Annotated in this window: 54 protein-coding genes and 3 tRNA genes (2 of these 57 cut by a window edge); 15 read left to right on the forward strand and 42 right to left on the reverse strand. The window is 70.1% G+C overall.

What is annotated here, in order from left to right:
• The 4 genes from FZ103_RS18075 to FZ103_RS18090 form a co-directional block, all read right to left on the reverse strand.
• On the reverse strand, positions 1 to 332 hold the 5' portion of the coding sequence (locus FZ103_RS18075) for a putative quinol monooxygenase (RefSeq protein ID WP_156002739.1). 1 nt of this gene lie to the left of the window's left edge; only the first 332 of its 333 coding nucleotides appear in the window; it begins with the start codon at positions 330 to 332; only part of the stop codon is in view: it crosses the left edge, with 2 bases visible at positions 1 to 2.
• Between the two features lie 259 nt (positions 333 to 591).
• Positions 592 to 1,533 carry an NAD(P)-dependent oxidoreductase gene (locus FZ103_RS18080; RefSeq protein WP_156002742.1) on the reverse strand — a complete coding sequence of 314 codons (942 nt, stop codon included), beginning with the start codon at positions 1,531 to 1,533 and terminating at the stop codon, positions 592 to 594.
• 2 nt (positions 1,534 to 1,535) lie between these two features.
• Positions 1,536 to 2,189, reverse strand: coding sequence for a TetR/AcrR family transcriptional regulator (locus FZ103_RS18085; protein ID WP_156002745.1), 654 nt, complete (start codon positions 2,187 to 2,189; stop codon positions 1,536 to 1,538).
• Positions 2,190 to 2,432: 243 nt separating this feature from the next.
• Positions 2,433 to 3,335, reverse strand: coding sequence for a LysR family transcriptional regulator (locus FZ103_RS18090; RefSeq protein WP_156002748.1), 903 nt, complete (start codon positions 3,333 to 3,335; stop codon positions 2,433 to 2,435).
• 120 nt (positions 3,336 to 3,455) lie between these two features.
• Between FZ103_RS18090 and FZ103_RS18095 the strand changes: the two genes are divergently transcribed.
• Positions 3,456 to 4,298: an SDR family NAD(P)-dependent oxidoreductase gene (locus tag FZ103_RS18095; RefSeq protein WP_156002751.1), complete on the forward strand. Its 843-nt coding sequence runs from the start codon at positions 3,456 to 3,458 to the stop codon at positions 4,296 to 4,298.
• Between the two features lie 102 nt (positions 4,299 to 4,400).
• Here FZ103_RS18095 and FZ103_RS18100 read toward each other — a convergent pair whose 3' ends face one another.
• Positions 4,401 to 5,318, reverse strand: coding sequence for an oxidoreductase (locus FZ103_RS18100; RefSeq protein ID WP_156002754.1), 918 nt, complete (start codon positions 5,316 to 5,318; stop codon positions 4,401 to 4,403).
• Between the two features lie 95 nt (positions 5,319 to 5,413).
• Between FZ103_RS18100 and FZ103_RS18105 the strand changes: the two genes are divergently transcribed.
• Together FZ103_RS18105 and FZ103_RS18110 are read left to right on the forward strand one after the other, a co-directional pair.
• Positions 5,414 to 6,067, forward strand: a complete 654-nt coding sequence (locus tag FZ103_RS18105) for a response regulator transcription factor (protein WP_156002757.1) — start codon at positions 5,414 to 5,416, stop codon at positions 6,065 to 6,067.
• 274 nt (positions 6,068 to 6,341) lie between these two features.
• A complete protein-coding gene (locus FZ103_RS18110; RefSeq protein WP_156002760.1) occupies positions 6,342 to 7,079 on the forward strand; it encodes an SDR family oxidoreductase in 738 nt (245 codons plus the stop codon).
• Positions 7,080 to 7,195: 116 nt separating this feature from the next.
• Here the strand turns inward: FZ103_RS18110 and FZ103_RS18115 are convergent.
• The 4 genes from FZ103_RS18115 to nadD all read right to left on the reverse strand — a co-directional run bounded on the left by FZ103_RS18115 (position 7,196) and on the right by nadD (position 9,139).
• Positions 7,196 to 7,268 (reverse strand) — tRNA-Ala (locus tag FZ103_RS18115).
• Positions 7,269 to 7,374: 106 nt separating this feature from the next.
• Positions 7,375 to 8,001, reverse strand: coding sequence for a histidine phosphatase family protein (locus tag FZ103_RS18120; protein ID WP_186356474.1), 627 nt, complete (start codon positions 7,999 to 8,001; stop codon positions 7,375 to 7,377).
• A gap of 58 nt (positions 8,002 to 8,059) precedes the next feature.
• Positions 8,060 to 8,458 (reverse strand): ribosome silencing factor, encoded by a 399-nt coding sequence (gene rsfS / locus FZ103_RS18125; protein ID WP_186356475.1) that lies wholly within the window; start codon positions 8,456 to 8,458, stop codon positions 8,060 to 8,062.
• A 27-nt stretch (positions 8,459 to 8,485) separates the two neighbouring features.
• Positions 8,486 to 9,139, reverse strand: coding sequence for a nicotinate-nucleotide adenylyltransferase (gene nadD, locus FZ103_RS18130; RefSeq protein ID WP_394350119.1), 654 nt, complete (start codon positions 9,137 to 9,139; stop codon positions 8,486 to 8,488).
• A gap of 206 nt (positions 9,140 to 9,345) precedes the next feature.
• Here nadD and FZ103_RS18135 point away from each other — a divergent pair, with 206 nt between their 5' ends.
• A complete protein-coding gene (locus FZ103_RS18135) occupies positions 9,346 to 10,404 on the forward strand; it encodes a M48 family metallopeptidase (RefSeq protein ID WP_156002762.1) in 1,059 nt (352 codons plus the stop codon).
• Between the two features lie 599 nt (positions 10,405 to 11,003).
• On the opposite strand, the gene FZ103_RS18140 is transcribed toward FZ103_RS18135, so the two are convergent.
• From FZ103_RS18140 to FZ103_RS18225, 18 genes are all read right to left on the reverse strand, one after another.
• Complete coding sequence (locus FZ103_RS18140) at positions 11,004 to 12,260, reverse strand: glutamate-5-semialdehyde dehydrogenase (RefSeq protein WP_156002765.1); 1,257 nt, start codon at positions 12,258 to 12,260, stop codon at positions 11,004 to 11,006.
• A 409-nt stretch (positions 12,261 to 12,669) separates the two neighbouring features.
• On the reverse strand, positions 12,670 to 12,936 hold the full coding sequence (locus FZ103_RS18145) for a hypothetical protein (protein WP_156002767.1): 267 nt from the start codon (positions 12,934 to 12,936) through the stop codon (positions 12,670 to 12,672).
• 99 nt (positions 12,937 to 13,035) lie between these two features.
• Positions 13,036 to 14,178 (reverse strand): glutamate 5-kinase, encoded by a 1,143-nt coding sequence (proB, locus tag FZ103_RS18150; RefSeq protein WP_156002977.1) that lies wholly within the window; start codon positions 14,176 to 14,178, stop codon positions 13,036 to 13,038.
• Positions 14,179 to 14,344: 166 nt separating this feature from the next.
• Entirely contained in the window at positions 14,345 to 15,709 is a 1,365-nt protein-coding gene (gene obgE / locus FZ103_RS18155; RefSeq protein ID WP_156002768.1) for a GTPase ObgE, read from the reverse strand.
• 133 nt (positions 15,710 to 15,842) lie between these two features.
• A complete protein-coding gene (gene rpmA / locus FZ103_RS18160) occupies positions 15,843 to 16,109 on the reverse strand; it encodes a 50S ribosomal protein L27 (RefSeq protein WP_156002771.1) in 267 nt (88 codons plus the stop codon).
• 14 nt (positions 16,110 to 16,123) lie between these two features.
• Positions 16,124 to 16,444 carry a 50S ribosomal protein L21 gene (gene rplU / locus FZ103_RS18165; protein WP_186356477.1) on the reverse strand — a complete coding sequence of 107 codons (321 nt, stop codon included), beginning with the start codon at positions 16,442 to 16,444 and terminating at the stop codon, positions 16,124 to 16,126.
• Positions 16,445 to 16,718: 274 nt separating this feature from the next.
• Positions 16,719 to 19,634 (reverse strand): ribonuclease E/G, encoded by a 2,916-nt coding sequence (locus tag FZ103_RS18170; protein WP_156002773.1) that lies wholly within the window; start codon positions 19,632 to 19,634, stop codon positions 16,719 to 16,721.
• Between the two features lie 153 nt (positions 19,635 to 19,787).
• Positions 19,788 to 20,525: a TIGR03936 family radical SAM-associated protein gene (locus tag FZ103_RS18175; RefSeq protein WP_222936780.1), complete on the reverse strand. Its 738-nt coding sequence runs from the start codon at positions 20,523 to 20,525 to the stop codon at positions 19,788 to 19,790.
• A gap of 570 nt (positions 20,526 to 21,095) precedes the next feature.
• Positions 21,096 to 23,030, reverse strand: coding sequence for a TIGR03960 family B12-binding radical SAM protein (locus tag FZ103_RS18180; RefSeq protein ID WP_156002775.1), 1,935 nt, complete (start codon positions 23,028 to 23,030; stop codon positions 21,096 to 21,098).
• 112 nt (positions 23,031 to 23,142) lie between these two features.
• Positions 23,143 to 24,315: a rod shape-determining protein RodA gene (rodA, locus tag FZ103_RS18185; RefSeq protein ID WP_156002777.1), complete on the reverse strand. Its 1,173-nt coding sequence runs from the start codon at positions 24,313 to 24,315 to the stop codon at positions 23,143 to 23,145.
• 22 nt (positions 24,316 to 24,337) lie between these two features.
• Complete coding sequence (gene mrdA, locus FZ103_RS18190) at positions 24,338 to 26,548, reverse strand: penicillin-binding protein 2 (protein ID WP_186356479.1); 2,211 nt, start codon at positions 26,546 to 26,548, stop codon at positions 24,338 to 24,340.
• Entirely contained in the window at positions 26,545 to 27,090 is a 546-nt protein-coding gene (gene mreD / locus FZ103_RS18195) for a rod shape-determining protein MreD (RefSeq protein ID WP_156002779.1), read from the reverse strand. The genes mrdA and mreD overlap by 4 nt, the downstream gene beginning before the upstream one ends.
• Complete coding sequence (mreC, locus tag FZ103_RS18200; RefSeq protein WP_156002781.1) at positions 27,087 to 28,127, reverse strand: rod shape-determining protein MreC; 1,041 nt, start codon at positions 28,125 to 28,127, stop codon at positions 27,087 to 27,089. The genes mreD and mreC overlap by 4 nt, the downstream gene beginning before the upstream one ends.
• 1 nt (position 28,128) lies before the next feature.
• Positions 28,129 to 29,163, reverse strand: coding sequence for a rod shape-determining protein (locus FZ103_RS18205; protein ID WP_156002783.1), 1,035 nt, complete (start codon positions 29,161 to 29,163; stop codon positions 28,129 to 28,131).
• A gap of 199 nt (positions 29,164 to 29,362) precedes the next feature.
• The gene (ndk, locus tag FZ103_RS18210) at positions 29,363 to 29,773 is read right to left on the reverse strand and encodes a nucleoside-diphosphate kinase (protein ID WP_186356480.1); all 411 of its coding nucleotides are present in this window, start codon (positions 29,771 to 29,773) and stop codon (positions 29,363 to 29,365) included.
• A gap of 218 nt (positions 29,774 to 29,991) precedes the next feature.
• A complete protein-coding gene (locus tag FZ103_RS18215) occupies positions 29,992 to 30,357 on the reverse strand; it encodes a DUF4233 domain-containing protein (protein ID WP_156002785.1) in 366 nt (121 codons plus the stop codon).
• A 2-nt stretch (positions 30,358 to 30,359) separates the two neighbouring features.
• Entirely contained in the window at positions 30,360 to 31,706 is a 1,347-nt protein-coding gene (locus FZ103_RS18220; RefSeq protein ID WP_186356481.1) for a folylpolyglutamate synthase/dihydrofolate synthase family protein, read from the reverse strand.
• A 134-nt stretch (positions 31,707 to 31,840) separates the two neighbouring features.
• Positions 31,841 to 33,262, reverse strand: a complete 1,422-nt coding sequence (locus FZ103_RS18225) for an LVIVD repeat-containing protein (protein ID WP_156002787.1) — start codon at positions 33,260 to 33,262, stop codon at positions 31,841 to 31,843.
• Positions 33,263 to 33,600: 338 nt separating this feature from the next.
• Here FZ103_RS18225 and FZ103_RS18230 point away from each other — a divergent pair, with 338 nt between their 5' ends.
• On the forward strand, positions 33,601 to 34,314 hold the full coding sequence (locus FZ103_RS18230) for a DUF305 domain-containing protein (RefSeq protein ID WP_186356482.1): 714 nt from the start codon (positions 33,601 to 33,603) through the stop codon (positions 34,312 to 34,314).
• 114 nt (positions 34,315 to 34,428) lie between these two features.
• A complete protein-coding gene (locus tag FZ103_RS18235; protein WP_156002789.1) occupies positions 34,429 to 34,590 on the forward strand; it encodes a hypothetical protein in 162 nt (53 codons plus the stop codon).
• Between the two features lie 102 nt (positions 34,591 to 34,692).
• On the opposite strand, the gene clpX is transcribed toward FZ103_RS18235, so the two are convergent.
• From clpX to FZ103_RS18260, 5 genes are all read right to left on the reverse strand, one after another.
• On the reverse strand, positions 34,693 to 35,973 hold the full coding sequence (gene clpX / locus FZ103_RS18240; protein ID WP_186356483.1) for an ATP-dependent Clp protease ATP-binding subunit ClpX: 1,281 nt from the start codon (positions 35,971 to 35,973) through the stop codon (positions 34,693 to 34,695).
• Between the two features lie 250 nt (positions 35,974 to 36,223).
• The gene (locus tag FZ103_RS18245) at positions 36,224 to 36,883 is read right to left on the reverse strand and encodes an ATP-dependent Clp protease proteolytic subunit (RefSeq protein ID WP_156002791.1); all 660 of its coding nucleotides are present in this window, start codon (positions 36,881 to 36,883) and stop codon (positions 36,224 to 36,226) included.
• 47 nt (positions 36,884 to 36,930) lie between these two features.
• On the reverse strand, positions 36,931 to 37,494 hold the full coding sequence (locus FZ103_RS18250) for an ATP-dependent Clp protease proteolytic subunit (RefSeq protein WP_156002984.1): 564 nt from the start codon (positions 37,492 to 37,494) through the stop codon (positions 36,931 to 36,933).
• A gap of 443 nt (positions 37,495 to 37,937) precedes the next feature.
• Entirely contained in the window at positions 37,938 to 39,371 is a 1,434-nt protein-coding gene (gene tig, locus FZ103_RS18255) for a trigger factor (protein ID WP_186356485.1), read from the reverse strand.
• 229 nt (positions 39,372 to 39,600) lie between these two features.
• Positions 39,601 to 39,675: transfer RNA gene (locus FZ103_RS18260), tRNA-Pro, on the reverse strand.
• Positions 39,676 to 39,788: 113 nt separating this feature from the next.
• On the opposite strand from FZ103_RS18260, the gene FZ103_RS18265 reads away from it, so the two are divergent.
• Positions 39,789 to 39,859: transfer RNA gene (locus tag FZ103_RS18265), tRNA-Gly, on the forward strand.
• Positions 39,860 to 39,974: 115 nt separating this feature from the next.
• On the opposite strand, the gene FZ103_RS18270 is transcribed toward FZ103_RS18265, so the two are convergent.
• The 8 genes from FZ103_RS18270 to FZ103_RS18305 all read right to left on the reverse strand — a co-directional run bounded on the left by FZ103_RS18270 (position 39,975) and on the right by FZ103_RS18305 (position 46,726).
• Entirely contained in the window at positions 39,975 to 41,177 is a 1,203-nt protein-coding gene (locus FZ103_RS18270; RefSeq protein ID WP_156002792.1) for a tyrosine-type recombinase/integrase, read from the reverse strand.
• On the reverse strand, positions 41,177 to 41,401 hold the full coding sequence (locus FZ103_RS18275) for a helix-turn-helix domain-containing protein (RefSeq protein WP_156002793.1): 225 nt from the start codon (positions 41,399 to 41,401) through the stop codon (positions 41,177 to 41,179). Before FZ103_RS18275 ends, FZ103_RS18270 begins: the two co-directional genes overlap by 1 nt.
• Positions 41,401 to 43,080: a replication initiator gene (locus tag FZ103_RS18280; protein ID WP_156002794.1), complete on the reverse strand. Its 1,680-nt coding sequence runs from the start codon at positions 43,078 to 43,080 to the stop codon at positions 41,401 to 41,403. The genes FZ103_RS18275 and FZ103_RS18280 overlap by 1 nt, the downstream gene beginning before the upstream one ends.
• Positions 43,080 to 44,498 carry an FtsK/SpoIIIE domain-containing protein gene (locus tag FZ103_RS18285; protein WP_156002795.1) on the reverse strand — a complete coding sequence of 473 codons (1,419 nt, stop codon included), beginning with the start codon at positions 44,496 to 44,498 and terminating at the stop codon, positions 43,080 to 43,082. The genes FZ103_RS18280 and FZ103_RS18285 overlap by 1 nt, the downstream gene beginning before the upstream one ends.
• Entirely contained in the window at positions 44,498 to 44,749 is a 252-nt protein-coding gene (locus tag FZ103_RS18290; protein ID WP_156002796.1) for a hypothetical protein, read from the reverse strand. Before FZ103_RS18290 ends, FZ103_RS18285 begins: the two co-directional genes overlap by 1 nt.
• Before the next feature lie 108 nt (positions 44,750 to 44,857).
• Positions 44,858 to 45,301 (reverse strand): plasmid replication, integration and excision activator, encoded by a 444-nt coding sequence (locus tag FZ103_RS18295; protein ID WP_156002986.1) that lies wholly within the window; start codon positions 45,299 to 45,301, stop codon positions 44,858 to 44,860.
• 121 nt (positions 45,302 to 45,422) lie between these two features.
• A complete protein-coding gene (locus tag FZ103_RS18300; protein ID WP_186356486.1) occupies positions 45,423 to 46,154 on the reverse strand; it encodes a GntR family transcriptional regulator in 732 nt (243 codons plus the stop codon).
• A gap of 281 nt (positions 46,155 to 46,435) precedes the next feature.
• Positions 46,436 to 46,726 (reverse strand): hypothetical protein, encoded by a 291-nt coding sequence (locus FZ103_RS18305; protein WP_156002798.1) that lies wholly within the window; start codon positions 46,724 to 46,726, stop codon positions 46,436 to 46,438.
• Positions 46,727 to 47,015: 289 nt separating this feature from the next.
• Between FZ103_RS18305 and FZ103_RS18310 the strand changes: the two genes are divergently transcribed.
• From FZ103_RS18310 to FZ103_RS18335, 6 genes are all read left to right on the forward strand, one after another.
• On the forward strand, positions 47,016 to 48,440 hold the full coding sequence (locus FZ103_RS18310) for a helix-turn-helix transcriptional regulator (protein WP_156002799.1): 1,425 nt from the start codon (positions 47,016 to 47,018) through the stop codon (positions 48,438 to 48,440).
• Complete coding sequence (locus FZ103_RS18315) at positions 48,437 to 48,961, forward strand: flavoprotein (protein WP_156002800.1); 525 nt, start codon at positions 48,437 to 48,439, stop codon at positions 48,959 to 48,961. Before FZ103_RS18310 ends, FZ103_RS18315 begins: the two co-directional genes overlap by 4 nt.
• Before the next feature lie 24 nt (positions 48,962 to 48,985).
• Positions 48,986 to 50,026, forward strand: a complete 1,041-nt coding sequence (locus FZ103_RS18320) for a nucleoid-associated protein (protein WP_156002801.1) — start codon at positions 48,986 to 48,988, stop codon at positions 50,024 to 50,026.
• Between the two features lie 3 nt (positions 50,027 to 50,029).
• Complete coding sequence (locus FZ103_RS18325) at positions 50,030 to 51,016, forward strand: hypothetical protein (protein WP_156002802.1); 987 nt, start codon at positions 50,030 to 50,032, stop codon at positions 51,014 to 51,016.
• A 31-nt stretch (positions 51,017 to 51,047) separates the two neighbouring features.
• Positions 51,048 to 51,593, forward strand: coding sequence for a hypothetical protein (locus FZ103_RS18330; protein ID WP_156002803.1), 546 nt, complete (start codon positions 51,048 to 51,050; stop codon positions 51,591 to 51,593).
• Between the two features lie 720 nt (positions 51,594 to 52,313).
• A complete protein-coding gene (locus FZ103_RS18335) occupies positions 52,314 to 52,526 on the forward strand; it encodes a hypothetical protein (protein WP_156002804.1) in 213 nt (70 codons plus the stop codon).
• A 123-nt stretch (positions 52,527 to 52,649) separates the two neighbouring features.
• Here FZ103_RS18335 and FZ103_RS18340 read toward each other — a convergent pair whose 3' ends face one another.
• Both FZ103_RS18340 and FZ103_RS18345 read right to left on the reverse strand, forming a co-directional pair.
• Positions 52,650 to 53,039, reverse strand: a complete 390-nt coding sequence (locus FZ103_RS18340) for a hypothetical protein (RefSeq protein WP_222936781.1) — start codon at positions 53,037 to 53,039, stop codon at positions 52,650 to 52,652.
• Positions 53,040 to 53,224: 185 nt separating this feature from the next.
• Positions 53,225 to 53,665 (reverse strand): DNA-binding protein, encoded by a 441-nt coding sequence (locus tag FZ103_RS18345; RefSeq protein WP_156002805.1) that lies wholly within the window; start codon positions 53,663 to 53,665, stop codon positions 53,225 to 53,227.
• 161 nt (positions 53,666 to 53,826) lie between these two features.
• Between FZ103_RS18345 and FZ103_RS18350 the strand changes: the two genes are divergently transcribed.
• Entirely contained in the window at positions 53,827 to 54,330 is a 504-nt protein-coding gene (locus FZ103_RS18350; protein ID WP_156002806.1) for an adenylyltransferase/cytidyltransferase family protein, read from the forward strand.
• A gap of 183 nt (positions 54,331 to 54,513) precedes the next feature.
• Positions 54,514 to 56,089 carry the 5' portion of an ABC transporter ATP-binding protein gene (locus FZ103_RS18355; RefSeq protein ID WP_156002988.1) on the forward strand. The gene runs 317 nt beyond the window's last position, so the window shows 1,576 of its 1,893 coding nt (coding positions 1-1,576); the start codon lies at positions 54,514 to 54,516; its stop codon lies beyond the right edge, outside the window.

A 56,089-nucleotide genomic window follows, 5' to 3' on the forward strand; every position in this document is an offset into this window, starting at 1 on the left:
CAGTCGGAAACGGCCATCTCCCCGAGCAGGGACCAGTCGTCCTGCGGCACCGTCGTGTTGACGATCCGCGGGGTTTCCGCGAGGTGGGGCGGCAGCGTCCGCTGGGCCGTCTTGAAGTGCTCGGAGCCGACGTGGGCGGCGCCGGCGTCGGCGTCGGCGTCGCGGAAAGCCTCGACCAGCACGTACTCGTTGGGGTCGGCGACGCTGCGGGACCACTCGAACCAGAGGCATCCCGGCTCGGAGCGGGTGGCCTGTGTGAAGTCGGCGGCGATCTCGGGCCACCTGTCGGCGTACTCGGGCTTGATCCGGAACTTGGCGGTGATGAAGATCATCGGCTCTCCCCTGCTCTCGTCTCGGACACGGGCGCACACCGGCGTCCCGGTCCCGACGAGCGCGCGGACCGGCGCGCGGGAGCGGGGTCGCCGGCTGCCGCCGGAAACGACGTTATCGGGGGCGGCCGGCCGCAGCGGCGCCGCAGCGGCCGCAAAGAGCGTGAGAATCGCCCCGCCGCGAGCGCGTCCGGCCGCGCCGCGCCCATGCGCCCGCGGGGACCGCCGCCGAGGCGCCGGGGTTCCCCGCGGGAACCCGGCGCTATACCGCCGGCCGGCTGTAGTGCTCGGCCAGTTCGGCGACGCCTTCGCGGTAGGTGGGCCGCTGCGGACGCCAGCCCAGCTCTTCGTGCGCCTTCGCGCTGCTCATCCGCACTCCCCCGGTCATCATGGCCTTGGCGTAGGGAGCGGATGTCAGCAGCCAGGTCGGCACGGCCGGCGGCTTGGGCGCGCCGACCGCGGCGGCGATCGCCGTCGCCAGGTCGGAGAAGCTGACCGGCTCGTCGTCGGCGACGTTGTACGCGGTGTCCGGGGCGCCGCGCTCCAGGGCGGCCAGGGTGGCGTCGGCGGCGTCGTCCACATACACCCAGGGCAGCACGCCCCCGTTGCGGACCACAGGCAGCCGTCGCCGCCGCAGGCCGTCCACCACGGCGTCGCCGGCCGGGCCGGGGCCGTAGAAGAGGCCGTAGCGCAACGAGATCCCACTCACGTGGTCCGCGTCGAAGATCTGCCGCTCGCTGGACCGCATCGCCGCGACGGCGTGCTCGAAGCGGCCGCGGCCGGGCGGGCCGAACCGGTCGGCCTCGGTGAGCACGCGGCCCCCGAAGTCGCCGTATCCGTAGCCGAAGACCATCGACTGGTTCACGAACCGCTCGGCACCCGTCCGCGCGGCGGCGGCGAGCAGGTTCTGGGTGCCCTCGATGCGCAGCCGGTTGGTGGCGGCCATGTCGCGGTGCATCATCGGCGGCTTCTTCAGCGCGGTCAGCTGTGAGATCACGGCGTCGAACCGGTGCCCGTCGAGTGCCTGCAGCAGCCCGGGCCGGTCCAGCACGTCCACGTGGACGGGTGCGGCTCCCGCTGCGAGCAGCTTCTCGCGTCCGGCCGCGGACCGGTGGATCGCGGTGACGTCGTGCCCGGCCTCGCGCAGCCGCCGGGTGAGCGGTAATCCGATGGCGCCGGAGGCGCCTGCCAGCAGAACCCTCATGGTTACTCCTCTGGTCGCTCCTGCGATTCCCGGACCGCGCCGGCGGTCGCGGCGGTCGCGGCGCCGGAACGGGCGCCGGCGATGAGCGCGGCGATCAGTACCGCGGCCGCGTTGGCGAAGCGTTGTTCGCCGACGCCGGTCGGGTGGCCGCCGAACCGGTCGGCCAGCAGCCAGTAGTGGGCGGTCGCCCCCTGCAGGACGACGGTGACCGCCTCCCAGTCGGGGCCTTTGCCGTCCTCGCCGGCCAGGGCGATGAGCATCGCCGTGATCGCGTGGTGGAAGCGCACGATCTCGCCCTGGCCGAACCGCCCCAGCAGGTCCGGGAACGCGTCGAGATCGCGGAACAGCACGCGGTTGGCGTCGCGGTCCTCCTCCATGCGGCGCAGCCCTGCGTGCACCACCGAGGTCAGCTCCGCGACGGGGTCGGCCGAGTCGCGGACGCCCAGCCGTTCGGCGAGGTCCCGGCCGCCGGCCAGCAACCGGTCCAGGCCCTCGGACAGCAACTCCTCCTTGGTGCGGAAGTGCTTGTACAGACTGCCGGAGCCGGGCGAGAGCCCCGCCGCCTCCTCGATCTGCGCGACCGACGTGGCCGCATATCCCCGCTCCCCGAACAGCCGCATCCCCTCGGCCAGCAGAAGGTCTTTTGTCCGTGCCATATCCGGAAGCTAGCAAGCAAGTGCTTGCTTGTCCACGGAGGTACCGCGCCCTTGAGGAGATCGGCCGGAGCCCCTGCGGGGCAGGGGAATCCGGACGGCAGCAGGGACGCGTCCGGTGCTGAACGTCCGTGGTGGCCGCCTCACAGGTCCGCGCAACGCCCTCCGGCCGACCACAGCGGGTCGAAGCCGCTGCCGTGCGCGACTCCGCCCGCGAAGAGGCGACCGCACGCACCCCGGCCGGGCTCACCCGTCCCCGGCGGACGTCTCGCGCAGGGCCGCCGCCACGGCACGCTGCCCCGCAGTCGGCTCCGGCTTGGTCACGGCCAGGGCGGTGCGCCCGGACCACGAGGGATCCTGCACCTCGACGGTGACGACCCCGGCCGGTAAGCCGGGAACAGCGATGCCGGGAACCGTCGTGATGCCGAGACCGGCGGCGACGTAGCCGAGCCGCGCGTTCCAGTCGTGGATGCGATAGGCGATGCGGGGTTGCGGCAGCGTGGGCCAGGCACCGAACTGCGGGTCGCCCCGCAGCCCGGCACCGGCGATCCAGGACTCGCCGGCCAGGTCGTCGACCGCCACCTGCGACCGGCCGGCCAAGCGGTGGCCGCGGGGCACGGCGACGACGCCGCTGCCCCCGGTGGCCAGGCGCACGGTTCGCAGTCCGCGCAGGTCGTAGTCAGGCAGGCCCTGGCCGACGGCGATCACGGCGACGTCGACTCCTCCGGCGCCGACCCGACGCACCAGCGCCGGCGAGGACGCCTCGTGCAGGTCGACGACCAGCGCGGGGTGCTCGCTGCGGAGCGCCGCCACCGTTCGCGGAACCAGCGACCAGGTCGCGGTCGGGAAGGCCCCGAGGACCACCCGCTCGGCGAGCCTGTCGGAAAGCACGGCGAGCTCGCGGTCCGCCGCGTCGAGTTCGGCCAGCACGGCGGCCGCCCGGCGGGCGACCGCATCGCCGGCCCGGGTCGCCTCCACCCCGCGGGCCTTGCGTACGAACAGGGGCGTCCCCGCGGCCGACTCCGCGGCCGCCACCTGCCGGGAGATCGCCGACTGGGTGTATCCGAGGAGGTCGGCCGCCGCGGTGAAGGACCCGGTTCCGACGACAGCATGCACGACGCGCAGCGCAGGAACGGTGAACTCGGCCATGACCCCGATCTTAGCCATGATTAATACGCATGCCTCGCATGCGAAAGCGTCGCTTGTGGAATGCCTTGGTCGCACCGAGGCTGGAATCGCCAAGGCAGCACCACGAAAGGACGAACGCGGATGCCCGCCCCTACACCCAAGGTCTGGTTCATCACCGGCGCCTCGCGGGGCTTCGGCCGCCTCTGGGCCGAAGCCGCGCTCGAACGCGGTGACCGCGTCGCGGCGACAGCCCGGGACGTCACCGCCCTGGAGCCGCTCACCGAGCGGTTCCCAGACACCGTCCTGCCACTGCGTCTCGACGTGACCGACCGGGCGGCGGTGTCGGGGGCCGTCGAGCGGGCCGTCGAGCGGTTCGGCCGCCTCGACGTGGTCGTCAACAACGCGGGCTACGGGCTCTTCGGCATGGTCGAGGAGCTCACCGAGGCCCAGTTGCGCGCGCAGCTGGAGACGAACTTCTTCGGCACCGTCTGGGTGACCCAGGCGGTGCTGCCCGTGCTCCGGGCCCAGGGCTCGGGCCGCATCCTGCAGGTGACGAGCGAGGGCGGGGTACGCGCCTATCCCGGTATCGGCGCCTATCACGCCTCCAAGTGGGCGGTGGAGGGCCTTTCCGACTCGCTCGCCCAGGAAGTCGCGTCGTTCGGGCTCCACGTGACCGCGGTCGAGCCGGGCCCCTATGCCACGGAGTTCGCCGGCGGCAGGAGCTTGCGGACCACCGAACCCCACCCGGACTACGCCGGCGTCCGCGAAGCCACCGGCAAGGAATGGGTGCTCGGCGATCCCCAAGCAACGGCGGAAGCGATCCTCGCGATCGCCGACGCCGAGAACCCGCCCCGGCGGATCGTCCTGGGACACACCCTCCCCGAGATCGAGGAGATCTACGCCGAGCGGCTGCGCGTCTGGCGGGAGTGGGAACCGGTCACCACGGCCGCCTTCGGCAAGCGGATCGTAGCCCAGACCGCCTGACCTGCGCCGGGCCTGCCCGGTCGCGGCTTCGCCGGGCGCGCCCCGGGGCGCGCCCGGCAAGGCGCTCGGCCGGCGGGAGCCGGCGCGCCGGCCCGGCAGGCGCTAGGACGCGGCGGCGATGCCGTCGAGCCGGGCCAGTTCGTCGTCGCTGAACCTGAGGGCGCCGGCGGCGATGTTCTCGTCCAGGTGCGCCGGATTGCCGGTGCCGGGGATGGCCAGCACGTGCGGACCGCGATGCAGCGTCCACGCCAGCCTGACCTGCGCGGGGGTGGCGCCGTGGGCCTCGGCGACGGAGGCGATCTCCGCTCGGCCCGCCTCGTCGGGGACGCCGTGCGGCGAGCCGCCGACAGCGAAGAACGGAACGAACGCGATGCCGTGCTCGCGGGTCAGGGCGACCAGGTCGTCGTCGGTGCGTTCGGTGATGCCGTACCTGTTCTGGACGCACACCACGGGTGCGACGGTCATCGCCTCGGCGAGCTGGTCGGCGGTGACGTTGGAGACGCCGATGTGGCGGATCAGTCCCGCCTCGCGCAGGTCGGCGAGGGCCCCGACGTGCTCGGCGACGGACCCCGGCTCCTTGTCGAGACCGCTGCCCCAGCGCAGGTTCGCGACCTCGATGTGGTCGCGGCCGAGCTGGCGGATGTTCGCCTCGACCTGTCCGCGCAGTTCGTCGGGGCGTGCGTAGGAGTCGGGCTCGCCCGTGCCGGAACGGCTCGGGCCGACCTTCGTCGCTATCACCAGATCGTCGGGGTAGGGCTGCAGCGCGGTGCTGATCAGCTCGTTGGCCGAGCGGGTGGGCAGAAAGTAGAAGGCGGCCGTGTCGATGTGGTTGACGCCGAGTTCGACGGCGCGGCGCAGGACGGCGATGGCGTCGGCCCGGTCCCTCGGTGCCGGATCCCAGGGCATGCCGGTCAGGCGCATCGCGCCGAAACCGACCCGGTTGACCGTGCGGTCGCCGAGCCGCCAGGTGCCCGCGGCGTCCGCGCTCGGGGCGTCGGTGGTGTTCGTCGTGGTCGTCATGCCATCAGCCTGGCGCGCCGAGGGCGGGCGCGGCCGCTTTTGGCAACTTGCTGCCAGTACCGTTCGACATGCGGCTCGCGGGGGAGAATGGCACTATGCGGACCACCGAGACCTTCCAGGTCGTGCGGGGTGAGGAGGAGGTACTCCGACGCACCGCGCACCTGTTCCAGGCGGCCACCGACTTCGCCTGCGCTGCGAACAGCTTCGCCGCCTGGACGTGGGCGCACGCCCAGCGCGGTCTCGCCGCCGACACGGCGAAGCCGGCCGGGATGCGCATCCGCAAGCTCTACCGCTCCGGCATGCTCCTGGATCCGACATGGGCGCAGCGGATCGCCGAGGCCGGCGACCGCCACGGTGCCCAGATCCGCGTCAGCACCGAGGAGATGAACGAGACCATCATCCTCGACGGCCGGGTGGTGATCCTCGCGGGCGACGAGCAGGCCGGTGAACGCAGCTACAGCCTCATCAGCCAGCCGGAGACGGTGCAGGGAGTGTGCTCGCTGTTCGAGATCGCATGGCGGTCGGCCACGGAGCTGGCCGTGTACGACGCACGGGTCGCCGAGGTCCGGCAGATCGCTCCCCGGGTGCTCGACCTCCTCGGCCAGGGCGTCAAGGACGAGGCGGCGGCTCGCATGCTGGGACTTGGCGTACGCACGTATCGCCGACGAGTCGCCGAGCTGATGGCCGCCCTCGGCGCCGAATCGCGGTTCCAGGCCGGCCTGCGGGCCAGGGAGCTGGGGCTGGTGTGACCTCCTCCCGGCGCTGCGCTGCCGGGCCGGGATTCCTACTGGGTGCCTTCCGCTGCGAAGGGCGGCACTCTCGCCGAGCCGCGCTGAGCGACGTGCTCGCGCGCTCACGGTTTTACCAATGATAACAACAGCATGGTTGCACCGATAGCACTTCCTGTTATCATTGAAATCAGACAGACAGTTCCACCGCTATTCCGCCCTGGCGCGGGTGGGCGCCCTCGACACGCCCGCCGGGCGCGCAGGAGTCCGCATCCCAGCGCTTGCAGAGGAAGACATGAACACCAGTGACATACGCGCGGCCCTGATCACCGGCGGGTCCGGCGGCATCGGCAAGGCCGTCGCCGAGAGGCTGGCGGCCGACGGGTACGCGGTCGCCGTGCACTACTCCGGAAACAAGGACAAAGCCGAGGCCGTCGCGGCCGCGATCACGGACGAGGGCGGCCGCGCGATCGCCGTCGGCGGCGACGTCGCCGACGAGGCCGCCATGACCGCCGCCTTCACCACGGCGGAATCGGCCTTCGGCGGTCTCGACGTCATCGTGAACGCGGCGGGGATCATGATCCTCTCGCCCATCGCCACCGCCGACCTCGCCGACGTGGACCGGATGCACCGCACCAACATCCGCGGCACCTTCGTCGTCTGCAAGTTGGCCGCCAACCGGGTTCGCCCGGGCGGGGCGATCATCAACGTCTCCACGTCGGTAACGCGCACCAAGCTGCCGTCCTACGGCGCATACGCCGCCTCCAAGGCCGCCGTCGAGGGCCTCGGGCTGATCCTCGCCCGCGAGCTGCGGGGCAGGGACATCACCGTGAACACGGTCGCTCCCGGCCCGACCGCAACACCGCTGTTCCTGGAAGGCAAGAGCGAGGAGCTGATCGACCAGCTCGCCTCGATGAACCCGATGGAACGCCTCGGCACGCCCGAGGACATCGCCGAGACCGTGGCCTTCCTCGCCGGCCCGGCACGCTGGGTCAACGGCCAGACGATCTTCGCCAACGGCGGCATGGCCTGAAGCCGGCCCAGGGCGCTGCCTCGGCCCATCAGCCGGTTGCGTCCACGGCCGGTCCGGGGCACCCCCGCAAGAAACGACGAGGGCGGCCCTGCGAGCAGGACCGCCCTCGTACCGAGTGGAGCTATGGGGATTCGAACCCCAGACCTCCTCCATGCCATGGAGGCGCGCTACCGACTGCGCCATAGCCCCTGGTGAGCCGCCCCGTTCGCCGCGGCGGCCCCACCGACTCTAGCGGAATCCGGCGCCCGCGTCGAAACGGAGCAGGCGCCCGTACCCGGCCGCGCGCGGGTGGGCGTCATCGGTCGTCGCTGAGCGTGCGCGGCTCGGGCAGACTCGCCGCATTGTGCTCCAGCAGGCGCCATCCGCCGGTGCGCAGCGGCCCCAGCAGGGACCAGGAGCAGTTTCCCAGCGGTCCCAGCACCTGGCGCCGGTCGGGCGGCAGGCCCAGCATGCGGTTGATCCCGGCGCGCAGCGCCGCGCCGTGGCCCACCGCCACGAGCAGCCCGTCCTCGGGCACGAGCGCCAGCCCGCGCTCGATGGCGTCCTGCACCCGCTCCCCCACGGCAGCGAGGTCCTCGCCGCCGGGCGGCTCCATGCGGGCGTCCTCCTCGGGCCAGCGCTCGCGGATCTCCGCGGTGGTCAGCCCCTCCCACCTGCCGCCGAAGCGCTCGCGCAGGCCCTTGTCCAGGGTCACCGGCAGGCCGGTCTCCTCGCTGAGCGCATGCGCGGTCGCGGCCGCGCGGCGCAGGTCGGAGGAGACGACGGCGTCGGGCCGCAGCCGCGCGAGCAGGGCGGCGGCACGGCGCGCCTGGGCGAGTCCGCGCTCGTTGAGGGCGATGTCGGTCTGGCCCTGGAAGCGCTTCTCGGCGTTCCACGCGGTCTGGCCGTGGCGCCAGCAGACGACGCGGCGGGTCTCGGTCACGGGCGGCCTTCCCCCCGCGCCGCGCCGGCGCGCCGGCGCGAGCCGCCGCCGCCCGCGCTCACGCCTCGTCGGCGCTGCCGCGCGCCGGTCCGCGAGTGCCCTCGGGCAGCGTGATCTGCGGGCAGTCCTTCCACAGCCGCTCCAGGCCGTAGTGCCCGCGCTCCTCCTCGTGCTGGATGTGCACCACGATGTCGGCGTAGTCCAGCAGTACCCAGCGCCCGTCGCGCTCGCCTTCGCGGCGGACGGGCTTGACGCCTCCCTGGTCGCGCAGGCGCTCCTCGACCTCTTCGACGATGGAGCGCACCTGCCTGTCGTTGGGCGCCGAGCACAGCACGAATGCGTCGGTGATCACGAGCTGGTCGCTCACGTCGTAGGCGACGATCTCCTGGGCGAGCTTGTCGGCGGCCGCCTCGGCGGCGATGTTCACGAGCCCCACGGCCCGGTCGGTGGCGGACACGATGTAGCAGCAGCCTCCCTCGGGCCGCTACCCCGCGGTCGGATCGTCGAGGTAGAGCCCGGTCTTGTTGATGTAGCGGACGATGCCGTCGGGTACGAGATACCAGATGGGTTCGCCCTTGCGGACGCGCTCCCGGCACTCGCTGGAGGAGATCGCCAGGGCCGGGACCTCCACGAGGCTCACCTTGCCGTCGGGAAGCCCGGGATCGGTGAGCCGGTGTCCGGGGCGGTTACAGCCTACGAAATGCGCGAGTTCGAAGAGTTCATCCACGTTCTGCCAGCTCAGAATAGCGCCCAGCGCGTCGGCGCCGGTGATGAAGAACAACTCCACCCCGGTGCCGTAGATCTGGCGCATCTCGCGCAGCGTGTCGATGGTGTAGGTCGGCCCGTCGCGGTCGATCTCCATCCGGCTCACGCTGAACTGGGGGTTCTCGGCGGTGGCGATGACGGTCATCAGATAGCGGTCCTCGGCCGAGGTCACCTGGCTGAGGTCCTTCTGGTAGGGCTGCCCGGCGGGCACGAAGACCACCTCGTCCAGGTGGAACAGGTGGGCGACCTCGCTGGCCGCCACCAGGTGGCCGTGGTGGACGGGGTCGAACGTTCCGCCCATGATGCCCACGCGGCGCGGGTTCCTGCGCCGCTGCTCCGCGCTGGAGAGGGCCCCCGCGGGTTCGTTGCGCACGTACCGCTCCGTTCCTGCGTGTCGCCGACAACCGTCAAACCGGGGCTTCACGGCGCCGGTTCTCCCCTTTTGGTCCGGTCTATCCCGAGATTAACCGACGGGTGTGCGGCCGCTTCCGGCCACTGCCCGCAGCCCGGCGAAAATCGCGTCATATCTCGATACCGCGAATCGTGGCGCGGCGCACCGCCGGGGCATAGCATGCCGACATGTCCACCAACGCTCCAGACCGCGCCCGCGTACGACTTGAGAACATAAGCTCCCGAGCATACGAGCACCCGGCCGATCGCGGCGCACTGGTCGCGCTGCGGTCCCTGCGGGGTTTCGACGAGGTCTTCAAGCGCCTCTCCGGCCTGTTCAACGAACGCGCCCTGCGCCTGATGTTCCTCTCCAGCGCCGTTCGGGTGAACGAGCAGCAGTTCCCCGAAGTCCACAACTACGTCCGCGACGCCGCCTACATCCTGGACCTCGACGAGGTCCCCGAGCTCTACATCCAGATGAACCCGCGGCCCAACGCCATGGCGATCGGCAGCAGCAAGCCCTTCATGGTGATGACCACCGGGCTGTTCGACCTGCTCGACGCCGAGGAGCAGCGGTTCGTCGTCGGCCACGAGGTCGGCCACATCCTCTCCGGCCACGCCGTCTACCGCACCATGCTGCTGGCGCTGATCCGGCTCGCCGCGCGCGTCGCCTGGATCCCGCTGGGCTACATCGGCATCCGCGCGATCGTCACCGCGCTGGAGGAGTGGTACCGCAAGTCCGAGCTGTCCTGCGACCGCGCCGGCCTGCTCGCCGCGCAGAACCCCGACGCCGCCAAGCGGGCCCTGATGAAGCTCGCCGGCGGATCGCGGCTGGCGCAGATGAACCCCGATTCGTTCATGGCCCAGGCCCGCGAGTACGAGCGCGGCGGCGACGCCCGCGACAGCCTGATCAAACTGCTCAGCCTGATGGGCCAGACCCACCCGTTCGCGGTCATCCGCATGGCCGAGCTGAGCCGGTGGATCGACGACGGCTCCTACCAGCGCATCATCGACGGCGACTACCCGCGCCGCGACACCGACAAGGACGCCTCGGTGGGCGCCGAGGCCCGCAGCGCCGCCAAGCACTACCGGGAGTCCTGGGAGCGCTCGGAGGACCCGCTGGTCGGTACCCTGCGCGACGTCGCCGGCACCGCGGCCAGCACGGGCGGGCGCATCTTCGACACGGTGGCCGAGCGCTGGAACCGCGCCGGCCGCCGCGACGACAGCAACGCCGGGTCGGCCTCCTAGGTCGTGATTAAGAACGGCGGGGGCGCCGCTTTCCAGGAACCCACCGGGTACCACCGGGGGCGGCCACCATCGGGGGTGCGGCAATAGGAACCCACCGGGTACCACCGGGGGCGGCCACCATCGGGGGTGCGGCAATGGGAACCCACCGGGTACCACCGGGGGCGGCCACCATCGGGGGTGCGGCAATGGGTGCGCCTCGCGTAGCGCGGTCACAGCTTGCCGCCGAGCGCACGCGGAACTTGTCAGGTGGAGCCGCACCATCGGTGGCGGGACTCCGGCGCAAAAGTGCACCGTGCCCTCGGCGGCAAGCCGGCTCTGAACAGGTACGTGGCGCGCAGCGCCTCCGTTAGGGGCGGCGGCGGGTGACGGGCGGGATTCGCGCACCACAGCCCCATTGCCGCAACCGCTGTGGTGTCCGGCTTCCTAAACAGAGGAAGCCGCTTCGCGCGGGCCCCGGTCCCGCGCGCTGCGGGCGCCCCAGGGCGCCCGCAGCGGCCGGGTCGGGGTCCGCGTGCGGCCGGTCTCGGCCTGCGGGCGGCTGCGCGCACCGGGTGAAGGGCGGCGGTCGGCGCGCCGTCCACCGCCTCCGTCGGCGCGCCTCAGCGCAGGTGGCCCTCGCCGGTGACCACGTACTTGGTCGAGGTCATCTCCGGCAGCCCCATGGGGCCGCGGGCGTGCAGCTTCTGGGTGGAGATGCCGATCTCGGCGCCGAAGCCGAACTCGCCCCCGTCGGTGAAGCGCGTGGAGGCGTTGACCATGACCGCCGCCGCGTCGACCAGGGACACGAACCTGCGCGCGGCCGACTGGGAGTCGGTGACGATGGCCTCGGTGTGCTTGGTGGAGTAGCGGCGGATGTGGGCGACGGCGTCGTCCAGCGAGTCGACCACCTTCACCGCCAGGTCCGCCGACAGGTACTCGGTGGACCAGTCGGCCTCGGTGGCCTCGACCACGGCGTCGTCGTAGCCGCGCACCCGCTCGTCGCCGTGCACGGTGACGCCCAGGTCGCGCAGCGCGCCGAGCACCCGCGGCAGGAACCGGTCGGCCGCGGCGGCGTGCACCAGCAGGGTCTCGGCGGTGTTGCAGGTCGAGCACCGCTGGGTCTTGGCGTTGACCGTGATCTCCAGCGCCATCTCGACGTCGGCCGAGGAGTCGACGTAGACGTGGCAGTTGCCCTCGCCGGTCTCGATCACCGGGACGGTGGACTCGGTGACGACGGCCTGGATCAGCGACGCCCCGCCGCGCGGGATGAGCACGTCGACCAGGCCGCGGGCGCGCATCAGCGCCTGGGCGGAGTCGCGCCCGCTGCCGGGCACCAGCTGCACGGCGTCGGCCGGCAGGCCCGTCTTCTGCAGCGCGCCGCGCAGCACCTCGACGATGCGCCGGTTGGAGGAGTAGGCCGAGGACGAACCGCGCAGCAGCGCGGCGTTGCCGCTCTTGAGGCACAGCGCGGCGGCGTCGGCCGTGACGTTGGGCCTGCCCTCGTAGATGATCCCGACGACCCCGAGCGGGACGCGCACCTGGCGCAGCTCCAGCCCGTTGGGCAGGCTCCCGCCCCGCACGACCTCGCCCACGGGGTCAGGCAGGTCGGCGATGTCGCGGACGGCGTCGGCGACGGCGCCCACGCGCTCCACCGACAGCGACAGCCGGTCGATCATGGCCTCGCTCTCGCCGGCGGCCCGGGCGCGCTCGACGTCCTCACCGTTTGCCGCCACGATGGACTCCGCCTCAGTGACCAGGGCCTCGGCCATTGCCAGCAGCGCCTCGTCCTTGATCGCGCGGCTCAGCGGCGCGAGGCCCGCCGCGGCGTCTTGGGCGCGCTGTGCGCAGTCGCGTACCTCGCGCTCGGTTTCGCTCATGGTGCTGGTCGCTTTCCCGGGTAGTCGGGGGGTCAGGATTCCGGTTCCAGCCTAGCGGGCCGCGCCGGCGCCGGGTGCGGTCCGCGGCGCGACCGGGGCCGCCCCCGCCCGCCCGTGATCTCGGCCGTTTCCCGGACAGCCGGGCTGCGCAGCCGGTACCGTGACGGCGCCAGGTTGCTCGGTCGAGATCTTAGGTGGTGTCGATGTCGGCATGTCCCAACGGCGGCGAACACGACTGGGTCTTAGGAGGAGACCGCAAGTTCCACTGCTCCAAATGCGGAGCCGAAAGCGCTCGCAGACTCTGACGCGCCGGTCGACGGCATAGCAGGCGGCAGACCGCGGCCGGGACGCGACCGCACGGTCGGCCCTTTGCCGCGGAGCTGCGGCCGCGAGCGCCGGTGCACCCTGCTCAGCACGCCCGGCCGGACTCCTCGCCGACGGCGGGCGCCGCGGGGTGCACCGTACCCTCTTCCACCACATCGCCTTCGGAGCTGGCCCGCCAGGTCACCGGCCCGCCGAGCTGGTCGGCGACGTCCTGGGCCCATCTGCGCAGCGGCGCGAACCGGTCGGGGCCGGGCTGCAGCACCGTCCTGCCGCGGTAGGTCACCGCGCCGAGAGTGACGACGCGGCCGTCGTGGCGCAGCTCGGTGTCGAACTCGTGCGTGGTGGACCTCATCCCGTCACCCTACTGCCATATCGCCCCAGGCCGCGGGCGGCGCGCACCGACCCGGTCGCCGCGGCCGGTCCCGTGCGGCCGCGGCGCCGCGGGGCACTGTCACCGCTGCCCGCCGCCGCGCCGCGCCTGCTCGCGCGCCGCGCCGAGCAGCACCAGGTCGTCCCGGTGCACGATCTCGCGCTCGTAGCCGGGGCCCAGCTCCCGCGCCAGCCAGCGGGTGGAGCGCCCCATCAGGTCCGGGATCTCGTTCGCGTCGTAGTTGACCAGCCCGCGCGCGATGGCGGTGCCCTCCTCGTCGCGCAGGTCGACGGGGTCGCCGGCGGAGAAGTCGCCCTCGACCTTGACCACCCCTGCCGGCAGCAGCGAGGCGCGCCCGCCCGCGACGGCGCGCACCGCCCCCGGGTCGAGCACGACGCTGCCGCGGGCCGCGGTGGCGTGCGCCAGCCACAACTGCCGCGTAGAGGGCCGGCGCCGGGCGCGGGCGGCGAACAACGTGCCCACGTTCTCGCCCGCCAGAGCCGGGCGGGCGTTGGCCGCCGAGGTGAGCACGGTGGGCACGCCCGCCTCGGTGGCGATACGCGCCGAGGCCACCTTGGTCACCATGCCGCCCGTGCCCACGCCGCGGCGGCCCGCGCTGCCGATGTCGATCCCGTCGAGATCGGCGGGGTCGGCGATGCGGGGAATGCGCCGCGCCCCGGGCCGGGCGGGGTTGCCGTCGTAGAGCGCGTCGACGTCCGACAGCAGCACGAGGGCGTCGGCGCGCAGCAGGTGGGCCACCAGGGCGGCCAGCCTGTCGTTGTCGCCGAAGCGGATCTCGTGCGTGGCCACCGTGTCGTTCTCGTTGACGATGGGCATGGCGCCGATGTCCAGCAGCCGGCGCAGCGTGCGCTGGGCGTTGCGGTGCTGCACGCGGCGCATCATGTCCTCGACGGTCAGCAGCACCTGTGCGGCGGTGAGCCCGTGCCGGGCGAAGGCCGCGGTGTAGTGGGCGATCAGCAGCCCTTGGCCGACGCTGGCCGCGGCCTGCTGGGTGGCCAGGTCGCGGGGGCGCAGCCCGAGCCCCATCGGGGCGATGCCCGCGGCCACCGCTCCAGAGGAGACCAGCACGATCTCGGTGCCGGCGGCGCGGCGCTCGGCGAGCACGTCGGCCAGCTCGCCGATGCGGTCGCGGTCGATGGTCCCCTCGGGGGCGGTCAGCGAGGAGGAGCCGACCTTGACGACGACCCGGCGGGCCCGGGTCAGTTCGGTGCGCTCGTCGAGCGCGTCGTTCCCTTCGGACGATGACGGTTCTGACGGTGCCTCGCGCACGTCGCTCTACTTTCCATGGGTGTCGGTCCTGTCGGCGGCCGGGCCACCGCTGCCCCGCGCGACACGGGCGCGTGGGGCGCCTGCCGCGCCCCGGCGCGCCTCAACCCAGCCGGGAGTCGGTGCCGCGCGGGCCGATCGGTGTCTCCCCGCTGTCGACCGACGGGTCCCAGTCGAAGACCACGGAATCCTCCTCGTCGCCGATGTAGACCTCGGCGCCCTCGGTCGCGCCCGCGTCGGCGAGCGCCTGCTCGATGCCCAGCCGGTTCAGCCGGTCGGCGAGGAAGCCGACGGCCTCGTCGTTGGCGAAGTCGGTCTGGCGCACCCAGCGGGCGGGCTTGCTGCCGCGCACCCGGAACGTGTTGTCGCCCAGCGGCACGATCTCGAAGGGGGTCTCCCCGATCTCGCGGGGGCGCAGCACGACACGTGTGGGTTCGGGCGCGGGGCGGGCGGCGCGGGCCGCCTCGACCTGCTCAGCCATCGCGAACGACAGCTCGCGCAGCCCTTCGCGGGTCGCCGCGGAGATCTCGATGACCCGCAGGCCGCGCTCGCGCAGCATGGGCGCGACCATCTCGGCCAGCTCGCGCCCGTCGGGCACGTCCACCTTGTTCAGCACCGCGATCCGCGGCCGGTCGGCGAGGTCGACGCCGGTGGCCGCACCGTAGGCGGTCAGCTCCTCCTCGAGCGCGTCCAGGTCGCTGAGGGGATCGCGGCCGGACTCGAAGGTGGCGCAGTCGAGCACGTGCACCAGCGTCGAACAGCGCTCGACGTGGCGCAGGAACGCCAGCCCGAGCCCCTTGCCCTCGCTCGCGCCCGGGATGAGCCCGGGCACGTCGGCCACCACGTACTGCGTGGCGCCCGCCTCGACCACGCCGAGGTTGGGGATGAGGGTGGTGAACGGGTAGTCGGCGATCTTGGGCCGGGCGGCCGAGAGCGCGGCGATCAGCGAGGACTTGCCCGCGCTGGGGAATCCGACCAGACCCACGTCGGCGATGGTCTTGATCTCCAGGCGCACGTCCAGCTCCTCGCCGGACTCGCCCTTGAGCGCGAACCCGGGCGCCTTGCGCTTGGGCGAGGCCAGCGCGGCGTTGCCCAGCCCGCCGTTGCCGCCGCGGGCGATGACCAGACGGGTTCCCGGGCCCACGAGGTCGGCGATCACCTCGCCGGAGGCGTCCAGGACCACGGTGCCGTCGGGCACGGACAGCACGGTGTCCGCACCGTCGCCGCCGGAGCGGTGCCCGCCCTGGCCGGGCGTGCCGTTGCGCGCCCGGCGGTGCGGGCGGCGCTTGTAGTCCAGCAGGGTGGCCGTGCTGCGGTCGACCTGCAGCACGACGTCGCCGCCCTTGCCGCCGTTGCCGCCGTCGGGGCCGCCCAGGGGTTTGAACTTCTCGCGGTGCACGGAGGCGCAGCCGTGCCCGCCGTCACCGGCCTTGATGTGCAAGACCGCCTCGTCGACGAAGTCAGGCATGTGTCCTCTCCCGTGCCGATCCCTGCTGACCAGCCTATGCGCCGCTGCGGCACACAGGCGGCCCCTCTGAACACGCGTGAGGCGGGCCAGGACGCCTGGCCCGCCTCACGCGTATGGTCGCTCCGCGCCGGACCTACTCGGCAGGCACCGGGGCGGGGACGATGTTCACGGCCTTGCGGCCGCGCCGCGTACCGAACTCGACCTTGCCCGCGACCAGCGCGAACAGGGTGTCGTCGCCACCGCGGCCGACGTTGTCGCCGGGGTGGAAGCGGGTGCCGCGCTGGCGGACGAGGATCTCGCCGGCGTTGACGGACTGGCCGCCGAAGCGCTTGACGCCGAGCCGCTTGGCGTTGGAGTCGCGGCCGTTCCGGCTGGACGATGCGCCCTTCTTGTGTGCCATCTCGCGCCCCTCCCCTACTTGTTCTTGTTCGACGCGATACCGGTGACGCGCACCTGGGTGTACTTCTGCCGGTGGCCCATGCGCTTCTTGTAGCCGGTCTTGTTCTTGTACTTGATGATGTTGATCTTGGGGCCCTTGGCCTCGCCGAGGACCTCGGCGGTGACAGAGTAGCCGCTCAGCTCCGAGGCGTCGCTGATGACCTTGCCGTCGTCGACGACAAGCAGCGGCTCCCATGTCAGGGTGGCGCCGGTCTCGTCGGAGACCCTGTCGATGGTCAAGACGTCGTCGACAGACACCTTCTCCTGTCGGCCGCCCGCTCGCACGATCGCGTACACCGGGGAACTCTCTTCCTGCTCGTGTGGACCAGCCCCGCCGGAGCGGGGGAGGAAATGCGCTCAAAATCGACCTTCGACCCGCGCGCTCGCCCGCGGCGGCGCAAGGTCGAGAAGTAGGTCTCGGGCGCGCGAACGATGGGGGCGCGCCGACGCACCGCCCTCTAGGTTACCACCGGTGCGGCGGAGCGCGGCACGCCCGCAGGCTCGCGCAGGGGGTGCGCAGGCCGGTACGCGTGCGCACCGGCCTGCGCGGCGGCGGGTCGCCGCCCGCCGCTCAGGTCGCCTCGGCCACCGCCGACTCGGTGGCGGCCGCGGTCTTGGTCCGCCGGGTGCGGCGCCGGCGCGGGCGCTGCTCGGCGGAGCTCTCGGGATCGGCCGGTTCGGCGCCGCCGGACGCCTCGGCGTCCGCGGATGCGGCACCGGAGTCGGCCTCCCCGCCGGAGGACGGGGCCGCATCGGCCTGGGCGCCCTCGGAGGAGGCGGCCGCGTCGGCGGAGCCGGCCGCCGCCTCGGCGCCTTCACCGCCTTCGGCCGCGGCGGCCTCGTCCTTCTTGGTCCGGCGGGTGGTCTTGCGGGTGGAGGACTTGGCGCCCGCCTTGGCCGAGGACTTGGCCGCGCTCTTGCCGGAGGCGCGCTTGCCCTTGGCCGGCGCCGGCTCCTCGACGGCGTCCTCGGCCTCGGCGGCAGCGGCGGCTCCGGCGGCGGGCTCCAGGTCGACGGGGTCGGAGCCGGAGTCGGCCGCGGGCTCAGCGGGCTCGGCGGCCTGATCGGTGCGGTCCTTGTCGGCCTTGCCCTTCTTCTTGCGGCCGCCGCCGTTGCCTCCGGCTCCGGGCTTGGCGCCGACCGGCTCGGTGGCGACCACGAGGCCGCGGCCGCCGCAGTGCTCGCAGCTGTGGGAGAACGCCTCCAGCAGGCCCTGGCCCACCCGCTTGCGGGTCATCTGCACCAGGCCCAGCGAGGTGACCTCGGCCACCTGGTGCTTGGTGCGGTCGCGCGAGAGGCACTCCAGCAGCCGGCGCAGCACGAGGTCGCGGTTGCTCTCCAGCACCATGTCGATGAAGTCGATCACGATGATGCCGCCGATGTCGCGCAGCCGCAGCTGGCGCACGATCTCCTCGGCGGCCTCCAGGTTGTTCTTGGTGACCGTCTCCTCCAGGTTGCCGCCCTGGCCGGTGAACTTGCCGGTGTTCACGTCGACGACGGTCATGGCCTCGGTGCGGTCGATGACCAGCGACCCTCCGCTGGGCAGCCACACCTTGCGCTCCAGCGCCTTGGCGATCTGCTCGTCGATGCGGTAGGCGGCGAACACGTCGCGCTCGTCGGTCCAGTGCGAGAGCCGCTCGGACAGGTGCGGCGCCACGTACTCGACGTAGTCGTGCACGGTGTCCCAGGCCTCGTCGCCCGACACGACCAGGCTGGCGAAGTCCTCGTTGAAGACGTCGCGCACCACCCGCACGGTCAGGTCCGGCTCGCTGTTGAGCAGCGAGGGAGCGCTGGCCGAGCGCGACTTGCGCTTGATGGAGTCCCACTGCTTGGCCAGCCGGTTGATGTCGCGCTCCAGCTCCTCCTCGCTGGCGCCCTCGGCGGCGGTGCGCACGATCACGCCGGCGTTCTCCGGCATGACCTTCTTGAGGATCTGCTTCAGGCGCGCGCGCTCCTTGTCGGGCAGCTTGCGGCTGATGCCGGTCATCGAACCGTCGGGCACGTAGACCAGGTAGCGGCCGGGCAGGCTGATCTGGCTGGTCAGCCGCGCGCCCTTGTGGCCCATCGGATCCTTGGTGACCTGCACCAGCACCGACTGGCCGGACTTGAGCACGGACTCGATGCGCTTGGGCTGGCCCTCCAGGCCCGAGGCGTCCCAGTTGACCTCGCCGGCGTAGAGCACGGCGTTGCGGCCCTTGCCGATGTCGACGAACGCCGCCTCCATCGACGGCAGCACGTTCTGCACGCGGCCCAGGTAGACGTTGCCGACGTAGGACTTGTGCGTGGCGCGGTCGACGTAGTGCTCGACGAGGACGTCGTCCTCCAGCACCGCGATCTGGGTGCGCTCGCCGGTGCGCCGGATGACCAGGTCGCGCTGCACCGATTCGCGGCGCGCCAGGAACTCCGACTCGGTGATGATGGGCGCGCGGCGCCGGCCCTGCTCGCGGCCCTCGCGGCGGCGCTGCTTCTTGGCCTCCAGGCGGGTGGAGCCCTTGACCGCCTGGACCTCGTCCTGGGCCGCCTTGCCGCTGCGCGGCTCGCGGACCCGCACGACGGTGTTGGGCGGGTCGTCGGGTGTCTCGGCATCGTCGCCCTCGCCGCCGGTGCGGCGCCGGCGGCGCCTGCGGCGGCGGCTGCCGGCGGCGGACTCCTCGGCGGCCTCCTGCTCGCCCGACGCGGCCGCGGAGCCGTCCTCGGCGCGCTCCTCGGTCCGGGACTCGGCGCCCTCGTCGGCGCCGGCGGACTCGGAGTCGGCCTCGTCCTCGCCCGTGCGGGTGCGGCCGCGCCCGCGTCCGCCGCGGCGGCGCCGGCGCCGCGAGGGGCGTTCCTCGTCGGTGTCGTCGTCGCCCGCCGTCCGCTCGGCCTGGTCGGTCTCGGCCTCCTCGGATTCGGGGGCCTCGGCGGCCGGCTCGGGCGCGGAGCCGTTGCTGTGGGCGCGCGCCGAGGGCTCGGCCGGGGCGATCGGCGGCTGGAACAGCACCATCGGCGACTGGAAGGCGGAGGCGCCCACGGCCTCGGGGGCGACTCCGGCGCCGGCGGCGGAGGCGGGCTCGGCATCGGCGGGGGGCCGCGTGCCGGCCGGCTCATCGGCGGGCGGTTCAGCGGGGTCGGCGCTCTCGGCGGCCGCGCGGCCGGTGGTGCCCTTGGCGCGGGTGCGCCGCTTGCGCGGGGGCTCCTCGGCCGCGGGGGCCGCGGTCGCGTCGGAGGCTGCGGGCTCGGGTGCGGCCCGGCCGGCGCCGGGCTCCTCGTCCTCCAGCGCCGGCTGGCCGGCCACGGTGGTCAGCGGTCCCGCGGGTGGTGCCACCGGCTCGGGTTCGGGCGGCGGACCGGCCGAGCGCAGGGCTCCGCTGCGCCTCTGCGGCCCGCTGACCTTCACCTCGCCCTCCTGCGGGGGCGCGAACGTCGTGGCCTGAGGCTCAGGTGTCGGTGTCGTTTCAGTTGTGCCCTCGGTGCCTTCAGCACCGTTGTCGGGCTCGTTGTCGAGCATCCGGGCGGTCTCCCGTCAAGTCCTCGGGCGCGGCGTCGGCGCAAGGCCTCTGCCGCTGCGCGCGCGGACTGTTGTCGCTATGTCGGCGCCGGCAGCCGTTGTGGGGCCGGCCGGGGCAAAGTCGTCTCGGGTCGCCCGCGTCCCCAATGGAGCTCACACATCCGATGTGCTCCGCGCGGGCGGGGTCGGCCGCGGTGGGTCCACCGCGCGTCCGGCCGGATCGGCCTGCTGGTCCGCGCAGAGCGGATCGGCGATCGCGTCGGACGCATCGCTGAGGGGCCCCTGCGCCAGCCGGGTCATCACAGGCGATGACAGCGGCGCGAGGTCGGCCACCCGGCGAAGACCGTTCACCACGTCGATTGGCCGAACGGCAGGTGTGGTATGCCGGACAACCATCCGAAGTATGGCATATGTCTCGTCTTGCTCCCCTGTGGCGCGCCCGTCCACCCGCAGGTGAAGGACGGCCGCACGGGCGTCGAAGCGGCGGAGGCCCTTCTTGGTGGACCGCTCCACTTCGACGGTATCGGCCGCGTTGAACGCGGCCACCGCCTCCGCGGCGTCGTCGGGGTCGACGCCGGGCAGCTCCACCCGCCAGTCCGAGGCTTCGAGGCGGTCGGCCAGACCGCCCGGCAGGGCCTCGACGACCTCGGCGACGTCAAGCCCGTCGGGCATGGCGTCGTCGAGCCGGACCCGGACCTCGTCGGGCTCGGCGGGTTCGGCCAGCGTGATCTCGAAGTACTCCGCCTCGCTGGCCACCCCGGTGGGGGCGGCGTTGACGTAGGAGAGCTTCGGGTGCGGCGTGAACCCCGCTGAGAACGCGACGGGGACACCGGCTCGGCGCAGCGCCCGCTCCAGCGCGCGGGCGATGTCGCGATGGCTCGCGAAGCGCATCCTGCCGCGCTTGGTGTAGCGGACCCGCAGCCGCGGGCCGGGGCGTCCGGTGGAGGGCGGGGTGCCCTCAGGTGCGGGGGGCAGCGCTTCTCCTTTCCTCGATAACTCCCCGAGGGGCGAGCCGATTCCTCCCTGACTCACCCACCTGGGAGATTCACGTCTTACTTCAGCGTACGGTGCGCTCCAAGGAGCACGCGCCACCGGAGTGGGGTACCGCCGCCACGCGCCCCCACCGGGCGAGTGGGCGGATGACCCGATGACGATGCGCTCCGTGCTGGATCACCCACGTATGTGCTGTTCCCGCCCGCTGACCGGTTGAAAAGCGTTCGGCGGGCTTTCGCCTGCGCGGCGACCGCATGGCCGCTTCAGGCCAGCATGCGGCCTGACCTGCGGCGGGGCACAGGGCGGAAAATTCTTCGAGGAATTGCCGCGCCGATGCCAACCATCCGCGCCACCCGCCCGTCCTACATCACGTATGGCCCGGCGCGAGCGGGGCGCCGGGCCATACACCCACCCCTCTTTCGCGGGAGCGTGCACGCTCCGGCGCCCGCGCGCGGCCCTGCGGTTGACTCAGACCACCGTCAGCGGCAGCGAACGCCCCGGATCGCTCGGACCGATCTGGATCTCGGTGCCCATGGTCGGGCAGACCCCGCAGTCGTAGCAGGGGCTCCACCGGCAGTCGTCGACCTCCACCGACTCCTCGCCGTGCAGCGAGTCCTGCCAGTCCTGCCACAGCCAGCCGCGGTCGAGCCCGGCGTCCAGGTGGTCCCAGGGCAGCACCTCGTCCTCGCCGCGTTCGCGCACGGTGAACCAGTCCAGGTCCACCGGCCCGCCCGCCAGCGCCTTCTCGGCGCACTCGGCCCAGCGCTCGTAGGAGAAGTGCTCGCTCCAGCCGTCGAAGCGCCCGCCGGCGCGCCACACCTCCTCGATGACCCGGCCCACGCGCCGGTCACCGCGGGAGAGCAGCCCTTCGATGATCGAGGGCCGGCCTTCGTGGTAGCGCAGCCCGATGGCCTTGCCGTAGCGGCGGTCGGAGCGCAGCGCGGCCTTGAGCTTGTGCAGCCGCGCGTCGACCACCTCGTAGGGGGTCTGCCCCGCCCACTGGAACGGCGTCTGCGGCTTGGGCACGAACCCGCCGATGGAGACGGTGCAGCGGATGTCGGAGCGGCCGGTGACCTCGCGCCCGGTCCGGATGACCTCCTTGGCCAGGTCCGCGATGGCCAGCACGTCCTCGTCCTGCTCGGTGGGCAGCCCGCACATGAAGTACAGCTTCACCTGGCGCCACCCGGCGGCGTAGGCCGCGGTCACGGTGCGGATCAGGTCCTGCTCGCTGACCATCTTGTTGATGACCCGGCGCATCCGCTCGCTGCCGCCCTCGGGCGCGAAGGTCAGCCCGGAGCGCCGGCCGTTGCGGGTGAGCTCGTTGGCCAGGTCGATGTTGAAGGCGTCGACCCGGGTGGAGGGCAGCGACAGGCCGGTGTTGGTGCCCTCGTAGCGGTCGGCCAGGTTCTTGGCGACGCTGCCGATCTCGCTGTGGTCGGCGCTGGAGAGCGAGAGCAGCCCCACCTCCTGGAACCCGGAGGAGCGCACGCCCTGCTCGACCATCTCGGTGATGGTCTCCTTGCTGCGCTCGCGCACCGGGCGGGTGATCATTCCCGCCTGGCAGAAGCGGCATCCGCGCGTGCAGCCGCGGAAGATCTCCACGCTGTAGCGCTCGTGGACCGTCTCGGCCAGCGGCACGATCGGGTTCTTGGGATAGGGCCAGCGGTCCAGATCCATGACCGTGTGCTTCTGCACGGTCCAGGGCACGCCCTCGCGGTTGGGCGTGTAGGAGGCGATGCGCCCGTCGGGGTGGTAGGCGACGTCGTAGAAGCGCGGCACGTACACGCCGCCGCCCTCGGCCAGCCGCAGCAGCAGGCCGTCGCGCCCGCCGGGGCGGCCCTCGCGCTTCCACTCCCGGACGACCTCGGTGATCGCCAGCGCGATCTCCTCGCCGTCGCCGAGGACGACCGCGTCCAGGAAGTCGGCGATGGGTTCGGGGTTGAACGCGGCGTGCCCGCCGGCAAGCACGATCGGGTGGTCGTCGGTGCGGTCGGCGGCGTGCAGCGGGATGCCGCCCAGGTCCAGCGCCGTGAGCATGTTGGTATAGCCCATCTCACTGGCGAAGCTGATCCCGAGCAGGTCGAAGGCCGCGACGGGCCGGTGCGCGTCGACGGTGAACTGCGGAACCCCGTGCTCGCGCATCAGCCGCTCCAGGTCCGACCACACCGCGTAGCTGCGCTCTGCCAGCACGCCCTCGCGCTCGTTGAGGACCTCGTAGAGGATCTGCACGCCCTGGTTGGGCGCGCCCACCTCGTAGGCGTCGGGGTACATCAGCGCCCAGCGGACCTCGGCGTCGTCCCAGTCCCGCACGACGGAGTTGAGCTCGCCCCCGACGTACTGCACCGGTTTCTGCACGCTCGGAAGCAGGGCTTCCAGCTGCGAAAACACGCTTTCGATGGGCATCGTGGTTCCCCTGCGTCGGCTGTCTGGGCATGTCCCGTGGGACACCGCCCAGCTTAGGCCGTGTCGGGCGGGCCCGGTCCGCGGACGGTCCGGCCGCCCGGCGCCGGGCGCTTCAGCCGGACCGGCGCTCGCGGGCGCGCACGTTGAGCACCAGCCCGAGCACGGCGAGGTTGGCCACCGCCGCGGTGCCGCCGTAGGAGACGAACGGCAGCGGGATGCCGGTGATCGGTGCCACGCCCAGTGTCATGCCGATGTTGATGAAGCTCTGGAACCCCAGCCAGGTGGCCGCCCCGATGCAGAGCATGCGGGCGTAGGGATCCTCGCAGTTGCCCGCCACACGCAGGATCCGCCACAGCACGAAGGCGATCAGCCCGATGACGACCGCGCCGCCCACGAAGCCCAGTTCCTCTCCGGCCACGGTGAAGACGAAGTCGGTGTGCTGCTCGGGCACGAACCGCCCGCGGGTGTGCTCGCCCTGGAACAGCCCGGTCCCGTTGAGCCCGCCCGAACCCACGGCGATCATGGACTGGTTGGCGTTGTATCCGGTGCCGCGCGGATCCGCGCTGGGGTTCATGAACGTGGTGAACCGGTCCAGCTGGTAGTCCTTGAGCAGCCCGAACCACCACACGCAGAAGGCGCTGAGCAGCCCGCAGCCGACCAGCCCGGCCACCCACCGCACGGGCGCCCCGGACAGGGCGAGCATGCCCAGGTAGGTGCCGGCGAGCACCATGGCGGTGCCCAGGTCGGGCTGGGCGAGGATCAGGCCCAGCGGCGCCCCCAGTACCGCGAGGCTCACGAGCACGTCGCGGGTGGTGGGCGCGAACTCGCCGTCGCGGGGCTCGCCCAGCAGCATCGCCACCGCCAGGACCATCCCGAGCTTGGCCAACTCGCCGGGCTGCATCTGCAGGCCGCCGAGGACGAGCCAGGAGCGCGAGCCGTTGATGGTCTCGCCCAGCGGCGTCAGCACCAGGGCCAGCCCCACCACGGCGGCGAGGTAGACGAACGGGGCGTAGGCGCGGGAGACGCGGTAGTCCACGGCCGCCACCGCCAGCAGCGCGACCGCGCCCAGGAGCAGGTGCATCAGGTGGCGCTCGACGTGGCCGAGGGCTCGGGCCGGGTCGGCGGGGTCGTAGGTCGCCGACGCGACCAGCAGGACGCCGATCAGCGACAGCGCGGCGACGGCCAGCAGCATCGGCCAGTCGAACCGGCGCGGCGCCGCCGAGGCGACCAGCCGTCCGGCGCGGTCGGCCAGGCTCGGCGGGTGCGGGCTGGGAATGGTGGTCATCGGCTACCGCCAGCGGTCCTCGTCAGTGGTCGTCGGGCGGCGCGATCGAGCCGTCCTCGCGGACGCTCGGCAGCGCCGTGGGCGGTTGGCCCCCGGGCAGGGCCGGTTCGGCCGGCTCCGCGCCGCCCTCGCCGTTCTCCTCGCCGGCGGCCCGGCCGCCGCTGTCCTTGCCGGAGAAGCCGTAGATGCCCTCGTAGATCTTGCGGACGACCGGCGCCGCAGCGGCGCCGCCGGTGCCGGCCTGCGGGATCATCGCCACCACCGCGAACCGCGGGTCGTCGGCCGGGGCGTAGGAGGCGAACCAGGCCGAGTCCTCGCGGTTCTGCATGGTGGCCGTTCCGGTCTTGCCGGCGACGGAGACCTTGTCCTGCGGGAACCCGTCGAAGGCGCCGGCGGCGGTGCCCTCCTTGGGCACCTGCGTCAGGGCGCGCTTGATGTAGTCCAGGGTGCGGTCGTCGATGGGCAGCTTCCCGGCCACCACCGGTTCGACCTTCTCGACCCGCTTGCCGTCGGGCGAGAGGAACCCGCGGGCGACGCGGGGCTCGTATACGGTTCCGCCGTTGGCGATGGCGGCGTAGGCGCGGGCCAGCTGCAGCGGGGTGACCAGCATGTCGCCCTGCCCGATGGCGCGGTTGATGGCGTCGCCGCCGCGCCAGCGGTCGCCGTCGAGGCAGTGCTCGCGGGCCAGGCGCTCCAGGTAGGCGGCGTGGCCGGGGTCCTCCTCGGCGACGTCGGAGTAGCCCTTCTCGGCCATCTTGCAGCTGTAGTCGCGGGTCTGCTTCCAGTAGCTCTTCTTCCACTGGCGGTCGGGGACGCGCCCGCTGGACTCGTGCGGCAGGTCGATGCCGGTGGGCTCGCCGAAGCCGAATCCGTGGGCCATCTTCGAGACCGGGTCGCGGGAGCCGTCCTTGGCGGAGCCGCGGTGCTGGCGGTACATGTCGTAGCCGAGCTTGTAGAAGACGGTGTTGCAGGAGACCACGATGGCCTTGTGCAGGCTGATGGTGCCGTACCCGCCGCCCTCGAAGTTCTGCCAGGAGCGCCCGGCCAGGCCGATGGAGCCGGGGCAGCTGTAGGAGCCGTTGAGCTGCGCGCCGTTCTTGACCGCGGCGGCCAGGGTGGTGGGCTTGAACGTCGACCCCGGCGGGTACTGGCCCTGCAGCGCGCGCGAGATGAGCGGTTCTCCGGCGTCCTCGCTGAGCAGCTTGTGGTAGGTCTCGGCGTCGATGCCGCCGTTCCACACCTCGGGGTTGTAGGTGGGCAGGCTGGCCATGGCGATCACGTTTCCGGTGCGCACGTCCAGCACCACCGCCGATCCGGACTCCACCGGCTTGCCCTGCTGCTTGGCCTGTTCCACGGCGCCGCGCAGCGCGTCCTGAGCGATCTGCTGGACCTCGGTGTCGATGCTGGTGACCAGGTGCATCCCCGGCTCGGGCGGCTTGCGGGAGAGGACGCCGCGCACGTCGCCCTGGGCGGATACGGACAGGATCCGCTCGCCGGAGTCGCCGCGCAGCCGATCGTCGTAGACGGCCTCCAGGCCGTCGCGGCCGACCCGGTCGACGCCGCTGAACTCGGCGCGCAGGTCCTCGCGGGCCTCGAACTCCTCCTGGGTGATGGGCTGGAGGTAGCCCAGCAGCTGCGCCGCCAGGTCGTCGTGGGGGTACTCGCGCACGGCCATCTGCTGGGCGGAGATCCCGGGGAACTCGCTTTTGCGCTCCATGATCTGCAGGGCGACCCGCGGCGGGATGTCCTCGGCCAGCGGGATGGGCTGGTAGGGCGAGCCCTGCCAGCAGGGTCGCCCGGTCTCGGGGCCGCACAGGCGCACCCGGCTGCGCAGCTTCTCGAAGGGCCGGTCGATCAGCTCGGCGACCTTGCGCAGCACGGCGGCGCCGTCGTCGTCCTGGTCGAGCAGGGCGTGGTAGTCGGCGGTGATGGTCAGCTCGGTGCGGTTGCTCACCAGCGGTTCGCCGCTGGAGTCCAGGATGCGGCCGCGCAGGGCGGGCACGATGAGCTTCTGGGTGTGGCTGGCCAGCGCCAACTCGCGGTAGTGCTCGGCCTGGGGCACCTGCATGTACCACATGCGGCCGGCGAGCGCGGCGAACAGCGCCAGGACCAGCAGCTGGACCGCGAGCATGCCGCTGCGGCGCACCGCGCGCGGCCGGGTCGGGCCGGTGCTCGCATAGGCGCTCCGATGGCGCCGGCCGCTCAGCAGCCTCCGCCTGCGGAGTCGGATCATCTCCCCCATCCCTTCGCGGTGATCCAGGGCGCGGGCATGTCGGTGCGGGTGTCGCCGGAGAACCGACGCACCAGGGGCACCAGGGGTCCCAGCACCGCCGGGCTCACCAGCAGGGTCAGGGCGGCGCCGCCCAGCACCGGCCACAACGCGGCCGGCAGCGCGGCGCGGGTGTCGCCCAGGACCAGGCCGATGAGCAGGAACGCCGCCGGCACGCCCAGCGCGGTTGCGGCCGCGGCCAGGTAGGGGCCCAGCCCCCAGCGCATGTCGGCGTCGCGGATGGAGGCGAGCAGGTAGCCCGCCAGGCACAGCAGCAGGGCGGTGCGGCCGATCTCGTGGTCGGCCGGGGGCAGCACGTCGACCGCCAGCCCGGCGGCGAACCCGGTGACGGCCGCGGCGGCCGGCGTGGACCACAGCGCGATCGCCACGACGGTGAGCAGCACCAGATCGGGGGCGATGCCCCAGGGCAGGGGCAGCCGGTTGAGCACCGCGGTCTGCACGAGGACCGCAGCGAGGACCAGCAGGGCCGAGAGCGTCGCCTTCATCGTCCGCCTTCCTGGTCGGCGCCGTCGGCGGCCTCCGCCGATGCGTCGCCGCTGCCGCCTCCGTCGGGATCCTGCTCGCCGTTCCCGCCGTTCCCGGGAGTCTCGGGGGGCTGCTCGTCGGGCGCGTCCTCGGTGTCCTCCGAGCCCGGTGCGTCGCGCGGCGGATCGGGCAGGAGGGAGTCGCGGGGGTCACCTTGCGGTCCGGCCACGATGACCCCCACGACGTCCAGTGAGCCGAAGTCGACGGCGGGCTCGGCCTTGCCGGTGCGGGTCAGGCGGCCCGGCGCGTCGTCGACGGCGGTGACGGTTCCGATGGGCACTCCGGGGACGAACGGAGCCCCCTGATGGGAACCCAGGGTGACCAGGCGCTGACCCGCCTTCATCCGCGCATCGGCGCTCATCAGTTCGAAGCGCAGCGGCTTGCCGTCGCCGATGCCGGCCGAGGCGCCCTCGGCCACGCCGATCTCCTGGGAGTCCTCCAGCCGCGCCCCCACCGCCGATGCGGGGTCGGTCACCAGCATGACGGTGGCGGTGGACGGCCCGGCCTGGACGACCCGGCCCACCAGGCCGTCGCCGTTGACGACGGTCATGTCCGGTCGGACGCCGTCGTCGCGACCGACGTCGAGGGTGACGGTGTCGGAGAATCCGCGGGCGGTCACCCGGGTGACCGCCTGGGCGGGCACGATCTCGTAGCCGCCCATCCCGGCCAGCTGCAGCAGGTCGCGCAGCCGCCCGGCCCGATCGGCGTCGCGCTGCCGGGCGTGCAGGCGGTTCCGCAGCTCATCGTTGCGCTGCTCCAGGGCGTCGATGCGCTCGCGGGCGCCGTGTGCGGTCGTCAGCGTCGCATAAGCGCTGCTGAAGGGCGCACCCGCCACCGACACGCCGGCCGACACCGGGCGGAAGGCGACCTCTCCGGCGTTGCGCGCGGCGCTGGTGACGGGGTTGGCCCCCTCGCGGGAGTCCAGCACGACCAGCACGAGCGAGACGGCGGCGAGGATCCCCACGACCAGCCGGGAACGGGAACCGTCGCGCCGCATGTCAGCGCCGCCGCTCGGGGACGAGGACCTGGCTGAGCCGCTCGTAGTTCTCCACGCACGTGCCCGAGCCCACGGCCACGGAGTCCAGGGCGTTCTCCGCGACGTGGATGGGCATCCCCGTCTCGTGGCGGAGCCGGCCGTCGAGCCCGGCCAGCAGCGCCCCGCCGCCCGTGACCGCGACGCCGCGGTCCATGACGTCGCCGGAGAGCTCGGGCGGGCACTTGTCGAGCGTGGTGCGGACCGCGTCGACGATGGCGGTGACCGGCTCCTCGATGGCCTGGCGCACATCGGCGGCCGACATGACCACGGTCTTGGGCAGCCCGCTGACCAGGTCGCGCCCGCGCACTTCGGCGTGCAGCTCCTCGCCTCCGGTCGGAAACGCCGAGCCGATGGCGACCTTGAGCTCCTCGGCGGTGCGCTCGCCGATCATCAGCGAGTACTCCTTCTTGGCGAAGGTCATGATCGACTGGTCGAGTTCGTCGCCGCCCACCCGGATGGACTGGGAGGTGACGATGCCGCCCATGGAGATGACCGCGACCTCGGTGGTGCCGCCGCCGATGTCGACGACCATGTTGCCGGTGGGCTCGTGGACGGGCAGCCCCGCGCCGATGGCCGCGGCCATCGGCTCCTCGATGATGTAGACGCGCCGCGCTCCGGCCTGGTAACCGGCCTCCTTGACCGCCCGGTGCTCGACCGAGGTGATGCCGCTGGGAACGGCGACGACGATGCGCGGCTTGGCGAAGTGGCGGCGGCGGTGGATCTTCTGGATGAAGTAGCGCAGCATGCGCTCGGTGATCTCGAAGTCGGCGATGACGCCGTCCTTGAGCGGCCGTATCGCGGTGATGTTGCTGGGCGTGCGCCCGATCATCTGCTTGGCCTCGATACCCACCGCGACGATCTTGCCCGTGGAGGAGTTGAGTGCCACGACGGAGGGTTCGTTGAGCACGATCCCGCGACCGCGCACGTAGACGAGGGTATTGGCTGTCCCGAGGTCGACCGCCATATCGCGGCCCAGGAAGGCGAGGTTATTGGTCATGAAGCGTCCTCAGCGGCACCAAACGGGTGAGGCCCCCACGGGGCGGTCAATACGGAATCGTTCCTGTACGGATGTGGATCCAGTACCCGTATCGTAACGCTGAGCAACCGGACGACTACGCAAACACTCCGGTCGAATCGGGTGGTCGCAAACCAAAAAGCGCCGGGCACAGCCCGGCGCGGAGAGGAAGGGGCGTCGCTCAGGCCGCCAGATCGGGGAAGAACAGCTTGATCTCGCGCTCGGCGGAGTAGGTGGAGTCCGAGCCGTGCACGATGTTCTGCTGCACCTCCAGCGCGAAGTCGCCGCGGATGGTGCCGGGGCCGGCGGCGATGGGGTCGGTGGCGCCGGCCAGGGCGCGGAAGGCCTCGACGGCGCGCTCGCCCTCGACGACCATGGCCACCAGCGGCCCCCCGGTGATGAACTCGACCAGCGAGTCGAAGAACGGCCGCTCGGCGTGCTCCTCGTAGTGGGTCTTGGCGGTGTCGGTGTCCAGCGTGCGCAGGTCCATCGCGACGATCCGCAGACCCCGGCGCTCGATGCGGGAGACGATCTCGCCGATGATGCTGCGCCGCACGCCGTCGGGCTTGATCAGAACAAGGGTCCGCTCCACGGTGGTGTCACTCCTCGGCAGTCGGTGCAAGGGATAGAGAGGGTGGACCGGGCCGACACTGGGCTGCGCCCGGCACGCGGCGCGGCGGCCGCCCCTGGCCGTCGCAACCTTATCGCGTCCATTGCCTGGCCGGTGCCGTTACGCAGGAGGCACACACAGCGCACCCGGCCGGATGCGGCCGGAGACACGGGCCGCCGGCGTTCAGCGGCCCGATCGCTCTAGACTTGCCCCGCCTCGGGCCGCTCCTGTCGGGCCTCGGCGCGGGCCTCGGCCGCGTCGCGGGCGTCGGTGCGCCGCCCCAGCAGCACGCCCGCCGCCCACAGCACGAGGAAGAGCACGCCCAAAAACGCCAGCCCCGGCACGAGGAACCCGGTGGCCACGAACGCCGCCTGCAGCGCCCAGCCGCCGAAGTAGGCCCAGCGGAACCGCTGCAGTGCCGACAGCACCAGCGCGAGCGCGGCCAGGCCGCCCCACACGCCGCCGGCCACCGCCGGCGGGATGCCGGCGATCTGGATGGCCACCGGCACCGCGAGCCCGATGACGACGAACTCCAGCACGAGCACCGTCGCGCACATCCTGCGCATGCTCACTCCCCCCCGATGAGGTGGCGGGCGTCGCCTGCGGTGACGACCGAGCCGGTGATGAGCACACCCGTACCGCTGGGCTCGCCCTCATACTCGGCCAGGGCGACGGCGGTGTCGATGGCGTCGTCGAGGCGCTCGGCCACGTGCACGCGCTCGGAGCCGAAGACCGGCTCCGCGGCGTCGTAGAGCTCCTGGGGCGCCAGGCTGCGCGGCGAGGAGTTGCGGGTGACGACGACCTCGGAGAGCAGGGGCTCCAGCGGCTCCAGGATGCCCTCGACGTCCTTGTCGGCCATGATCGCCAGGATCCCGACGAGCCGGATGAAGCCGAACTCCTCCTGCACGGCCTCGGCCACCGCGGCCATCCCGGCCGGGTTGTGCGCGGCGTCCACCAGCACCGTGGGCGTGGTGCGCAGGATCTCCAGGCGCCCGGGCGACTCGACCGCGGCCAGCGCCTGGGCGATCAGCTCGGGATCGATGCGGTCCTCGCCCTCCCCCGGCCCGGCGAAGGCCTCGACCGCCGCCACCGCGACGGCGGCGTTGCCGGCCTGGTGGGCGCCGAACATGGGCAGGAACAGGCCCTCGTAGCCGCCGCGCAGGCCCTTGAGGGAGATCTGCTGCCCGCCTACCGCGATGCCGCGCTGGGCCACGCCGAACTCCAGGCCCTCGCGCGCGACCTGCGCCCCGATCTCGGAGACGTGGCGCATCAGCACCTCGGCGGCGTCCAGCGGCTGCTGGGCGAGCACGGCGATGGTGTCGGGCTTGATGATGCCCGCCTTCTCCTCGGCGATGCCTTCGACGGTGTCGGGCAGGAAATCGGTGTGGTCGACGGCGATGGGGGTGACCACCGCGACGTCGGCGTCGACCACGTTGGTGGCGTCCCAGGTGCCGCCCATGCCCACCTCGACGACCGCGACGTCGACCGGGGTGTCGGCGAAGAGGGCGTAGGCCATGCCGGTCAGCACCTCGAAGAACGACAGCGGGACGTCGTGGGAGGAGTCGACCAGCTCCACGTAGGGCCGGATGTCGTTGTAGGCCTCGACGAAGCGCTCCTCGGAGACCGGTTCGCCGTCGATGACGACGCGCTCGCGCATGGTGCGCAGGTGGGGGCTGGTGTAGCGGCCCACGCGCAAGTGGCGCTCGCGAAGCAGCGCGTCGATCATCCGGGCGGTGGAGGTCTTGCCGTTGGTGCCCGTGATGTGGATGACCCGGTAGTTGCGCTGCGGCTCGCCCAGCAGGTCCATCAGCGCGCGGATCCGCTCGGTCGAGGGGTCGATGTCGGTCTCGACCCGGCGAGCCGTGATCTCGGCGACGACCCGGTTGTACTGCTCGCGGATGCCGGCCTCACTCACGGCGCGACCGGTGGTTCTAGGGTGCACACACCGACCACCCTACTCATTCCCGCGCCCTGCCGGTGCCCCCAGCGCGGCGGCCCGCCGCCCCGGCGGGGCGGCGGGCCGCGTGCGCTTGTGCGTTCTGGCGAGCGTCAGGCGCCCGGCCGGTAGCGCGGCTGGGTTTGCGGGTTGAACTGGTCGTAGGTGACCTTCTCGGCCTTCTTCAGCCGCGGGTCCTCCAGCTTCAGCACGTCGAAGCCCCGCTGGATGTCGGAGGAGTAGACGTGGCCGTTGTAGTAGTAGGCCGACCACGAGCCGCCGATGCGGAGCTCCTCGTCGCTGAGCGGGCCGCGGTCGAAGTAGCCGATCTCGCGCGGGTTCTCGGGGTCGTTGAAGTCGATGATGGAGACCCCGCCCTGATACCAGGACTGCACGAAGTAGTCCTTGCCCGGCACCGGGATCAGCGAGCCGTTGTGGGCGACGCAGTTCTCCGTGTCGCCCTGGTGGCGCGGGAGCTTGAAGTAGCTCTCGAACACCAGCTCGGGGTTCTTCTTGCCCTTGAGGCTGTAGACCGCGTCGGCGCCGCGGCTGGGGCCGACCTCCTCGTTGCAGGTGGCGGCGCCGCCCCCGCCGAGCTCGTCGGTGAAGATCACCGTCTTGGCGGTGTTGCTGAAGGTGGCCGAGTGGTAGAACGCGAAGTTCTCGTCGGTGACCCGCTCGGTGACCTTCGGCTGGACGGGGTCGCTGATGTCCATGATGACGCCGTCGCCCATGCACGCGCCCGCGGCGATGTCCTTGTGCGGCAGCACGGTGATGTCGTGGCAGCCGGTGGTGGGCAGCAGCAGGCCGTCCTGGTCCTCGTTGCCGCCGTCGGGGAAGAGCACCGGCTCGCTGACCACCGCGGCCGAGGCCGGGTCGTCCTTGTCGATCTCGATGACCGAGATCTTGTCATGCGGCGGCTGGCAGTTGGGGTAGTCCTCCGACGGCGAGTAGGAGGAGACGTAGACGTAGTCCTTGTCCCCCTCGCCGGGAACCAGGGTGTGGGTGTGGGAGCCGCAGTCGGTGGGCACCGCGGCGACGTACTCCGGCGCGGACTTGTCGGAGATGTCGAAGACGCGCACGCCCTCGAAGGCGTTGGCGTCGGAGGGGTCGCTGGCGGGGGCGCCGCAGTCCTGCCCGGCCCGCGGATAGTCCACCGAGAAGTAGAGCAGGTCGCCGCTCACCGACACGTCGCCCTGGCCGCCCTGGCACAGCACCTGGCTCACGACCTGCGGCGACTCCGGATTGGAGATGTCGTAGATCATGAAGCCGTTGTAGTTGCCGTCGATGGCGTAGTCGCCGGTGAATGCGAGGTCGGAATTGAAGGCGCCGTAGGAGGCGAACGGACCTTCCTTGGGAAGATTCGCCAGATGGACGACATTTTCGCTGGTGGTGACGTCGGCAGAGGGGGAATCGGCGCTTGCGGCCGGTGCGAACGCGGCAACCGCGACCAGTGCCGCGGCGCCGGCGAGCGCGACGCCGGCCTTGCGTAGCCGGCCGCGCCGAGAACGAAGCGGCCAGGGGGATGTCGACATACGGCCTCCTAATCGGATCCATCCCGAATGATGAGCAAAATACCTAGTGAGGACTGCCTTGTACAGGGTGGCGCCACAACGAAACCCAAGCTCAACATTCGGGTACCAACGGCGCTTTTCATTGCACAACACGCCAAGTTCGGCGCCGAATTCGCTTCTCACCTGGCAAAATGCCGACGGACCGGGGTGTCGGACGGCGTCTGCCGAGCGCATGCGCTTACACTGCGCATCCGTTCGGGCACGCGGCCCGATACTGGACAAAACGCGGCCGGGCTGAGTAGACAGTGCTGGAAGGCGGCCCGCCCGGCCGCTTCCGTCCCCCTGCGGAAGGAGCCCACGTGCGGCACAGGGTCGCGGCTGCCGCAGCCGCCCTCGTCCTCACCGGCCTGACGGCCTGCACCGGCGGCGACCAGTCCGCCGACGGCCCGCCCGTTCTGGCGCCCGGCTCACCCGGAGGATCGCCCTCGCCGGCCTCGCAGGAGCAGATCGACGCCGCTGTGGCAGGGCTGGAGCACAACAAGGCCGACGTCGAGTACATGCTGATGATGATCGAGCACCACGGCCAGGCGCTGGTGATGACCGACATGGTCGAGAAGCGGGCGAAGGACGGCGACATCAAGAAGATCGCCGACCGCATCGCCGCGGCCCAGGGGCCCGAGATCGAGGCGATGGAGGCGTGGCTGGAGCAGAACGTCTACGGCCCGGCCGAGGAGAACCCCAACCACGCCGGGTTCTGCGCCCAGGGGCCCGACGGCGGGCACGGCCACGGATCCGGCGGCGCGGACGCCGGCGACTGCCCGGTGGACCTCGACCACTCCGACATGCCCGGCATGGCCAGCCAGAAGCAGCTCGACGAACTGCGGGCGGCCGAGGGCGCGGAGTTCGACCGGATGTTCGTCGAGCTGATGACCGCCCACCACAAGGGCGCGATCACCATGGCCGAGAAGGCCACGGAGGACGGCAAGCACCCGGTGGTGCTGCGCATGGCCAACGACGTCATCGCCGAGCAGACCGCCGACATCAACCGCATGGACGGCATCCTCGACGGCTGAGGTCCCCGCGCGCCCGAGGCGCGCATCGCCCGACCGGGGGGAACCGGGGCCGCCCGGCGCCGCGTCCCACCCTGCACGATCGCACGGACGCACACCGATGGGGGCTGGGGCTGCGTGGGCTGGATCAAGGGGGTCGCGCTGGGGTGCGCGGCGCTGGTGCTGGTGGCGGTCGTGGCCGCCGGCGTCTGGTTCGTCATGTTGGTGGACGCGCTGGAGGAGCCCGTCGAGGGCTGGCAGGAGGCGCCGCCCGCAGAGCCGTCCGGCGCCGCACCGTGAGCCGGGCGGCCCTGCGGCCGACTCCGCACGACACGACGGCGGGCGGGCTCCCCTCGGGGAACCCGCCCGCTCTCGCCTGTGGGCGTTGGTGCGCCCCGAGTGTTAAGCGCTCTTCTCCTCGCGCTCGGGTCCCCGCTTCGTGCGCGGCACGATGGTCGGGTTCACGTGCTCCAGAACGGCCTCGCGGGTGATGATCACCTGGCCGACGTCCTCGCGGCTGGGCACCTCGTACATCACCGAGAGCAGCACCTCCTCGATGATGGCGCGCAGGCCCCGCGCCCCGGTGCCGCGGATGATGCCCTGCTCGGCGATGGCGTCGAGCGCGTCGTCGCTGAACTCCAGCTCGACGTTGTCGAGCTCGAACAGCCGCTGGTACTGCTTGACCAGGGCGTTGCGCGGCTCGGTGAGGATGCGGATCAGCGCCTGGCGGTCCAGGTTGTGCACGCTGGTGATGACCGGGAGCCGGCCCACGAACTCCGGGATCATCCCGAACTTGAGCAGGTCCTCGGGCATGACGTCGGTGAACTGGTCGGAGGCGTCCTCACCGCTGGTGGGCGAGGGCCGCAGGACGGCGTTGAAGCCCATGCCCTGCTTGCCCACCCGGGACTCGATGATCTTCTCCAGCCCGGCGAAAGCGCCGCCGCAGATGAACAGCACGTTGGTGGTGTCGATCTGGATGAACTCCTGGTGGGGGTGCTTGCGGCCGCCCTGGGGCGGCACGCTCGCGGTGGTGCCCTCCAGTATCTTCAGCAGCGCCTGCTGCACGCCCTCGCCGGAGACGTCGCGGGTGATCGAGGGGTTCTCGCTCTTGCGGGCGACCTTGTCGACCTCGTCGATGTAGATGATGCCGGTCTCGGCCTTCTTGACGTCGTAGTCGGCGGCCTGGATCAGCTTGAGCAGGATGTTCTCGACGTCCTCGCCGACGTAGCCGGCCTCGGTGAGCGCGGTGGCGTCGGCGATGGCGAAGGGGACGTTGAGGATCTTGGCCAGGGTCTGGGCGAGCAGCGTCTTGCCGGACCCGGTGGGGCCCAAGAGCAGGATGTTGGACTTGGCGATCTCCACATCCTCCTCGCGCGGGCGGTCGCCCTCGGACTGCACGCGCTTGTAGTGGTTGTAGACCGCGACCGAAAGCGCCTTCTTCGCCTGCTCCTGGCCGATCACGTAGGAGTCGAGGAACTCGTAGATCTCCCGCGGCTTGGGCAGGCTGTCCCACTTCAGCTCGGTGGAGTCGGCGAGCTCCTCCTCGATGATCTCGTTGCACAGATCGATGCACTCATCGCAGATGTAGACGCCGGGGCCGGCAATGAGCTTCTTCACCTGCTTCTGGCTCTTTCCGCAGAACGAGCACTTCAGCAGGTCTCCACCGTCGCCGATGCGTGCCACCCAGCCACTCCTTAAAACGTAGGCCACCCCGTCATCGGCCACCCGGCGGCGCCGCGGAAGCGGATGACGTGCCTCGGTTCGAGCAAGCTACCGCTTCTGCAGGATATGCCCTTCGGATGAACGATGGGCGGGGCGATCTGTGCGTCGTTCCTCCGAGACTAAGCGAAGTTGCGGACCGGCATCACCACACTCCGGTCCCACGGCGTGTGGCGGCCGGCCCGCCTCCGACGCTCGCTTGCCCGGCCCGCCCCTACTTCATGGACGTCTTGCGGTACGGGAGGACGTAGTCGACCATCCCGTACTCCTTGGCGCCTTCGGCGGTGAGGATCTTGTCGCGCTCGATGTCGCGGGAGATCTGCTCCTGGGGCTGGCCCGTGTGCTTGGCGAGCGTGACCTCCATCTGCTCGCGGATGCGCATGATCTCGTTCGCCTGGATCTCGATGTCGCTGGCCTGGCCGTAGGCGCCCTCGGCCGCCGGCTGGTGGATCAGCACCCGGGCGTTGGGCAGGCAGCCGCGCTTGCCCTTGGTCCCTCCGGCGAGCAGCACGGCGGCGGCCGAGGCCGCCTGACCGATGCACACCGTCTGGATGTCGGGCCGCACGAACTGCATCGTGTCGTAGATGGCCATCAGCGACGTGAACGAGCCGCCCGGGGAGTTGATGTACATCTGGATGTCGCGGTCGGCGTCGATCTGCTCAAGCGTGATGAGCTGCGCCATGATGTCGTTCGCGGAGACGTCGTCGATCTGCACCCCCACGAAGATGATCCGCTCCTCGAAGAGCTTGTTGTAGGGGTTCATCTCCTTGACGCCGTACGACGTGCGCTCGACGTAGGAGGGCAGGATGTAGCGGCTCTGCGGGCTCGCGGGCGCCATGCCGCCGCCGTAGGGGCTGGGGTTGTACTCGGTCATGTTCTGGCCTTCCACAGTGCACCTGTCCACACGGATGGGGTCGCCGATCAGCCGGACTGGCCGCCGGTCACGTCGGGGGTGCCTTCAAGCACCTCGTCGATGAAGCCGTACTCCTTGGACTCCTGCGCGGTGAACCAGCGGTCGCGGTCGGCGTCCTTCTCGATCTGCTCCTGGGCCTGGCCGGTGTGCAGCGAGACGCGCTCGAAGAACATCCGCTTCACGTACAGCAGCTGGTCGGCCAGGATGCGGATGTCGGAGGCCGTGCCCCCGATCCCCCCGGAGGGCTGGTGCATCATGACCCGGGTGTGCGGCAGCGCGTAGCGCTTGCCCTGCGCGCCGGCGCACAGCAGCAGCTGGCCCATGGACGCCGCCATCCCCATCCCCACGGTGCGGACGTCGTTGGGGATGTACTGCATGACGTCGTAGATGGCCATGCCGGCGGTCACCGAACCGCCGGGGGAGTTGATGTAGAGGGTGATGTCGCGCTGGCGGTCCTCGGCGGACAGCAGCAGCAGCTCGCCCACGATGCGGTTGGCGATCTCGTCGTCGACCTGCTGGCCGAGGAAGACGATGCGCTGACGCAGCAGGCGCTGCGACGTCTGCTCGTACATCGAGGGAATAGGCGACTCGGGCGTACGGGCGTCGATTCCCTGGAACTCATTGAAGGTCGGCGGCACTCTCGTCACCTGCTCCGGACTCGAAACGGTTGCGACGCCTGCGACACTAACGCCCGCAGCGGCCCGACTCGCACGTATGAGGAGCCTGTTCGCTTTGAGCGCAGGTGCCGCGGCGCCTGCCTGGCGGTTCTGCACTTAGCCAACGAGCCCCGCGCCGACCCGGGGGGACGGCGCGGGGCTCGCTTAGAGGAAACACTACGTACGACGCGCAGCGTCTCCGTTGGGGTGGCGGTGGGAGACGGGCGGGCGCTGCGACGCGCAGCGCCTCCGTCGGGGCGGCGGGAGCAGCCCGGCGTCTCCGTTGAGGGGCGCGGCGGGAGACGGTCGGGCGCTGCCCGCCCACCGCCTCCGCACAGGGCGGCCGCCGGGCGGTCGCGCTAGCGGCGCTCCGCTTCGTCGCCGGTGTCGCGCACCTCGGGGCCGGCGTCCGCGGTCTCCAGCTCCTCGGCGCCCTCGGCGGCGGCCTCCTCGGCGTCCGCGGCCTCGCCGGCTCCCGCCTCCTCGGCCTTCTCCTGCTCGACCACGTTGCCCGACTCGTCGGTGATCTCGGCCTTCTCCATCACCAGGTCGAGCGCCTTGGCGCGCACGACCTCGGTGTAGGCCACCCGGATCTGGTTGGACTCGACGAGGTGCTGGGCGAGCTGGTCGGGCGAGACCCCCATGCGCTGAGCCTGCTCCATGACGTACTGGCTCAGCTCGTTGTTGTCGGCGGAGAGCTCCTCCTCCATCGCGATCTGGTCCAGGATGAAGCCCGCCTTGACCGCGGAGGTGGCGCCCTGCTTGAGCTCCTCCTCGAACTCCTCCTCGCTCTGGCCCTGGGACTCCAGGTAGGACTCCTTGGTCAGCCCGCTCTGGGAGAGCTGCTGCTCAAGGCTCTGGCGGCGGCGGTCCAGCTCCTCCTCGACCACGGAGTCGGGCAGCGGGATGTCGACGGACTCGACCAGCTTCTCCAGCGCGCGGTCGCGGGCCTGGTTGAGCTGCTGGAGCCGGCGGACCTGCGCCATGCGCGAACGGACGTCGGCGCGCAGCTCCTCCATGGTGTCGAACTCGCTGGCCATCTGCGCGAACTCGTCGTCGAGCTCGGGCAGCTCCTTGACCTTGACGCTGTGCACCGTGACGGTGACGTCGGCGTCGCGGCCCTCGTATTCGCCGCCCACCAGCTTTGTGGCGAAGGTGGCCGACTCGCCCTCGGACATGCCCTCAAGGGTGTCGTCGAGGCCTTCGAGGATGGTGTTGGTGCCCACCTCGTAGGAGAGCCCGCTGGTCTGCACGTCCTCCAGCGGCTCGCCGTCGATGGCGGCGGAGAGGTCGATGGAGACGTGGTCGCCCTGCTGGACCGGCCGGTCGGCGCCGACGAGCGTCGAGAACCGCTCGCGCAGGTTGTTCACCTGCTCCTCGACCTGGTCCTCGGTGGCCTCGGCGTCGTCGACGGTGACCTGCATGCCCTCGTAGTCGGGCACCTCGAACTTGGGCCGGACGTCGACCTCGGCCGTGAAGGCGAGCTCCTCGTTGTCCTCCAGCTTGGTGACCTCCACGTCGGGCTGGCCGAGCGCGAAGATCTCCTCCTTCTGGATGGCCTCGTTGTACAGCTCGGGAACGGCGTGGTTCACCGCTTCGCTGATCACCGCTCCGCGCCCGACGTGCCGATCGATCAGCCGAGCGGGGGCCTTGCCGGGGCGGAAGCCCTTGATGCGCACCTGCTTGGCGAGCGACTTGTAGGTCACGTCGAAGGCATGCTCAAGTTCCTCGAACGGAACCTCGATGGTCAGCTTGACCCGGGTCGGGCTGAGCTCCTCGACATCGGTCTTCACGGGGCGGTACTCCTAGGTTTCCGGCGGTTTTCCGGGACGACCCGGCACGCAGGGCGCACTCCCCGGCCACCGGACTGGCGAACCGGCGGGCCGGCGCAGGCTGTGACACCGAGCTGTGGGGCCTGAGACTGGCTTTTGACGTTTTCCTGCTGATCGTGCCAAGTCTAGGGCAGTCAGAGGGGCCCTCACGGCGCCCGCGGCACACGCCCCGGCACCACGAGTCTTCTCGTCGGGGAGGCGGGATTCGAACCCGCGGCCTCATGCTCCCAAAGCATGCGCGCTAACCAAGCTGCGCTACTCCCCGTGAACCTCGCGCCGGTGCCCGCGAAAAGTTGGCACAACCCGCGCTGCGAAGACTGTAGTCTGGTCTCCGTCGGCCCCAAGAGTCTAGAGGAAACTCCGGGGCACTGGCGCCACGCGGGCGTAGTTCAATGGCAGAACTCCAGCCTTCCAAGCTGGCCATGCGGGTTCGATTCCCGTCGCCCGCTCTGACAGCCGAAGGGCCAGGTCAGCCGGGAGAACCGGCGGACCTGGCCCTCGGTCGTAGAGGGCGCGTGCGCGGTCACCGTGCCACACACGTGCCACAGCGGCGGACGGCCCTCCTCAGCGGTCGGGACCGCCGGAGCCGTCGGAGGACTGGGAGTCCGGACCGTCCTCGTCCGCCTCGTCGGGAACCTCGTCCGATCGATCTTCGGACTCGGTCGAGGCGGCCAGTTCGCGCGCGGCCCGCTCGCCGAGGCTGTCCGCCAACTCGCGGGCACGGTCGTCGCGTGCGTGCAGGTAGATCAGCGCCGCCCGCGTACTGGAGTGGCCCATCCGGGTCATCAGCTCCCGCAGCGACGCCCCCGCTTCGGCGGCGAAGGTGTTGCCCGCGTGCCGAAGATCGTGGAAGCGCACGCCCGACAGCCCCGTGGAGGCCCGTGCCCGCTGCCAGTACTGCGAGAAGTTTGCGCGGCGGAGAGGGTTGCCCCGCTCCCCCACAAACACCAGACCGTCCGGTCCGGGGTTGGCGAAGGCGTCCAGGTGCGCCCGGAGATCGTCGGCGATCAGGCCGGGCAGTTGCACCGTGCGGCGGCTCGCCTTGGACTTGGGCGGCCCGAACCGCACTCCCCCGAGTTCGTAGGCGACCTCACGCACGGTGACCGTGCGCGCATCGAGGTCGAGGAACCGCCGGCGGAGCCCGACCGCCTCACCCCAGCGCAGACTGCCGAAGGCCGCCAGGAGCACGAGCGCCCGATAGCGCGGCGGAACGGCGTCGGCGAGCTTGTACACCTCGGCCACGGACAGCGCCGGGCGCTCCTCACTCTCCTCCTGTCCCGCGCCCTCAAGCTGGCACGGGTTCCCACGGATCAGCTTGTCCCGGACGGCCGTGTTCATGACGGCCCGCAGGAGCCGGTACGCCTTGGCCACGGTGGACGTTCCCACCTTGGACTTGCGGCGCGAGGACCGCCACGCGCGGACGTGCGACTCCTTGATGTCCTTCACCAGCATGCCCCCGAAAGTCGGATTCAGGTGCAGGCGGAGGAGACTCCGGTAGAGGTCCGCCGAGCGCGGCGCCAGGTCCCGTTCCTCCACCCACTGCCCGGCGTACTCGGCGAAGCGGACGGACCCGGCGTCGGGGTCGAACCACTCGCCTTGGACGATCTCGGCCTCCTTGAGCGTCAGCCAGCGCTCGGCCGCCTTCTTGGTCGCGAACGTCATCGACGCGTTCCGGAGACGGCCGTCCGGCCCCCGGTAGCGCGCCTGGAACCGCCCCGACGCCAGTTGGCGCACGTTGCCGAAAGACCGCTTCTTACCTCCCGCCATTACGCGGCCCTCCTCAGCCCGAGCTTGACCGGCTCCACGACTCCGGCCGCGATGAACTCGTCCAGCGCCGATTCCGGGATGCGGACGTGGCGGCCGAGCTTGACGAAGGTGATGCGCCGCTCCTCGATCAGGCGGCGCGGGTAGCGCTCACTGGTGTTGAGCCGTTCGGCCGCCTGCGCCACGGTCAGCAGCCGACCCGAGGGACGAGAACTCTTACCGGCCATCACGCCGCCTTCCCCGTTGCCGAAAGATCGGTTTCCCGTGCGTGGTCGAGCTGGGCGCGGCGTTTGAGCGCTTCGCCGACCGCGCGCAGTAGGCGGTGTTCGCGCGGAGGCACGTCGGGATCGGTCGGGCGCGCCAGCTCCCAGGCGTAGTCCCCGGAGGAGACCGAGGAGAGCGCGGGAGCGGCGCCGTCGCCCTGGCCCTCGTCGGGGTCGGCGTCGGGATCCACGCCCAAGGCGTCGAGGACCCAGCGCAGCCGGTCCGCCTTGTGGTCGGCCACGGTCTTGCCCGACCACTTGCGCGAGACCAGGACGCGCCGTCCGGCGTAGCCGAGGTGTTCGCGCCGGTGTGCTTTGGAGCGGCAGAAGCCAGGACGCATACCCGCCTTTGCCCCGTCCGGTTGCACGCCATAGCGGAGCCAGTTCGCGCAGCGCGGCGAGCACGGTTCGAACCGCAGCGCTTCCACGAGCCGGTCAACGTGGCGCTGATGGGCGTCGGTGGTGACCTCGTGGCAGTCGGCGATGTCCTTGGTCAGGTACTTCGCCAGGTACCGGACGCACCGGTCGGCATCCTCAGTGCCGGCTACCACGCCTTTTGCGTCGACCTGAGGACCGAAGCGCACCACGTGCATCGGCTCGGCGTCCGGATCGGCGTCGAGCGCGTCCAGCGCCTCATCCCAGGTGGGTAGCACCTCACCCGTGGCCGGATCCACGTAGTTCCCGGTCGCCTCGTCGAAGACCGGCAGGGACTCCCCCGTATACACGGCCTCGTCAGCCCTGGGCCACCACACCTGGTGATAGGTGGCCGCCGCGATCTGGCGCAGCTCCGCACGCGGAATCGTGCCCCTCGTCGCCATGTGCAGGTGCGGCGCCAACCTGCGTTGCGGTTCGACGGTGGCGAAGTACTGCACATCGAAGCCCGCCACGCGCCGCAGGTTCTGCACGAAGCGATCCACCAGCTTGGAGAAGTGCAGCGCGTCCCGAGCCGCCCGACGGTAGTCATACGTCGAGGGATCCACCGGCGTCCCGTCCGCGCGCACCCGTCCGTAGGTGTCGCAGGTCAGCGTGACGAACAGCGAAGGCCGGAAGACCGTGCCGGTCACCGGATCCTCATAGGTACGGCCCACAGTGGTCTTGGCCATCTGCCGCTTGGGCAGGTCCGGCGCGTCCTGGCGCCGCTTGGTCGAGCGCACCCGCCGCGACGAGCCAGACGAGGAAGAGCCGCGCGAGACCGACCCGCGCAGCCCGGACGCGGTGATCTCGGCGTCCAAATCGGCGATGGCCTGATCCAGCGCGGCCACCTCGCCGGGATCGGCCTCGCCTGCCTCCACCAGCGCGTCACGCTGAGCGGTGACCACGGCGCGGCGCTCCACCCACGCCCGCTGAGTATCGGACGGCTCCTCCGGCGTCACGGTCGGTTCCTCGGCCAGGTGCCAACCCTCTTCACACTGCGTGCGGCGTATGGAGCGCTTGCGCTTGGCACACGCCGGGCACCGGGACTCCAACGTGGAGTTGCACGGGACGTCAACGATCTCGGTCTGTCCGGTCGCGATGTCGGTGCGGCGCAGGGAGACGGGCCGGATGCAGACGCCCTTGCCGGCCGCGATCTGCTCGGCCACCTCACGCGCCAGCGGTTGCGCCTGCCGCTCGGCGCGCGTGCTCTTACCGGTCGGGGTCGGCATCAGTCGCCCACCCCCGCAGCGGCCGGTTCAGCGGCCATGTGGTCGATGTCGGCATCGGAGACGAACGCGGCCCGCACCCGCACGGGCACCGGCGAGCCCTCCAGCTTCACGAAGGCCACACCGGGAAGGTCGGGGTCGATCAGGTGCGCGTTGGCGCCCCGATCGCGCGCGCCTTCTCCGAGCACCATGTCCACCTGCGATGCCTCGTCCAGACGGAGGGCCACCTTGTCGGGAAAGAGGTTGCGCAGGTTCAGCACCTCCTTGCGCGGGTCTTGGAGCGCGGCCAGCACACAGAACCCCACCGACCGTCCCTGACTGGTCAGCGTCGCTATCGCGTTCTCCGCCCGCCGGCGGATGTCGCGGTCGGGGTGGTAGGCCGTCAGGAACGCCACCTCATCAAGCACCACGATCACGAACGGATCCCGCGTACTGGGCACGTGGACACGTTGGCGTCCGGCGTAGCGCTCGGCGCGTTCCTGCATCGCCGCAACCGCCGATTCGAGGAGTTCCACGGCGTCTTCCGCCTCATCGGCATACCGAGCGAACAGGGTGCGCCCGAAGGACAGTTCCATCCGCTTGGGATCGATCGCCCACACCTCCGCGATCCCCGCGTGGATGGCCGGGGTCATGGCGCGGATGGCCGACCACAGCACCGACCCCTTGCCCGCACCGGTCACCCCGACCGTGAGCACGTGGGTTCCGTGCAGCCGCAGCCGCCACAGTTCGCCGTCCTCGCACCGGCCCACCGGCAGCCCCGACAGATCCGTATCCTCAGGCACCGGAAGCGCGCCGATCGGATCGGCCAGGGTGTCACGGCGCGGAAGCTCCAGCACCACATCACGCGGTCCGCGCACCTCCACACGGCATGAGGGAGCGCCGAAGCCGTGCGCCAGCTCCGCCACGCGGTTCTCGAAGTCGGCCGGGGCGGTGCCGGCCACCAGGCGCACCCGCACCCGATCGGCCCAGGCCGAGCAGGTCACGCCGCGAACCTGCGGAAGGTACTGGCGTTCCAGGTAGGACTCGGCCATCCCGGAGACCACCAGGACGGGTTGCCAGTGCCGCCGGTAGACCCACAGCCACCGCCACGCGGCCAGCACCCGCCGCGCCACCAGAGCCTTGAACGACTCAGGCCACCGGCGCCACCAGACCAACAGAGCCACGTCGGCGACCGTCCAGGCCACGGCCAGCCCCAGCCACCCGACGAGGTACACCAGCAGCGCAGAGGCCGCCACGGTCGCGACGGCCACGGGGAAGCGGAACGGCAGCATGACCAGGAGCCGCACCAGACGCCAAAGGAAGCCCGCCACGACGACGATGCCCGGCGTCTCGACCACCGGAGTCGAGAAGCGAATCGTCTGCGCCGGAACCGGCGCGGTCGGCTGCACCTGCGTCGCTCCGGCGCTCTTGCGTCCCAGCATCAGAAATCACCCCCGTTCTCGACGGTCGAACGCAGAGCGGCCAGCTCGGCGCGCGCCTCGTCGGCGACGGCGCGGGTTTCGACGTCGGCGGTCTGGTCGGCGATGCGATCGAGGATGGAGGACTTCCAGGCCAGCAGCGCCGCATCCGGGCGCGGTTGCCCGGTGTTGAAGGCGGCGGTGCGGTGGGCGCGCACGGCGTCCATGAACTCGGTGATCTCGCGCAGGCTGACCCGCGCAGGTTGATCGGACATACTGGGGACACACCTCTTCCAGAGATTTCGCAGGTCTCGCAGGAGGGTTGAAGGGGCGGCCGAAGGTGTTGGCGCACCAGGCCGCCCCGCTTGCGTTCAGCGGGCTTCTCAGCCCGCGTCCTTGCCGCCGGAACTACCGGCACCAGCACCGGCAGCGGCGGGAGCCTTGCGCGAGGCCGCACCGTTGCCGCCGGGCGTCTTCACACCCCGAGCGCGCAGCGAGTAGGCCACGCGCGGGCGGCGGCCGGAGTCGTCCACGTAGGGCATGACCGACATCTGCTCGAACTCGATTGGCCGGAAGGGCAGGCCGGGCACCTCGTCAGGCAGCGTCGGGCAGTGTTCGGCGGCCACCTTGACCTTCACCGACTTGGCCTTGCCCCTGGCTTCCGGATCGGCGTCGATCACATCCACCGCCCACAGCGGAAGCCCCGTGTTCTTGTCCATCTGCGGACGCTTGGTCTCGAAGTCGGTAATCGGCTCCACGCCGAGCGCGTAGGCACCGTGCGGGAACACCGTCCCGAACTCCACCGGCAGCGCACCCTGAATCGCCATCATCCACCTCATGAACTATCAGACATACGTTGAAACAAAACCTGACCTATCAGGTCATGCTGCGACTGTAGCCGCGCCAACCTGATAGGTCAACTCCGAATCAGCGCAAATTCTGACAGGATCAGTCGAGCGGATAGACGTCGCGCAGCTCGTGGCGGTCACCAGGAAGAACGGCGTCGATGAGCTGGAGCGCGCGACCATCAGCGTCGTGGCCCGTGACCACGACGTTCAGCACCGGCGAGCCGGTCTGAACGGACAGCGCCGATGCCTCGTCCGGTGACGCAGGACGCGCGATGATGCGCTCAACCGCGTGGTCGATCCGGACTTTCTTCCGCTCCAGCAGGTGACGGCGGATGCTGGAGCCCAAGGGATCCGGGGAACTGAAGCGGGTACCGGCGGCCAGGTCGAGCGGGAACCAGGCCGAGACCAGCTCGTTGGGGCCGTCCTCCTCCTGAAGGACGTACTGCCGCAGGAACGCCTTGGCCGGCCGCTCCAGCTCCAGCAGGTTCGCCACGTGCTCAGGGGCGACGACGATCCCGGCTTGCAGCAGCTCCGCCGCCTGCGCGTCCTCGGCGCCTTCAAGGAGTTCGAGCCCCGGACGCGCGCGCTCTTCGGCTGCCCTGGGCGTCTTGCCCCGCACGTAGGAGCCGGATCCGGTCTGCGTGAAGATCAGGCCCTCTTCGCGGAGCAGGTCGAGAGCGCTGATCACGGTCGGACGAGAGACGCCGAACTCGCTCGCCAGTCGCCCTTCGGAGGGAAGCGAGTCCCCCGGTTGGTAGGTACCGGAGGTGATGCGTTCGCGCAGCGTCCGCGCCACTCGCTCATACTTGCGCTCGCCGCCGTTGGCTGCCATCCGGTACCGTCCCATAGTTCTCAGGTGCTCTATCAACTCAGGTTAACAACTGAATCTGTAGTTGACAGCCCTATAGGCGGTTTTCTCCTGGACAGTGATGCTGCCGCAGTACGACGGACAGCTCCCGGCGCAGTGCCTTGGCGTTGGGCGCCATCACACGCAGCTCCCCGTGCCACGCGGCCCACCAGCCCCGAGGCAACTGGCAGAAGTCGCACGTGGGGAACTCGCGCCGCAGCTCCTGTTCGATCAGGTCTCGTATGCGTCCGATCTCTGCCGCGAGGTCACCCATGGGTCCGCGCCTTCTCGGACGGGAGGTGAGCGCGAGCGGTCCGCGCGATCTCCGGCGCCTCGTCGGCGGACGCCCACGCCGAGGAGAGCAGGAAGTCACCGTTCCAGAGGAGTACCCGGCCACGGCTGTCGGCGGTGATCCACACGGCCTCACCGGTACCGGGCACGCTCACCCGAAGCCCGGTGACACTTTCGATGAGGACGGCGTCCAGGCCGTGCCATTCCAAGCGGACCCGAAGCCCGTTCAGCACGGCCAGTTCATAGGCGAGGTTGCGATAGGCCATCACGCCGCCCCCTCCTGCGACGTGATGGCCGGCTCTCCGGTCCCACCGCAGTGCCAGCACGCTTCACGGGTGCGGCCGTCGTGCGGTTGTCCGATGTCATCGGGCCGGATCCACCGGCGGAAGCGCACCCAGCGCCAGCCAAGGCCCCGGCAGGAGTGGCACGTTGTCCCCGCTTTCGCGTCCATGGCGGTCACGATTCCGGTTGCGGTCACGTAAACCCATCCACACCGGCTATCCCAACTGGGGATAATGACCGTGGCCGAGCCACGCGAGTGATCGAGAGGCCGCGATGCCGCCCGGACGAGCGCTTGATCCGATCGACATCCCCGCATGGGCATGGAGCCGGGAGGACACGCGGAGACTGCTGCAAGAGCGCGACATCGCCGGGTTGCTGCGCTTGGCTCAGCAGTACGGAGGCGCGAGTCAGACGCGCCTTGCGGCGGCGACGGGCATAGCTCAGGGTCGCGTCAGCGAGATCCTGAACGGACGCAAGCAGATCACGGCGCTTGACGTGATCGAGCGCATCGCCGACGGGCTCAACATGCCCGACTCAGCGCGCATGCTGTTCGGCCTGGCCCCGCTGGACCTCACCATCCTCACCCAGCACCGCAGCGCCACCGCCGCCGCTGCCCCGCTCGTTCCCCCGCCTAGCGTGGAACCAGATGGGCAGCAGGAGGAGAGCGTGAAGCGTCGCGAATTCGTCGGACTGACCGGGGCGGCCCTGTTCGAGGCGGCCACCGGACCCGCGATCGGGTTGGAGGACATCGCCAGCGCCCTTACCCGCTATGCGGGAGCGGCGACCGGCCAGCCGACACACCCGCCCGACCTCGCATCACTCACCAAGGCGGTGCACGCGGCCAAGACCGGGTACCAGGCGTGCCACTACGGTGAAGTCGCCCGACGACTGCCGGCACTGCTGAACCGGCTGGACGCGGCGACACGGCTGTTCGACGGTGACAGCCTCCTCACCGCGCACTCGCTCAGGGCCGAGGCGTACCACGTGGCGGCCAGCGTCCTGCTGAAGTCCGACGAGCGCGGGTTGGCCTGGCTTGCGGCCGACCGGAGTATGCAGGCGGCCGAGAACAGCGAAAACCCGGCCACCCTCGGAGCGAGCGCACGAATCGTCACCCGAGCGCTGATGACCGACCGCCATTACGGCGCGGCGACCGAACTGGCGACCACGATGGCCGAACGCGTGGACGCCACGGCCGAGGAGCCGACACCGGATTCCGTGTCGGTCTACGGCGCCTTGCTGCTGAGCGGAGCAGTCGCGGCGGCCAAACGCGAGAACCGTGGCCAGGCCCGCGCCCTCCTGGACGAGGCGGAAGAGGCCGGCCGACGCTTGGGCGGCGATCACAACTACCAGTGGACGGCGTTCGGCCCCACCAACGTGCTCCTCCACCGGGTGAACACCGCCGTCGAGATGGGAGATGCGGGAAGCGCGATCGACCACGCGCGGCAGATCCGCCTGGACAACATCGACGTGACGGAACGCAAGGTCACCTTGTTCGTAGACGCGGCCCGCGCGTACAGCCAGTGGGGCAAACTCGATCGAGCATTCGAGGCACTAGTCACGGCGGAGAACCTGGCCAGCGAAGAACTCAGCGCCCGCCCCGCCGTACACACCCTGATCAACGACATCGGCACCCGCGCCACCGGACACCTGCGCGGCAACATCACCGACCTCGCGGAAAGAGTTGGCCTCACCCGATGAGCGACAAAAAGGTCCTCTACATCATCGTCTGCGCCGCCGGCCCTGCCGGAGACGTGTGGAAACTCGTCGATATGGCTCACGAACGTGGCTGGACCGTTCAGCTCATATCCACACCCGCTGCTCTCGCGTTCATCGACACCAACGCCTTGGAAAAGCAGACCGGCCGCCCCGTACGCAGCGCCCACCGCGCGCCCGGATCACCACGCAGCCCGAAGGCCGACGCGCTCATTATCGCACCAGCTACGTTCAACACGATAAATAAGCTAGCCACTGGAATTTCAGACAACTATGCCCTAGACATTGCCAGTGAGCTTTCAGGGACGCAACTTCCAATAGTCATCCTTCCTTATATCAATAGGAACTATTTCTCTCGCACGCCACTTCAAAACAGCATACACGCACTCAAAGAAGAAGGAATATACATCCAAATAAATGAATCGACACCTCACCCGCAAGGCAAGGGGGACCCGAACTCGTTTCCATGGAGCACGGCGCTTGAAATAATAATGCGAGTCTCTTGACCTGCCGACCACGAAAGATCACAGATGAAACCAGACTTTTCGAACCTTCAGCTCAATAATGTTATTGTTCATGAAGTGCCTAAATCATTCGCAAATAGAGAAGACAACGAACCAATCAGATTTAGTGATATCGAAAGTTCGCCAACCCCTGATGTGCTGCAGAGGATTTGCGACAAGTTCGTTGGGGACTTGACGAAAAAGGGGAGAGCTATTGTCAGCCTTCAAGACCCGAAGTCGCGAATTCCCGAAATTGTAGGACGCTATTTTCAAGGAAGTGAGACAGCGTTCATACCGATGTCGCAGGAGATAGCCCAGACCCTGAGAGACACTCAGAAAGGAACTAACTCGGGCGGACTTTTACTGGTCTCCCATGCAACGCTCGGCGACGAAGAAGGACTTCTTATCGCCAAGATCGAAAGCGAAACGGCCATGCAAGCGAAGTTCGCGCAGGTCAACGGAAAGAGCACAGTCACAGTAAGCTATCTTGAAGATCTCCTTTTTCATTCGCAATCAAAAGTTTACAAAATCGGTCTTTTCCTGAGTTCGCAGAGCGACATCGGAGGCTTCGCGGCAGATCAGCAAAGCGGTGGAGGAAACCTCGCCAAGTTCTTCCTGGAAGATTTTCTTGGGTGTGAATACAGAGGACAACCGGATGAATTGAGCAAGAAATTCTTCGAAGAATCAATTGCCTGGGTTAACAAAACAGAGATATCTCCGTCCACAAAATCGAAGTATATGATTGCCCTGTACTCCGAGATGAACAGCAACTTCAAGGATCTCGCTGTTGATAGATTCGCTGCCACCCACATAGAAACTGGCCAACAGAAGGATGACTACGCGCGCCACATGAAAACCAACGGAGTTCCAGATACTCCTTTCGAGAAAAACATAAGACTCATTGAGAAGAAGATAAGCCAAATGGCCTATTACTTCGAAAGTAACGTACTGGTAGTAACGCCAACTTCAGCGATAGACGATGGAACCGTTCAGATCACTGGCGGAGATAATGAGAAGCTCACTTTGACAGTGAAGGACGATCTTAAAGACGTTAAGAGTCGCGGCTAGCGAATGTCGAATTATATACGCACTGAGCTAATCGAAGGTGCGAGAAGGCGATTTATCAACGAGAGATACCGCTATGTCGAATTTGCTGACCGGATCTCCCGAGAGATCTACTTTGCAGCAGCGACCGCCGGGATCGAGTGCCGTGCTTTCGGTAGGGCCAAGGACGTTGGCAGTTTCGTCAAAAAGATCTATACAAAGAACTACACCGACCCTTGGAAGGAAGTGACCGACAAGGCCGGCGTCCGCGTGATTGTTGACCATATAGGAAATGTGGATCCTGTGATCGACCTGGTCAAAAACAATCACCGAGTAATCGACCTTGAGGATACCCGGCTGAAGTATGGGGATGAGGACCGATTCTCATATCCCAAGGTCCATCTACAAGTGCAGGCCCCTGCCGCAGCGTCCGATCCAGAACCCCTCGAGTGCGAGATCCAGATACGGAGCGAAGCACAGGATCTCTGGGCACGGATGTCTCACACGTGGCTCTATAAGCAGGAAGGCACTCCCCCGAATGTCACACGCTCGCTGTATCGTCTCCTTGCGTTGGTCGAACTTTACGACGCAGAGATCGAGCGAGGGATCGGCACCTTCATGTCATCCCCAGAGGCACAGGAGAACAGACTATTTATGGTGGCAGAGCGCTTCTACCGCGCGTTCTGCTCCGTCCCCTATCGCGAGGATGAGTCTAGGGAGATATTCCCTGTACTCACCAGGCTGGTAGACCAGTTAGACATCAACTATGAACAAGCACTAATCGAGTTTACTCAGAACCGAAAAGAAAAACTGGAACGAATATACTCTCGATACGGACCCGATGGAGCTCTTTATGAGCCTAGAAGATACGCACTTATCACACAACCGGAGAGTATAGTCGTATTTGAGTTCTTAGAAAACAGGAAATTTACCTTAAAGGAGGCTTGGGAATCTGACTTTGACCTCGATGATCTTCGAGAGCTAGCCGATACATGGAGCGTAAACATTGAATGAGTCCTCTGGATTGGCGGCGACAGCGCTCTTCGTGGAGCTGATCGTCATTGGCTCTGGCTTTTCCATATCCTTGGCCGTTCTTGTTGTGGCATTTGCCGATCCAGACTTAAACTTACTAACCAACCTCATGAAACTCTCATGGATGGCCCTATTTGCACTCCCCTTTGTCTATACATGCGGCGTTATCGTCGATCGAGTCGCTGATTATATCTTGCGCCCCATAAAGACCAAACTAAAGCGGTCTGTTTTCGCGTCCGACGCCAGGTACGCTGATGCCAAATTTGCAGTTGATTCGCATAACCTCTTCTCGACTCATGCTGATTATGCGAGAAGTAGAATGCGAGTAGTCCGCGGTGGCATATTAAACGGGGCAGCAACGACACTTTCACTGCTGTCCTGGTTCGTGTTTGCTAATCCCCCTGACGCCTTGAAGTCGTTCCTGGTTGTCCTTTCGGTGGTTTTTCTCTTCTTTACAGCGGGCTGCTTCTTCGCCTGGACTAGCATCGTCAAGACCACATACAAAAAGACAAGAAGTCAACATGAATCTCTTGCTCGTCAAGATTCCCTTATCACGTGATAGTACTGCCGAATTGAGCTGTATGGGATCAAGGCGACGGCGTTTTGCGCCGTCTTGGCCGGCTTCCGGGTGGGTGCTGGAGCTGCGGGCTGCCGCCCGGTCTCCAGCACCCACCCGGGCGCCGGGCAGACTTCGGTTACTGTCGCCTGTCGCCGATCCCGCCACTTCGGGACGCGCCGTCGCTCGACAGTCGGTCTGCGAAGCGCCACAGTCGGCTCTGAGCGTCCGCACTCGGGTTTCCGGCGTTCTCGGTCCCGAGGCACTCGATCGCGCGACTCTGGCTGTCTCACGGCCTGGCTCCAGCGCGATCGAGCACCTCGGACCGGGGCCGTGGTCACTCGCTCCTGTGGTTGCCGCGCAGGGGTGCGGCGCGGCTCTTTCCGCTCCCGCCGCTTTGGGCCGAGGCCCGGTTTCCGTGCCACACACGTGCCACACCGGGCGGCGATCGGCGGGGAATCACGGGGAACGGCGTCCGACATCCGTGGCCCCGCCGCAGGTCAGGCGACCACGGGAAACGGCGAACCGCCCCGCTAGATCTTCCAAGCTGGCCATGCGGGTTCGATTCCCGTCGCCCGCTCTGACACGGCGAAGGGCCAGGTCGGCCGGGAGATCCGGCGGGCCTGGCCCTCGGCGGTTCCGGTGGGGGCACGGCCTCCAGCCGCCCGGACGCCGTGGGACTTCGGACCGTCGGCGGCCGTCTGCGGACGAGGAGGTACGCCGATGAAGCCCGACGAGATCGCCCCTCTGGCGATCACCGGAGCCGGGACCGCTGTGGGGGCCGTCTTCGCCCTTCAGGACCTCAGGTACGGGGAGTGGCTGTTGCAGATCGGCGCAGTCGGTGTCCTCGTCTTCGGCGCCCGCGCCGTCATCCGCATCGCCATCCGCCGCCGGAGCGCCTCCGCCGACACCTGCGACGACGATCCGGGGCGGTAATCCCCGACCGGGGCCAGTCGCTCCCTGGCCGCGGACGCACCGCAAGGAAACTTCCCGCCGCCCTCTACCGGCCCGCTCGTTGGCCGCGGGTTCCGGCGGCCGGGGCCGCGCTCGAGTCGGGGGTCAGGGCACCGGCTTCGGCTCGGGTGCGGCCACCGCCTTCTTCCTGCGTCCGAACCAGGCCAGGACCGCGCCGATGACCAGTAGCGGTCCGGAGATCAGCCACCCCATCGAGATCGCGACGAACCCCGCGAAGCCCGCGAGCAGCAGCAGCAGAGCCGCCGTCTTCGACGCCCCCCGCGCGAGTGATCCTCCGACGATCCCGACGACGCCGATGAACACGGCGGCGAATCCCAGTCCGATGAGCTCTCCGGCGCCCTCGGCCGCAAACCCCGCGCCGAGGCCGCCGAGCAGCATCACGAGCAACGCCGCGACGATTCCGAGCGCGCCGCCGACGATGCCGAGCACCAGCGCCGTGGTCAGCATCCCCGGGTGGCCTGTGTTTCCCGCCATGATGACTCCTCCCCGTTCCGGCTCCTCGGTACCGGCGCCCCTCCTGCGCCATGCGTGTGGGGAGAGTCCTCATCCGGCACCCGTGCCGGAGACCGCTTCTCCTCTCACCGTCCTCGGGCCCGCGGGCCGGCACCACCATGGCGCCCCTCCGGAATTTCCAAAGGAGCACAATCCCGGCCGCTCCCTCACTCGGCCGCCACGCGGCCGGTGAGGCGGTCGTGGCGTTGGCGGGCGGCCTGGGGGGTGTTGAGGCCGAGGCCGAAGGCGATCTCCTGCCAGGTCATGTCGCGGCCGCGGGCCATGGTGAGCAGGCCCGATTCCAGGGCGTCCAGTTCGGCGCGCATGCGCGGGGCCAGGGTGAGTGCCGCGTGGAAGTCGGTGTGATCGAGTTCGGGCTCGCCCGGCTCGGGGGCGGCCGCGCCGGCCGCGAGGTCGTGGATGCGGCGCACGGCGTCGAAGGGCTCCATCACCATGGAGTCCTCCTCCCATCGGCGGCGGGCCTCGCCTGCGGCGTGGCGGCGGGTGATGTGGAACAGGGCCGTGTACTCGCGCTCTCTGCGTGCCGTATCGGGCGCGGGCGGCGTGAAGGGGTCGGTACCGCCCGGGTCGTCGAGGTGGCTCGCCATGGTCGCCCATCCTTCTCAGGTCTTGAACAAGATGTTTTCAACCTATCGTTTTCAACACGATATTGGCAATGGAATACCGGTCGGCGCGGATATGTTGTCTGTGCGGGCGGAGCCGGATGGGTAGCCGACCGACGTAGGTGCGCCGGCCGTGAAGGTGAGTGATGAAGGACCCCGATCCGCTGCAGGTGCCCGCTCTGACGTCGCGCTGGTTCTCCCGGCCCGCTTCCTCGGCCGCGCCGGTCGTGGTCACCGGCGCCTTCGACGTGCTCCACGTGGGCCATGTGCGCTTCCTCGCGGAGGTTCAGCGCCGCCGCCCCGAGCTGCCGCTCGTCGTGGGGGTCGAGGACGACGCGCGCGTGCGCGGCTGGAAGGGACCCGACCGGCCGGTGAACCCCGAGGAGGAGCGCGCCGAGGTACTGGCCGCTCTGCGCTGCGTCGACGGCGTCTTCATCATCTCCGGCCCCGGCGACGTCACCGGCTGGGACGCCTACGCCGACCTGCTGCGCCCGCTGGGCATGGCGGCCCTCGCATTCACCGCCGGCGACCCCCACACCGAGGCCAAGCGCCGCGGCGCCGGCGTGCTGGGCGCCGAAGCCTGGGAGATGCCCATGACCGAGGGCCGCTCCACAAGCGCGGCGCTGAGCCGCCTGACGCGCTCCTCCTAGCGATCCGGGGCCGGAGCCCCGGCCCCGCGCGGCCGCCGGTACCGCTCCCGCGGCCCCGCCGCGCGGATCGGGCGGGAAGCAGGTGTGTATCAACAGTGTTGACGCATCCGTACGGAAACGTCGCCCCCTCGGGGGATGATGCCTCCGGCTGACACGGACTGGAACGGGGGAAGCGCGATGATGATGGGCGGTGGGCCCCCCATCTACCGGTCGCTGGTCAACGACGGCAGCGCCCGGCGCAGCAGCCTGGCGCCGGGCACGGTCCGGCGCATCGCGGGCTACGCCCGGCCCCACTGGCGCGCGATTCTGTTCTTCCTGCTGACGACGTCGGTCAGCTCCGGCATCGTCGTCGCCAACCCCCTGCTGCTCAAGGCGATCATCGACCGCGGCGTCTCGGAGCAGGACACCGGCCTGGTGACGCTGCTGGCCATCGGCGTCGCGCTGCTGGCCGTGTTCGAGGCCGGGCTGGGCCTGGCGGGGCGCTGGCTGTCCTCGCGCATCGGCGAGGGCGTCATCTACATGCTGCGCACCCAGGTCTTCCGCCACGTCCAGCGGATGCCGCTGGCGTTCTTCACGCGCACCCAGACCGGATCGCTCATCAGCCGGCTCAACACCGACGTCGTGGGCGCCCAGCGCGCGATCACCTCGGTGCTCCAGTCGGTCGTGTCCAACCTCATCAGCGCGGTCGCCGTGATCACGACCATGGCGCTGCTGTCCTGGCAGATCACGCTGATCGCACTGCTGCTGGTGCCGCTGTTCGTGCTTCCGGCGAAGTTCATCGGCCGCAAGGTCGCCGCGATCTCCCGCGACGGCATGGACCTCAACGCCGACATGAGCTCGCTGATGACCGAGCGCTTCAACGTCGGCGGCGCGATGCTGGTCAAGCTCTACGGGCGCCCGGAGGAGGAGGCCGACAGCTTCGCCGAGCGCGCGGCCCGCGTCCGCGACGTCGGCGTCTCCCAGGCGGTCTACGGCGGCCTGCTGTTCACCATGATCGGGCTGATCACCTCGCTGGCGACGGCGGTCGTCTACGGGGTCGGCGGCAACCTGGTCATCGGCGGCGCGTTCGAACTGGGCACCCTGGTGGCCATGACCACGCTGCTCACGCGGCTGTACGCGCCGATCACGGCGCTGTCGAACGTGCACGTGGAGGTCATGACGGCCCTGGTCAGCTTCGACCGCGTCTTCGAGGTGCTCGACCTCAAGCCGATGATCGCGGAGCGCCCCGACGCCCGGGACCTGCCCGAGGGCCCGCTGTCGGTGGAGTTCGACGGTGTCTCCTTCCGCTATCCCACGGCCGACGAGTCGTCGCTGCAGTCGCTGGAGCTGACCCCGCAGGCCGAGAGCACCGCGGACACCCAGGTCCTCAGCGACGTGTCCTTCACCGCCGAGCCCGGCCGGCTCGTCGCGCTCGTCGGGCCCTCGGGTGCGGGCAAGACGACGCTGACCCACCTCGTCTCGCGGCTGTACGACCCGCTGGAGGGCGCGGTGCGGATCGGGGGTGTGGACCTGCGCGAGGCGACGAACCGGTCGCTGCGCGAGGCGGTGGGCGTGGTGACCCAGGATCCGCAGCTGTTCCACGACACGGTGGGGGCCAACCTGCGCTACGCCCGCCCCGACGCGACCGACGAGGACCTCGTGGAGGCGATGCGCGCCGCCCAGCTGGAGGCACTGCTGGCCGATCTGCCCGACGGCCTGGACACCATGGTCGGCGATCGCGGTTACCGCCTCTCCGGCGGTGAGAAGCAGCGGCTGGCGA

The sequence above is a fragment of the Streptomonospora sp. PA3 genome (genome assembly GCF_009728995.1).
Lineage (GTDB): Bacteria > Actinomycetota > Actinomycetes > Streptosporangiales > Streptosporangiaceae > Streptomonospora.

Coding starts and splice junctions, on each gene's coding strand:
- FZ103_RS18080 (WP_156002742.1), bottom strand. CDS start 1,533: ATGAGGGTTCTGCTGGCAGGCGCCTCCGGCGCCATCGGATTACCGCTC.
- FZ103_RS18085 (WP_156002745.1), bottom strand. CDS start 2,189: ATGGCACGGACAAAAGACCTTCTGCTGGCCGAGGGGATGCGGCTGTTC.
- FZ103_RS18090 (WP_156002748.1), bottom strand. CDS start 3,335: ATGGCCGAGTTCACCGTTCCTGCGCTGCGCGTCGTGCATGCTGTCGTC.
- FZ103_RS18095 (WP_156002751.1), top strand. CDS start 3,456: ATGCCCGCCCCTACACCCAAGGTCTGGTTCATCACCGGCGCCTCGCGG.
- FZ103_RS18100 (WP_156002754.1), bottom strand. CDS start 5,318: ATGACGACCACGACGAACACCACCGACGCCCCGAGCGCGGACGCCGCG.
- FZ103_RS18105 (WP_156002757.1), top strand. CDS start 5,414: ATGCGGACCACCGAGACCTTCCAGGTCGTGCGGGGTGAGGAGGAGGTA.
- FZ103_RS18110 (WP_156002760.1), top strand. CDS start 6,342: ATGAACACCAGTGACATACGCGCGGCCCTGATCACCGGCGGGTCCGGC.
- FZ103_RS18135 (WP_156002762.1), top strand. CDS start 9,346: ATGTCCACCAACGCTCCAGACCGCGCCCGCGTACGACTTGAGAACATA.
- FZ103_RS18140 (WP_156002765.1), bottom strand. CDS start 12,260: ATGAGCGAAACCGAGCGCGAGGTACGCGACTGCGCACAGCGCGCCCAA.
- FZ103_RS18145 (WP_156002767.1), bottom strand. CDS start 12,936: ATGAGGTCCACCACGCACGAGTTCGACACCGAGCTGCGCCACGACGGC.
- obgE (WP_156002768.1), bottom strand. CDS start 15,709: ATGCCTGACTTCGTCGACGAGGCGGTCTTGCACATCAAGGCCGGTGAC.
- rpmA (WP_156002771.1), bottom strand. CDS start 16,109: ATGGCACACAAGAAGGGCGCATCGTCCAGCCGGAACGGCCGCGACTCC.
- FZ103_RS18170 (WP_156002773.1), bottom strand. CDS start 19,634: ATGCTCGACAACGAGCCCGACAACGGTGCTGAAGGCACCGAGGGCACA.
- FZ103_RS18175 (WP_222936780.1), bottom strand. CDS start 20,525: ATGCGCTTCGCGAGCCATCGCGACATCGCCCGCGCGCTGGAGCGGGCG.
- FZ103_RS18180 (WP_156002775.1), bottom strand. CDS start 23,030: ATGCCCATCGAAAGCGTGTTTTCGCAGCTGGAAGCCCTGCTTCCGAGC.
- rodA (WP_156002777.1), bottom strand. CDS start 24,315: ATGACCACCATTCCCAGCCCGCACCCGCCGAGCCTGGCCGACCGCGCC.
- mrdA (WP_186356479.1), bottom strand. CDS start 26,548: ATGATCCGACTCCGCAGGCGGAGGCTGCTGAGCGGCCGGCGCCATCGG.
- mreD (WP_156002779.1), bottom strand. CDS start 27,090: ATGAAGGCGACGCTCTCGGCCCTGCTGGTCCTCGCTGCGGTCCTCGTG.
- mreC (WP_156002781.1), bottom strand. CDS start 28,127: ATGCGGCGCGACGGTTCCCGTTCCCGGCTGGTCGTGGGGATCCTCGCC.
- FZ103_RS18205 (WP_156002783.1), bottom strand. CDS start 29,163: ATGACCAATAACCTCGCCTTCCTGGGCCGCGATATGGCGGTCGACCTC.
- FZ103_RS18215 (WP_156002785.1), bottom strand. CDS start 30,357: ATGCGCAGGATGTGCGCGACGGTGCTCGTGCTGGAGTTCGTCGTCATC.
- FZ103_RS18225 (WP_156002787.1), bottom strand. CDS start 33,262: ATGTCGACATCCCCCTGGCCGCTTCGTTCTCGGCGCGGCCGGCTACGC.
- FZ103_RS18245 (WP_156002791.1), bottom strand. CDS start 36,883: ATGACCGAGTACAACCCCAGCCCCTACGGCGGCGGCATGGCGCCCGCG.
- FZ103_RS18250 (WP_156002984.1), bottom strand. CDS start 37,494: ATGTACGAGCAGACGTCGCAGCGCCTGCTGCGTCAGCGCATCGTCTTC.
- FZ103_RS18270 (WP_156002792.1), bottom strand. CDS start 41,177: ATGGCGGGAGGTAAGAAGCGGTCTTTCGGCAACGTGCGCCAACTGGCG.
- FZ103_RS18275 (WP_156002793.1), bottom strand. CDS start 41,401: ATGGCCGGTAAGAGTTCTCGTCCCTCGGGTCGGCTGCTGACCGTGGCG.
- FZ103_RS18280 (WP_156002794.1), bottom strand. CDS start 43,080: ATGCCGACCCCGACCGGTAAGAGCACGCGCGCCGAGCGGCAGGCGCAA.
- FZ103_RS18285 (WP_156002795.1), bottom strand. CDS start 44,498: ATGCTGGGACGCAAGAGCGCCGGAGCGACGCAGGTGCAGCCGACCGCG.
- FZ103_RS18290 (WP_156002796.1), bottom strand. CDS start 44,749: ATGTCCGATCAACCTGCGCGGGTCAGCCTGCGCGAGATCACCGAGTTC.
- FZ103_RS18295 (WP_156002986.1), bottom strand. CDS start 45,301: ATGGCGATTCAGGGTGCGCTGCCGGTGGAGTTCGGGACGGTGTTCCCG.
- FZ103_RS18300 (WP_186356486.1), bottom strand. CDS start 46,154: ATGGCAGCCAACGGCGGCGAGCGCAAGTATGAGCGAGTGGCGCGGACG.
- FZ103_RS18305 (WP_156002798.1), bottom strand. CDS start 46,726: ATGGCCTATCGCAACCTCGCCTATGAACTGGCCGTGCTGAACGGGCTT.
- FZ103_RS18310 (WP_156002799.1), top strand. CDS start 47,016: ATGCCGCCCGGACGAGCGCTTGATCCGATCGACATCCCCGCATGGGCA.
- FZ103_RS18315 (WP_156002800.1), top strand. CDS start 48,437: ATGAGCGACAAAAAGGTCCTCTACATCATCGTCTGCGCCGCCGGCCCT.
- FZ103_RS18320 (WP_156002801.1), top strand. CDS start 48,986: ATGAAACCAGACTTTTCGAACCTTCAGCTCAATAATGTTATTGTTCAT.
- FZ103_RS18325 (WP_156002802.1), top strand. CDS start 50,030: ATGTCGAATTATATACGCACTGAGCTAATCGAAGGTGCGAGAAGGCGA.
- FZ103_RS18335 (WP_156002804.1), top strand. CDS start 52,314: ATGAAGCCCGACGAGATCGCCCCTCTGGCGATCACCGGAGCCGGGACC.
- FZ103_RS18340 (WP_222936781.1), bottom strand. CDS start 53,039: ATGGCGGGAAACACAGGCCACCCGGGGATGCTGACCACGGCGCTGGTG.
- FZ103_RS18345 (WP_156002805.1), bottom strand. CDS start 53,665: ATGGCGAGCCACCTCGACGACCCGGGCGGTACCGACCCCTTCACGCCG.
- FZ103_RS18350 (WP_156002806.1), top strand. CDS start 53,827: ATGAAGGACCCCGATCCGCTGCAGGTGCCCGCTCTGACGTCGCGCTGG.